We start from the raw sequence: 57447 nt of genomic DNA, 5'->3' as shown, positions 1-57447 counted from the left end.
CTGATTGTCGATGACGATGTCGACGTGCATGTGGTGACCAAGTTCGCCCTCAGCCAGGCCAGCTTCCAGGGACGCAGGCTGAGCTTTTTGCACGCGTACTCGGGCGCCGAGGCGCTGGCCTTGCTGCGCAGCACGCCTGATATCGCCGTGGTGCTGCTCGATGTCATCATGGAAACCCAGGATGCCGGGCTGCAAGTGGCGCGCCAGGTCCGCGAAGAACTGCACAACAGCGCCGTGCGCATCATCCTGCGCACGGGCCAGCCAGGCCAGGCCCTGGAACACCGCATCATCATCGATTACGACATCAATGATTTCTGGTGCAAGACCGACCTCACCACGCGCAAGTTGTTTACCACCGTGATCGCCTCGCTGCGCACCTATGCCACCTTGCGCGAAGCGCAGCAGCAGGTTACCGAACTGGCTGCCGCCCTGGCCCAGTGCGGCGACACGCCGGCGGCGCCGGCCAGCGGCACGCCCTGACCATCGGCCGCTACTTTCAGTCATAAAAACAAGAGCACTGGATAGGCATACAGGCTTGTGAAATGCCCCGTTTTGGCCCATCTTGCCCGCCGATTGCATGGGTTGGGCGGCTCCCATTTCCTAAGTGGCGGATTGTTAAGCGCTTTTTCAGATATCCACACGGACTGTGGATATCTTTGTGGATAAGGGCCTATTGACAGGCCTCAAAGCCACAGCCCGTGCGGCTTTCAATAAACTGCTCAATCAAACAGCAAAAATAAAACACATTAAAATCAAGTACTTAGAAACTCACACATAATCACAAGAAAATTATTTCGCCAATTTCGTTAACTCATCATTTGTGCATAACTGAGCCGTAATGATCAATCCGACAACAGCGGATCGCGGCCGCCGGCAACACAGTTGCCGTGGGGATACTCAATGCACGGTCTGGCGGCGCTGCTCAGGATGCAGCAGCACGCGCTCGATCAGTTCCGGGGCGACATTGTATGACTTCAGGTATTCCAGTGCGCACAAGGTACTGAAGGCCGCCTGCACGGCGATGCCCAGATTGACGATATCGCACATCTTCTGGTCGACCCGGGCATGCAGCACCACGGTTTTGACGGGCATATGCAGCGTTTCTGTGGAATGAGGCATGATGAACAACTCCTGCGAAGGGGACGGAGGGAGGAGACGGCGTAGCGGTGCGACCCGCGACAGCCCGGACAGGGACAGCGGTCATGTTGCCGATAAAAGTATTGCCGATAAACTCTCGATGTCAATGGCAGGGAAACATGAGCCACGGTTTTTTTCTTGCAGGCACAAGCGCAGCCGAAAGCGATGGACAAGCGCGATCGGCCACGGCGATAATCAGCCATGCCCTCCCCCTCCTCCATCCAGCCCGACCTGCCCCGCCCGCAGCCCGCCTCGCTTGCCGACCTGTTCTTCTCGTTCACCTGGCTGGCCCTGCAGGGATTCGGCGGCGTGCTGGCCGTGATCCAGCGCGAGATGGTCGAGCGCAAGCGCTGGCTGACGCAGGAAGAATTCCTGGAAGACTGGGCCGTGGCGCAAATCATGCCCGGGCCAAATGTCGTCAACCTGTCGCTGATGGTGGGCGGGCGCTATTTCGGTTTGAAAGGCGCGCTGACGGCGCTGGCCGGCATGCTGGCCGTGCCCCTCCTCATCGTGCTCGTGCTGGGCGTGCTGTACACGCGCTTTGGCGACAATGCGCAGATGGCGGGCGCCTTGCGCGGCATGGCGGCCGTGTCGGCCGGCATGATCGCCGCCACGGGCGTGAAACTGGCTGCCGCGCTGGGCAAGCATCCGCTGCCCTTGTGGCTGACCTTGTCCATCACCGTGCTCGGTGTGCTGATGGTGGCGATCTTCCGCTGGCCCCTGCTGTACATCCTGCTGGGCCTGGGCGGCATCGGCTGCCTGCTGACCTACCGAAAGCTGTCCGCATGAATCCGCCCTTGCAACTGGTGTTGAGCGCGGGCGACTGGCTGAACCTGTTCGGCCACTACCTGATGCTGTCGCTGATGTCGATCGGCGGCGCCATTTCCACCACGTCCGAAATGCACCGCTTCCTCGTCGAACAGCATGGCTGGCTGACACAGGCGCAATTCAACGAATCGATCGCCATCGCCCAGGCCGCGCCCGGCCCCAACGTGCTGTTCGTCGCCCTGATGGGCTGGAACGTGGGCATGAACGCGGGCAGCTACGCGGCGGCCTACCTCGGCGTGCTGGTGACCATGGTGGGCATCATGCTGCCCAGCACCACCCTCACCTACGTGGCGGCCCAGTGGGGCTACCGCAACCGCGATCTGCGCCCCGTGCGCGCCTTCAAGCAAGGCATGGCGCCCATCGTCGTCGCCCTGCTGATTTCCACGGGCATGATACTGGGCGGCGCCAACCATGACATCCGTACGGACTGGCCCCTGTGGAGCCTGTCCATCGTGGCTGGCCTCATCATCTGGCGCACGAAGATCCATTTATTGTGGCTGCTGGCGGCAGGCGCCGTGCTGGGCTGGTTCCAGCTCGTCTGACCTTACACGGCCAGGTGCCGCTTCACGTCCTCGCCATCCATCTGTTCCGCCTTGCCGCTGGCGACGACACTGCCGCGCGACAGGACGATGAATTCATCGGCCAGTTCGCGGGCAAAATCAAAATACTGTTCGCACAGCACGATGGCCATGTCGCCCCGCTGTTTCAACAGGCTGATCACGCGGCCGATATCCTTGATGACGGAGGGCTGGATGCCTTCCGTCGGCTCGTCGAAGATGATCAGCTGCGGCTCGGCCAGCAGGGCGCGGGCGATGGCCAGTTGCTGCTGTTGCCCGCCCGATAAATCTCCGCCGCGCCGCTGCAGCATCTCCTTGAGCACCGGAAACAGTTCATACACGTGGGGATCGATGCGCGCAGCTTGCCGGCCGCCCTTGCTCGCCATCCCCATCAGCAAGTTTTCCTCGACCGTCAGGCGCGCAAAGATGTCGCGGCCCTGCGGCACGTAAGCGATGCCCAGCTTTGCCCGCGCATGGGGCGCCAGCCTGGTGATGTCGCGTCCATGGAACACCACCTTGCCCTGCGCCACGGGCAGCACGCCCATCAGGCATTTCAGCAAGGTCGTCTTGCCCACGCCATTCCTGCCCAGCAAGGCCAGGCATTCGCCCTTGCGCGCCGACAGATTGATGCCGCGCAAGGTGTGCGAGGAGCCATAGTATTGATTCAATTGTTCGACTTCCAGCATGCTTACCTTCCCAGATAGACTTCGATCACGCGCTCGTCGGCTTGCACCTCGTCCATGCGCCCCTGCGCCAGCACGGCACCTTCATGCAGCACGGTGACGATGCCTTGCCGGGCGATTTCCGTCACAAAACCCATGTCGTGTTCGACCACCATGATCGAATGCTTGCCGCGCAATTCATTGAGCAACTCGGCCGTGCGCGCCGTTTCCGCATCCGACATGCCGGCCACGGGTTCGTCCAGCAAAATCAGCTGCGGCTCCTGCATCAGCAGCATGCCGATTTCCAGCCACTGCTTTTGCCCGTGCGACAGCAAACCCGCCGGCCGCGCCTCCTGGCCATTGAGGCGGATCAGGCGCAATATCGCTTCGATCCTGCCTTCCTGCTCGGACGTGAGGCGCGCAAACAGGGTGGGCGCCACGCGCTTGTCCATCTTCATCGCCAGTTCCAGGTTGTCGAACACCGTGTGCTGCTCGAACACGGTGGGGCGCTGAAACTTGCGGCCTATACCCGCGTGGGCGATCTGCGCTTCCGTCATGGTGGCCAGGTTCATGGTCTGGCCAAACCAGGCCGTGCCGGACGTGGGCCGCGTCTTGCCCGTGATCACATCCATCATCGTCGTCTTGCCCGCCCCGTTCGGGCCGATGATGCAGCGCAATTCGCCCACGGAAATATCGAGGCTGAGCTTGTTGATGGCCTTGAAACCGTCGAAGGACACGCTGATGTCTTCCAGGTACAAAATGGCGCCATGCGTCGTATCGACGCCCTCGCCTTTCACGCGCGAGTACGTCGGCCCCGCTTCCGCGCTGGCCATGCCGGGCAACATGCGGATACTCATGCGGCCTCCTCTGCCATGGCGGCGGGTTTTTTACGTTTGAGCTTGTTCAGCACGCCCAGCATGCCCTGCTGCATGAACAGCGTGACGACGATGAACAGCAAGCCCAGCGCGAACAGCCACAGTTCCGGCAAGGCAGCCGTGAACCAGCTTTTCAAGCCGTTGACGGTGAAGGCGCCCAGGATGGGACCGATCAGGGTGCCACGTCCGCCCACGGCCACCCACACGACCATCTCGATGGAGTTCGCCGGCGACATTTCGGACGGGTTGATGATGCCCACCTGCGGCACGTACAGGGCGCCGGCGATGCCGCACAGCACGGCCGACAAGGTCCAGACAAACAGCTTGAACCACAGCGGGTTGTAGCCGAGGAACATCAAGCGCGCCTCGCTGTCGCGCACGCCCTGCAGCACCCGGCCAAGTTTCGAGCGGACGATGGCGCGCGCGCCGATCAAGGCCGCCAGCAGGAAGGCCAGGGTCAGCAGGAACAGCACGGCCCGCGTGGCGGGCGCCGTGATGCTATGGCCGAGAATAGTCTTGAAATCCGTGAAACCGTTGTTGCCGCCAAAGCCAGTGTCATTGCGGAAGAACAGCAGCATGAAGGCATATGTCATCGCCTGGGTGATGATAGAAAAATACACGCCCTTGATGCGCGAGCGAAAGGCAAAGTAGCCAAACACAAAGGCGAGCACGCCCGGCACCAGCACGACGAGCGCCATGCAGTACCAGAAATGTTCCGTAAACGCCCAGTACCAGGGGTAGGTTTTCCAGTCGAGAAAGACCATGAAGTCGGGCAGGCTGCTGTGGTACTGGCCCTGGTCGCCGATGGCGCGCATCAGATACATGCCGTGCGCATACGCGCCCAGGGTAAAGAACACGCCGTGGCCCAGGGACAATATGCCCGTGTAGCCCCAGACGAGGTCCAGCGCCAGCGCGGCCAGCGCATAGCACATGAACTTGCCCACCAGCGCCACCGTGTAGGCGGACACGTGCAACGCATGCCCTTCGGCAAACGCCAGGTTAAAAACCGGCAACAACGCCGCCAGCACCGTGCATGCGGCAATCGCCAGCCAGACGGGCCGCGTGAACAGGCCAGGCTTGGATTGATAGGAGGTAGTCATTCGACGCTGCGTCCCTTCATGGCAAACAGGCCCTGCGGCCGGCGCTGGATGAAAATGATGATGAACACCAGAATGGCGATCTTCGCCAGCACGGCGCCCGCCACCGGTTCGAGGAATTTGTTGACTTCACCCAGCCCCAGCGCGGCAATCACGGTGCCGGCCAGCTGGCCCACGCCGCCAAGCACCACCACCATGAAGGAATCGACGATGTAGCTTTGGCCCAGGTCCGGCCCCACATTGCCCAGCTGCGACAAGGCCACGCCACCGAGCCCCGCGATGCCGGAACCGAGGCCGAAGGTCAGCATGTCGACCTTGCCCGTGGCCACGCCCACGCAATCGGCCATGCGGCGGTTTTGCGTGACGGCCCGCACGAACAGGCCCAGGCGCGTCTTGTTCAGGATCAGCCACACGGCCACGACGACGACGATGGCAAAGCCGATGATGGCCAGGCGGTTGTACGGCAGCACGAGGCCGCCCAGCACGGTGACGCCGCCCGACATCCAGGCGGGATTGGCCACTTCCACGTTTTGCGCGCCGAAGACCGTGCGCACGGCCTGCATGAGGATCAGGCTGATGCCCCAGGTGGCCAGCAGGGTTTCCAGCGGCCGGCCATACAGCCAGCGGATCACCGTGCGCTCCAGCATCACGCCCACCAGTCCCGCGACAAAAAAGGCGGCCGGCAAGGCGGCCAGCAGATACGCATCCTGCAAGCCAGGCAGGTAGCTGCGGAAGAACAGCTGGCACAGGTAGGTCGTGTAAGCGCCTATCATCAGCAATTCGCCATGCGCCATGTTGATGATGCCCATCAAGCCAAACGTGATGGCCAGCCCCAGCGCGGCCAGCAGCAGCACGCTGCCCAGCGAAATGCCGTAGAACACATTGCCGGCGAACTCCATGCGCGCCACCCGTCCCTTGATCTGGCGCATGGTCTCGATGGCGGCCAGCTGCACGGCCTCGTCCGGCTCGCCGGCTTTGCCATCTGGTCCTTTCTCCAGCATGGCTTGCAGCACGGGCAGCAATCGGGCATCGCTGCTGCCCGCCAGCGCCTGCACGGCGGCCTTGCGCATGGCGGCGTCGGGCGCATGCAGGTTGGCGCTGGCGATCAGCACCTGCAATATCTGTTTGATGTCAGCATCGTTTTCCTGCGCCAGCGCCTTGCGTATCAGGGGAACCTGCGCGGGATCGACGGATTGCTGCAGCGCCTGCGCGGCGGCCAGCCGGGTGCTGCGCTCCGGCGCCAGCAGTTGCAGGCCCGACAAGGCGCCCGCCACGGCCGCGCGCAAGCGGTTGTTGACCATCACGCCGTCGATGCCATCGGGCAGCGGCACATTCTTGCCGAGCGCAGGGTCAAGCGCCTGCTCGCCGTCGACGATATACACCTTGCCGTCGGGGGCCGCATATAACTGATCGTCCTGCAAGGCTTGCAGCACCCGGGCGGCCTCGGGCGTAGCCAGGGCGGCGATCTGGGCGACGGCCGCGATCCTGGTGTCGGGATCGTCGCCGGACAGCGCTTTTAGCAGATCGGGGGGGATTGCTGCCTGCGCCAGCGAGGATAGCAACAGGCAGGCGAGGACCAGCAGTTTGGGGATGAACCTCATTGTAAGTTCCATGGAAAAACTGCACGGGGCGAGCACTTACCCCAAAGGCGAGGACTGGGGTCGGACCCTCAGGGTCCGACCCCGGCATTTGCTGGTGGGTGATAGCGCCTACAACTTCTGCTTGCCCTCATTACCCTTGATAAACGGGCTCCACGGCTGGGCGCGTATCGGTTCCTTGGTTTTCCACACGACATTGAATTGCCCGTCGGCCTTGATCTCGCCGATCATCACGGGCTTGTGCAGGTGGTGGTTGGTCGGGTCCATGGTCAGGGTAAAACCGGACGGCGACTTGACGCTCTGGCCCGCCATGGCGGCGATCACCTTGTCCGTGTCCGTCGATTTCGCTTTTTCCACGGCTTGCGCCCACATGTGGATGCCCACATAGGTCGCTTCCATCGGGTCGTTCGTCACCACCGAACCCGCGTTCGGCAGCTTTTGCGCCACGGCATACGCTTTCCACTGCTTGATGAAGGCCGTATTGACGGGGTTCTTGACGGATTCAAAGTAATTCCACGCCGCCAAGTGCCCCAGCAGGGGCTTGGTATCGATGCCGCGCAATTCTTCCTCGCCCACGGAAAACGCGACGACGGGCACGTCCGTGGCTTTCAAGCCCGCATTGCCCAGTTCCTTGTAGAACGGCACGTTGGAATCGCCATTGATGGTGGAAATGACGGCCGTCTTGCCGCCCGTGGAAAATTTCTTGATGTTGGCGACGATGGTTTGATAGTCGGCATGGCCGAACGGCGTGTAAACCTCGCTGATATCGCTATCCTTGACGCCTTTGCTTTTCAGGAAGGCGCGCAGGATCTTGTTGGTGGTGCGCGGATACACATAATCCGTGCCCAGCAGCACGAAGCGTTTGGCGCCGCCACCATCCTTGCTCATCAGGTATTCCACGGCAGGAATCGCTTGCTGGTTCGGCGCGGCGCCCGTATAAAACACATTCTTTTCCAGCTCCTCGCCCTCGTACTGGACCGGGTAAAACAGCAGGCTGTTGAGTTCCTTGAACACCGGCAAGACGGATTTGCGGGACACGGATGTCCAGCAGCCAAACACGACAGCCACTTTATCCTGCGCCACCAGCTGGCGCGCTTTTTCCGCGAACAAGGGCCAGTTCGACGCGGGATCGACGACGACGGCTTCCAGCTTCTTGCCCAGCACGCCGCCCTTGGCATTGATCTCGGCGATCGTCATCAGCGCCACATCCTTGAGCGACGTTTCGGAAATGGCCATGGTGCCCGACAGGGAGTGCAAGATGCCCACCTTGATCGTGTCGGCGGCCAAGGCTGCCTGCATGGTGGTGGACATGGCCAGGGCCAGTGCGCCGGCGGCGGCCGCTTTCAGGATGATGCGTCGTGTCATGGGGACTCCTGTGATGGGTTCGTGGGGGTCGAGCTGGGTCTGCCATGTTGTTAAAGCAGAATGCATGCCAGCACCGGCAGGCGTCCGCCATGGTGCAAGCGGCGCTCGCCGCACGAAAAAAAACCTGGCTGCACAAGGACTGTGCAGCCAGGTTTCAAATTGCCGTAAAACGGTGCGCAGGACGCAGCAATCCCGGCATCAATCCTTGCGCGGAGCTCCACGCAGGCGGCGCCAGCCCTTGCGGCCCAGCGGGAACAGCAGCACGAAAGCGATCAGCCACGGCAGGATGTAGGCCATGGCAGTGATGGCGTTGGCCACGCCTTCCGACAGGTTTTCCGTGAAATTGCCCAGCGCGCGCTTGACGGGCCGCCAGAACGATTGCCTGCCTTCGGCGCTGATGGCCACGTTCAACAAGTCCGTATCGATGCGCTGCATCAACAGCGCATTGGCGGCCGTCGCCTGCTCCAGTTCCACTTGCACGGTGGCCAGTTCCTTGGTCACCTTGATGAGGGCATCGACGTTAGTGCCCGAACGTTTTTCCAGGTCTTGCAATTGCGCCTGGTATTGCTTGAGCATTTCCAGGCGTTTCTTGCTGTCGAGCACAGGACGGCCCAGGTCTTCCACCTTGGTGCCCTGGCTGGTGACGTCGCCTTCGGCCGCGACCAGCGCGACGAGCTTCTTGATGCCGGCCGGCTTGGCGCGCATGCTGATGCGCGCATGCACGTAGCGGCCGCTGTCGACGCTGGAATCGAGCAGCAGGCAGCCGTTTTCCGTATCGGCCTTGCAGGCGGCGACCACTTTTTCATACAGGGGCCGCACTTGCGCCTCGCGCGTATCGACGCTGACATTATGTTCATAGGCAAGGAACTCGCTGCCCTTTTCCTTGCCTTCGAGACGCGCGGCGCTCGACTGCCCGCCGCTCTCGCCCTTGCTGCCGCAGCCGGCCAGCAGCAACAGTCCAAACAGGCATATGGATATTTTTTTCATGGTTTCTTTCTTTGGATTATTTTTGCAGCGGCAACAATTCGATATCGGGCAAGTGCGCCGCCACGTCCTGCACGGTCGCATGGCCCGTCAGGGACGCCACCACCTGCGGCAACGGTTCCGGCCAGATTTCCGGCAAGTCGCGCTCCTCGGGCGCCAGCACGGGAAAGGCCAGCTGTTCCCGTGGCGGCGTGAAGGCGGCAGCGACGCCGGGCTTGTTGCCGCGCGCATCGATGCGGTACCAGCCAAACTCCTGCAGATGCACGGCGTTCAAGCCATGCAGGCAGAACGGCGGCCCCGCTTCGCCCACGGCCAGGCGTTGATAGCACAGGCCGGCAGGAATGCCGTTGGCGCGCAGCAGCGCGGCCAGCAGATGGCTCTTCGCATAGCAATAGCCAGTGCCGTGCTGCAAAACGTCGGAAGCGCGGCAGGTGACGGGATTGCGCTGGTAGTCCCAGCTGTGCGCGATCTCGTCGCGCACGAAGGCAAAGCAGCGGGCCGCGATGGCGGCGTCGCCCACCGCGCCTGCCGCCAGTGCAGCCGCCTTGGCGCGCACGGCAGGATGATCGCTGTCGATGTAAGTGCTGCTGGCTAGATACGGGGAAAAGTCGGTAGACATGGCGTCAAGGTCATGCAAAAAGATAATGCGCGATTCTAGTCGAAACGGCACGAAATCGAGCGTTTCCTTGCGCAGGAACAAAGAAAAACCACGCCTCAGGCTTACTGCGCGGGGGGTAGCGACTTTGGCGGCGGCCCGGTAGCTGGTATCATGCGGGCAAACGCAGCCGGCCATATTGGCGCGGCACATGCACTACCCTGCGAAGCGGACCTGCCCTCCGGCGCGCCGCCGACGCCTCCCTACAGATCAGAGAAACGAGTTCCCTATGAGCACATCATCGTCGCACCCATCGTTCTGGCGCCGTGTCCCGCTGGCCTTCGGCGCCTTCTTCAGCACCCTGTCGGACGCCGCCTATGCGGCCCGCGTGGAAAAGCTGTCCCTGCCCGAGGCGGCGCCCGCCGCTCCCGTCGCGCCAGTGGCCCCTGCCCCGGCGCCCGCCGCCGCGCCCGTCATTTTGAAAGAAGCGACGCCGGACGCCGCCCTGCAATTGCTGGCCCTGCTGCAACGCGAAGCGCGATTGATCGACTTCACCCAGGAAAACCTGGGCAGCCATGCCGATGCCGATATCGGCGCGGCTGCCCGCGTGGTGCATGAAGGCTGCGCCAAGGTCATGCGCGAGTATTTCACCATCGAGGCCGTGCGCCAGGAAGCCGAAGGCAGCCGCATCGTCCTGCAGGAAGGTTTTGATAGCGCCCAGGTACGCCTGACGGGCAATGTGGTCGGCTCAGCGCCGTTCACGGGCACCCTCAGCCACCGCGGCTGGCGCGCCTCCAGCGTGCGCCTGCCGAAACTGAGCGAGCAGCACGACGCCGCCATCCTGGCACCGGCCGAGGTGGAACTGTGAGCGACACGATCAACCCTACCCCGCGCTACGCCATCGGCATCGACCTGGGCACCACCCACAGCGCCCTGTCATATGTCAACCTGGTCGAGAGCGACGGCGAAAAGTCCAGCCATGGCGTACTGAAAGTGCCGCAACTGTCGGCGCCGGGCACCGTCGAAGAGCTGTCGCTGCTGCCATCGTTCGTCTACCTGCCGCACGCCGATGAAGTGGCGGCGGGCGACCTGGCCCTGCCCTGGGTCACCGAGGAAGCCGAAGCGCCGTTCGTCGTTGGCGAAATGGCCCGCAGCCGCGGCGCCACCACGCCGATCCGTTTGGTGTCGAGCGCGAAAAGCTGGCTGTGCCACCCGGGCGTGGACCGCCGCGCGGCGATCTTGCCTAACGACGCGCCGGCCGAAGTCGCGCGCATTTCGCCCATCACGGCCGCCACGCGCTACCTGACGCACTTGCGCCAGGCCTGGGACAACGCCCACCCGCAAGCGCCGTTCGCCGAGCAGGAAATCACCGTCACCATTCCCGCCTCGTTCGACCCGGCAGCGCGCGAGTTGACGATGGAAGCGGCGCAGGCGGCCGGTTATTCCTCATTGACCTTGCTGGAAGAGCCGCAAGCGGCCCTGTACAGCTGGATCCAGACCAGCGAAGGCCGCTGGCGCAAGGAAGTCAAGCCGGGCGACATCATCCTGGTGGTCGACGTGGGCGGCGGCACCAGCGACTTTTCGCTGATCGCCGTGCTCGAGCGCGACGGCGTGCTGGAACCGCACCGCGTGGCCGTCGGTGAACACATCCTGCTGGGCGGCGACAATATGGACCTGGCGCTGGCCCACCTGGTGGCCCGCAAGCTGGCCGCCAACGGCACCCAGCTCGACGCCTGGCAGATGCGCGCGCTGACCTACGGCTGCCGCAGCGCCAAGGAAAGCCTGCTGGCCGACAGCGGCCTCGATGTAGCGCCCATCGTCGTGCCGAGCCGCGGTTCGAAACTGATCGGCGGCTCCATCCGCACGGAACTGACGCGCGCGGAAGTGTCCACCTTCATCCTCGACGGCTTCTTCCCGCAAGTGGAAGCATCGAGCCGTCCTGCCGTACGCACGCGCGCCGGCCTGACGCAACTGGGCTTGCCGTATGCGCAGGATGCGGCCATCACGCGCCACCTGGCCGCGTTCCTGGGCCGCCAGGTGGCGGCAACGGCCGAACTGGAAGGCTTTGCAGGCCGCCAGGCGGACGGCGCCAGCTTCCTGCACCCGACGGCCGTGCTGTTCAACGGCGGCGTCTTCAAGTCGGACCTGCTGGTGCAGCGCATCATGGCCACCGTCAACGACTGGCTGTACATGGAAGGCGCGGAACCGGCGCGCATGCTGGCCGGGGCCGACCTGGACCTGGCCGTGGCGCGCGGCGCGGCCTACTACAGCTACGTGCGGCGCGGCCATGGCGTGCGCATCCGCGGCGGCACGGCCAGCGCCTTTTATGTCGCCATCGAGTCGGCCATGCCGGCCATCCCCGGCATGGAACCGCCTATCCAGGCCCTGTGCGTGGCGCCGTTCGGTATGGAAGAAGGCAGCGAACTGGAACTGCCAGGCCAGCAATTCGGCCTGGTCGTGGGCGAGCCTGTGCACTTCCGCTTCTTTGCATCGTCCACGCGCCGCAACGACCAGATCGGCGACTTGCTCGATTTCTGGGGCCCCGATGAATTGCAGGAGCTGAGCGAAATCCAGGCAACCTTGTCCGCCGAAGGCCGTCAGGCCGGCGACGTGGTGCAAGTCAAGCTGCACGCGCGCGTGACGGAAGCGGGCACGCTGGAACTGCTGGCCGTCTCCCCTGATGGCGCCGAGCGCTGGAAGGTGGAATTCGACGTGCGCGGCACGCCGCAGCAATAGGCATGCGCAGCGCAGTGGGCAAGCAGGCCTTCCTGGTCGGCATCGACCTGGGCACCACCAACACGGTGGTCGCCTATGCCAATGCCGCCGATGCGCAGGCGGGCATCCAGCTGTTCGCCATCGAGCAGCTGGTCGCTCCCGGCGAAGTGGGCGCACGCCCCCTGCTGCCGTCCTTGCGCTACCACCCTGCCGCCGGCGAACTGGCGGCGGGCGACTTGCAGCTGCCCTGGCCGCAGCAGGACCTGGAGCATGCCGTGCTGGGCGCTCTGGCGCGCCAGCTCGGCGCCCAGGTGCCGGGCCGCCTCGTTTCCAGCGCGAAGAGCTGGCTGTCGCACGCGAACGTGGACCGCCAGGCGCCCATCCTGCCGTGGGGCGCCGAGGCCGACGTGGCCAAGGTGTCGCCTGTCGCGGCCAGCGCCAGCTACCTCGCGTATGTACGCGCCGCGTGGAATCACCGCTTCCCGGATTCTCCGCTGGAAGAACAGGAACTGGTGCTGACCATCCCCGCCTCGTTCGACGAGGGTGCGCGCGCACTCACCCTGGAAGCGGCCCGCATGGCGGGCTTGCCTGCGCTACGATTGGTAGAAGAACCGCAGGCGGCCTTTTATGACTTCCTGCAGCGCCAGCGCGCCACCCTGCGCGAGGACCTGGCCGATACGCGCCGCATTCTGGTGTGCGACGTGGGCGGCGGCACCACGGATTTCAGCCTGATCGACGTGGCCTTCGATGACGACGGCGAACCGCAGCTCACGCGCAGCAGCGTGGGCAATCATTTGATCCTCGGCGGCGACAATATGGACCTGGCGCTGGCCCACCTGGTGGAAACGCGCATGGCGGCAGGCAGCGAAGGCGGCATGAAGCTGTCCGCCGCGCGCTTGTCGCAGCTGATGGAACGCTGCCGCGCCGCCAAGGAATTGCTGCTGTCGAACGATGCGCCGGAAAGCGCCACCGTCACCCTGCTGGGCGCAGGATCTCGTCTGATCGGCGGCAGCCGTTCCGTCGACGTCACGCGCGAGGAAGTGGCGGCCATGGTGGTCGATGGCTTCTTCCCGAAGGTGGAACTGAGCGAGGTGGCGAGAAAGGGCCGCGCCGGCATCGTCGAATTCGGCCTGCCGTATGCGCAGGACGCGGCCATCACGCGTCACCTGGCCGGCTTTTTACAACAACATCAGGGCGCACTGCCCGATACCCTGCTGCTCAATGGCGGGGTGTTCCGCGCCGACGCGCTGGCGCGCCGCCTGGCCGAGACCCTGGCGCACTGGCGTGGTCAGCCCTTGACCATCCTGCACAATGACAATCCAGACGTGGCCGTGGCCCGTGGCGCCGTCGCCTACGCGCTGGCCCGGCGCGGCCAGGCGCCGCGCATCGGCGGCGGCTCGCCGCGCAGCTATTTCCTCGTGCTGGGCGAAGCGGGCAAGGACAAGCGCGCCGTCTGCATCCTGCCCCGTGGCAGCGCCAGCGGCGAGGAAATCCGCCTGACCGAACGGCTGTTCGCGCTGCGCCTGGGCCGGCCCGTGCGCTTCCACCTGGCCACGTCCCTCTTTGAGGCGGGCACGCCGCCGCAACTGGGCGAGATCGTCGACCTGGACGCCGGAGAATACTTGCGCCTGCCGCCGCTGGCCAGCGTGCTGCACGACAAACAGGATGCCAGTGACAAGCGCGAAATCACCGTGCAGCTGGCGACAGTCATGACCGAGGTAGGGACTTTGGAAGTGCATTGCGTGGCCGCTGCGGATGCCGGCCAGCGCTGGCTGCTGGAATTCCAGTTGCGCGCTGGGAAGGAAGAGCAAGGAGATGGCGAGGCTCAAGCCGTTCCGCCGCGCGTGAAAGAAGCGGTCGAGAAGATCGAGCGCATCTTCGGCGGCAAGGCGCAAAAGGTCGAAGCCAAGGAAGTGCGGCAGCTGCGCCAGCACCTGGAACGGGGGCTGGGCGGACGCGAAAGCTGGGAGACTGCCCTGCTGCGCCAGCTGTTCGACGCCCTGCTGCTGCGCGCCCGTGGCCGGCGCCGCTCCGCCGAGCATGAGCGGGTCTGGCTGAACCTGGCGGGCTACTGTTTGCGGCCCGGCTATGGCGACGCGCTGGACCCGTGGCGCATCGAGCAGTTGTGGGCCCTGTTCGACGCGGGCGTGCAGCATCACAAGGACAACCAGGTGTGCGCCGAATGGTGGACCCTGTGGCGCCGGGTGGCCGGCGGCTTGAACCCCGAGCAGCAACTGCGCCTGCTGGACGACTTCGCCTTCAACCTGCAAGCCGATGCGGCCCAGCGCGGCAGCCGCCCCGTCACCCTGGTCAACGGCAGCGACGACGACATGCTGCGCCTGGGCGCGTCGCTCGAGCGCATCCCCGGCGCCTACAAGGCCGAAGTGGGCGCCTGGCTGATCAAGCGGCTGGAGAAAGCCAGCAAGAAGGGTGAAGCGGCCGATACGAATACCCTGTGGGCGCTGGCCAGGGTCGGCGCGCGCCAGCCCTTCCACGGCAGCGCGCACGAAGTGGTCGACAGCGCCAGCGTGGCCGACTGGCTGCACGTGCTGCTGGCGCTGGACTGGAAGAAAGTGGAACCGGCCGCCTTCGCCGCCACCCACCTGGCGCGCATGACGGGCGACCGCTCGCGCGACATCGGCGACGAACTGCGGGCCACCATCCTGGCCCGCCTGAAAGCCGTGGGCGCCCCGCCCCTGTGGCAGGCCATGGTCAGCGAAGTGACGCAGCTGGATGAAGCGAACACGAAACGCATGCTGGGCGAGGCGCTGCCACCGGGGTTGAAGCTGATCAATTAATCAACTGCCATCTCGCTACACCAGCGCCACCACCAGCAACAGCACCGCCAGCGGCGCCTGCACCAGCACGATGCCCGGATGCGTGCGGCGCAGCTGGGCCCACACGGACAGGCCCGGCACTTCCTCGTGCGGATGGTGGGCTTCGTCGCGCAGCGACATCGCGTGCAAGAACATGCCGGCGATCAGGGGGCCGGGGTTGACCCACCAGCCCTGCTCCAGCAAGCCGCGCGACAAATAGATGGCCAGTGCGCCGATGGCAAACGGCGAGGCCCACACCAGCACCAGCATCAGGCGGATGCCATAGAATTCCGCCAGGGTGCCCATGCGGTGCAGGCGGCTGAAATCGTGGTCTTCCATGCGCCGGTCGATGGCCAGCTCGGCGCGGCCATACAAGGTCCACAGGCCGCCGAACAGGCAGCCCAGCAGCACGCCGATGACGATGTCGGCCACGAACACCGCATATTTGTTGACGTCGGCCGTGCCGATGCCCAGCGACGTGTGGGCGGCCGCATGCAGGTGCAGGCTGGCCTGCTCGCCTTCGGCCGTCGTGTAGTGGTCGCGCACGTCATACGTGCTGCCGAGATACACGACGTTCTTGCGCAATGCCACGGCCTCCACGCCGGCCTGGCCATCGATCAGTTTCACGCGCGTGCGCGTGGGATTCAGGAATGCCGGCGCCACGGCGGCCGGGTGAAACGGTGCGGTGACGGCGTTCTGTTCGGCCGCTGCCTTGGCGTCGCCGCGGATGACGGGCTCGAACGCCCAGCGCGCCAACTCCTTTTCGCTGCCCGTATGCTGCGCCAGTTGGCACACGCGGCCAGCCAGCGCCAGCACTTCCTTTTGCTCGGACAGGGCGGCCGGCATGGGTTGCTGCTGCTCCTGCTCGTCGGCGCCATGCGCCAGCTCGAAGGCCACGGCAGCCAGCACGGGGCTTTTCAGCTCGATGCGCGTGACGGCGCCCATGCGTTCGCGGATCCGCGGGCTGGCAAAATGGATGCCGGCGGCGCAGCGCGCGCGTATCCACGGCAGGTTCGCATTGCGGTCCGATTGCTCGGGCAGGATCAGCACCAGTTGCCGGCCATCGGCGGCCAGCCGGTCGAGCAGGCGGTCCAGCGGCCTCTCGCCCGCCTTGTGCTGCTCGTACACGGCCGGCGCCAGGTCCAGGTCAATGGCCAGCACCTTGCTGCCGCGCGCGGCGGCGCTGGCGATCAATTGCTCCAGGCGTGAACGCTCCAGCGGTTCGCGCTCGTCGAAAACCTGCTCGAACGCGGGCTGGTCGATTTCGATGATGCCAGGCCGGTAGGCGGCGCCCGGGTCCTTGCCCCGGTTTAGCAGTTGCCCCTGTTCCGCGCTGGCGCGCAGCATGGCCGCATCGAGCCATTCGAGCACGTGAAAACCTTCCAGCACCAGCATCAGCGCGGCGATCAGGCTGGCGCCGATCACGTGGTGCAGCAGATGCGTGCCCGTCAGCTTGAAGGCAGAGCTCAGCTGGGCGACCGGCCACAGCAGGCGCCGCCAGAGCGGCGGGCGCGGTTGATCCTGCTGGCTGGTTTCCACGGTGCTTCCCCTTGCGTGCGTTGCATGAATATCATTCAAGCAACAAATAATGACGAAAGGATAGTGTATTGCAGTTGCGCCCGTTCCGCCGCACGGCTGGCACGGGCCCGCCCGCAGATTACTTCGGCTTGGCCAGCAACAACTTGCCCAGCGCCTCGAAGGCCGGCGTGGTGGTCGGGTCGTTGGCCGCGTTGGCCGCCGTCGGCGTGGAGGCGAAACGCACGATCACCATTTCCGCCTTCGGGTCGATGTAGATACGCTGGCCGTACACGCCGCGCGCCATGTAGGCGCCATGGTCGTTATGCGTGACCCACCACATGTCGCGGTAGCTCCAGCCCTTGAGCAAATCATAGCCGCCCTTGGCGAACAGCTGCCTGTCGCCGCCGCGGCGGATATCGTCGACGGCCGCCTTGGGCAAAATCTGCTGGCCGTTGTAGCGGCCATCGTTGCGCAGCATCTCGCCGAAGCGGGCCAGGTCGCGCAAGCCCGCATTCAAGCCGCCGCCAGCAAACGGCGTGCCCGTCGAATCGACCGTCATGTAGGCATCCTGCTCGGCCCCCAGCTTTTGCCAGATATGCTCGGACAGGTATTCGTTGACGTTCTGCCCCGTGACGCGGGCGATGATCCAGCCCAGCACGTCGGAGTTGACCGTGCGGTAGCCGAAACCCTCGCCATGCCTGCCCTCGTGCTGCACCGTCTGCAGGTACTCGAAATAACTGCGCGGCCCCGTGTAATCCTTCGGCTTGGGCAGCGGGCTGCCGGCCGCCGCGTGCTGCCAGACTTCCGCTTTCGGGTCCGCGTAATCTTCGCTGAATTTCAGGCCCGTGGTCATGTCAAGCACCTGGCGCACGGTGGCGTCGCCAAACGCGGACTTCGCCAGTTCCGGCACATACTCGGCCACTTTCCTGCCTGGATCGAGCTTGCCTTCGGCTACCAGGGCCGCGCCGATGGTGCCCATGACGGACTTCGTCACGGACATGGCACCGTGCTGGCCGCTCTCCTTCAATACGCCGAAATAGCGTTCATACACGATGCGACCCCGGTGCAGCACGACGATGCCGTCCGTGTAGTTGGCGCCCAGCGACTGCTCCCAGGTCATCGCGTCCTGCGCGCCCAGGGGCGTGAAGCGCAGGCTGTCGATATCGCTGCGCAGCGCGCGCGGCAAAGGCACGGGCGCTTTCAGGCCGCGCGCCACTTCCACCGTCGGCATCAGCTGGCGGAAGTGCGACACGCTCCAGCGCAGCTGGGGGAAATTGAAATAGCTGCCATCGTCGAAGCGGATGATCTTATCGGCCGGCGGCGGCGCGCCCACCATCCATTGCAGTGTAGCCGGGTCGCTGGCGGCGGCAGACAGCGGCGCCGTCGCTTCTGCCGCATGGGCGCTGGCGGCCAGCGCCAGGCAGGTGGCAGCCAGGGCCAGGCGTTTCATGCTGGGAAAATCGTTCATGCGATGCTCTCCTTGATAAACGGAATACTTAATATACCCATACGACGTTGGCCAGCCAGCCCGTCCAGGTCCGGGCCTGCCCGTTCACCAGCTGGTTCACGCCGGACTGCGCGAACGAGGCGCTGAAGCCCAGGGTCAGGTAGGTATTCGGGTTGACGACGCGCACATACTTGACGAAGACATCGTTCGCCAGCATCGGGCGCAGCACGCCGGAGATCACCACGGGTGCGTCGCCCGGCACGTCGAGGCGCGTCGCCTGGCCGAACTGTAACGGGCTGCCCATCCGGTTGGCGCGTACCTGGGCCAGGTAAGCGGTCACGGTGTCTTTCGGCGTCGGGTGAAGCTCGATGGTGGCCTGCAGCGCATTCACGTTGGCATTGACAAAGACCCAGGTCGCCTTGCTGCCCGAAGCCCAGGCGCCCGGCGTGCCTTCGAAAAACAGCGGATCGAAGCGCTCGTTGCGCGCCGTGCGCGGATCGTCGCCGGAAAAGCTCTGGTAGCCGAGGGTGAACTTCGGCGTCCACGCAACGTCGGGCAGGGAAAAGCCCCCTTCCGTGCGCCAGCCCCAGGCCCGCATCGGCTCGCGCGTGTTCCATTCGCGCGCCGCGTCGACGCCGAACCAGCCTTTCGGCAGCACGGTGGGCAGTACGGGCACGCGCGCGTAGCCATACACGAACTGCAGGTCCTTGCGGCCGTCAGGCACCGCCAGCGGCGCGCCGATGCCGCCCGGCGCCGCCTGCGGATACGCGGCATGCGAACGGGGCGCCTTGCCATACGCGATGCCCGCCTTGCGGTCGTTCGCGGGCGCGTAGCTGACGTCAACGCCCACGACGCGCGTGCCCGAATCGTTGTCGGGGTTTTCATTCGGGTCGAGATAGAACGCCTGGGCGCTGAGCGCATCCTGGCTTATTTTGGCCACCACGGAATTCTGGAATGCCTTGCGCGGCCCCAGTTTCAGCGCGCCACGGTCAAAGCCGTTCGAGCCGCCATTGGCGACCAGCATGCCCGTGCCCAGCGTGAAATTTTGCGCGCCGGCCGACAGGTCGAGCATGGCGCGCGTACCGCCGATCGGCATGCGGATGCCGGCGACGAACTCCTCGATCGAGATGCGGCCCGTATCGCCCGCGCCAAAAGGGTCATGGCGCAAGGTGCCCGAGCCGACTGCGGAAACGCGCGCATACAGCTGCTTGCCGTCGCCCAGATTGCGCTTGAAGCCGAGCGCCGGCTTGACATAGAACTCGTACCAGTAGGGATGGAAATCGAAGCCGGGATTGCGCGCCGGCGTATTCGACAGCTTCCAGAACAGATTGCTCTCGCCTGCCACTTGCACGCCCGCTTCGACGGAACGCGTCACTTGCCAGTCCGCGCCGATGGCCGGCTCGACGGCGGCGCGCCGGGCCACTTCCTTTTCCATGCTGCTCTGGCCATCGGGATCGAGCTGGCCGGCGGCGCCGCAGGCGGCGCTCCAGCCCAGCATCGCCAGCACCATCGTTCTGCGTACCAGGAACATCGCTTGCATTGCCATAGATATCCCTTGCGCTGGCTGACTGTCAATTTGAGCGAATGTTATCAGAGATGCTCTTGTTGTAAGGCATCCTATCGTGCGGTGCGGCCGTGGTGAGACAAACGTCTCACGGCAGTCCCATGCTGCAATGCGGCATGCATGTGCCGGCGCTTCGTGCTACAAACGGAAAGACCATCAAAACACCAGATACCGAGACACTGGAGAGCGCCATGCCCTACGTCCGCCAGACCAGCCATATCGACCGCGTGCGCGACCTGATCGCCGGCCGTATCGTCAATCCGGGAGCCGATACGGCCAGGCTGGCCTCGTCGTACCGGCGCTCGCTGGACGATTACCGGCTCGACCCCGCCTCGACGACAGGGCCGCGCATCCTGACAAGCGCCGAACTGCGCGCCATCCAGCAGTCCGAGGAAAATTTTCTGCGCTCCACGGGCCAGTGCCTGCCGCGCCTGCACGCCATGGTGCGCGAAACGGGCTACTGCGTCATCCTCGCCAATGCGCGCGGCGTGACCATCGACTACGTGGTCGACAAGGACCAGCGCAAGGATTTCAAGAAGGCGGGCCTGTATCCCGGTTCGTGCTGGTCGGAAGAAGAGGAAGGCACGTGCGGCATCGCCTCCGTGCTGCTCGACCACGAAGCCATCACCGTGCACAAGACCGACCATTTCCGCGCCGCGTTCACTGGCCTGACCTGCAGCGCCGCGCCGATTTTTTCGCCGCACGGCGACTTGATCGGCGTGCTCGATGCGTCGGCCCTGAGTTCGCCCGACGCGCGCGACAGCCAGCGCCTGGTAAAACAACTGGTGCGGCAAGGCGCGACCCTGATCGAGGACGGATTTTTTCTCAAGTCCTACAGCCATTGCTGCATCCTGCTGGCGCACCGCAACCGCCACTTCGTGGAAGTGCAGCCGGAGATGCTGCTCGCCATCGACGAACATGGCGACATCGTCGCCGCCAACCGCTGCGCGCGCGACGTCATCGGGGGCCTGGACGTCCTGCCGCGTTCCGTCAACGAGGTGCTGGAAGTGCGCGCCGAGCGGCTGGTCGATGCGCGCGCGGGACACAATCTGCTGTCCCTGCGCCTGGCCGGCGGCAGCACCTGGCTGCACGCCCGCGTGCGTGCGCCGCTGCGCCAGGCCAGCGCGCGCACACGCGTCAAGGACACGGCCCCCGTGACGGATGGCGTGGCGGCCTGCACGCAGCAGGAGATGGCCGAGCGCACGCGCATCGTCCATGCCATGAACAGCGCCAAATGGCGCCCGCTGCAGGCTGCCGCCATGCTGGGCATCTCGCGCGCCACCCTGTACCGGCGCCTCAAGCAGCTGCACATCGTGCCGCCGCACCGGCAGTAAGCAGCAGAAAAAGCTGAGACTTCCGTCTCAATCGCCGCCATGCTGCGCTGCGGGATGCGGGGCCGGAACGCCAGTGTTACAACATCGTCAGCGGCAACACAGCCGCATCCCATCATAAAGTCAGCAGACTTGGAGGAGACACGATGCAAACCGATATCAACCCGCACGACCTGGCCGTGGCCGGCATCCTGGAACAGCTCGAAGGCAGCCTTCGCGCCAGCGACGGCACGGGCGCCGCACAGCTGTTCGAACCAGACGGCTACTGGCGCGACCTGGTGCTGTTTACCTGGAACCTGAAAACCCTGGAAGGCCGCGAGCAGATCGCCGCCATGCTGGCCGCCCAGCTGGGCGCCGTGCAGCCGGTGTCCATCCGCATCGCCGACGGCGAACATGCGGTGCAAGCCGGCGGCGTGCTGCAAAGCTGGATTACGGTGGAAACGAACGTGGCGCGCGGCGTGGGCTTCATCCGCATCCGCGACGGCAAGATCTGGACCCTGCTTACCACCATGAGCGAATTGAAGGGTTTTGAAGAAGCCAAGGGCGGCCGGCGCCCCATGGGCGCGGAACACGGCGCGCGCACGAATCGCAGCAGCTGGCTGGAGCACCGCGAGCAGGAAGCGGCGGAACTGGGCTACGCGCGCCAGCCCTATTGCGTCATCATCGGCGGCGGCCAGGGCGGCATCGCGCTAGGCGCGCGGCTACGCCAGTTGAACGTCCCCACCATCATCATCGAGAAAAACGCGCGCCCCGGCGACAGTTGGCGCAAGCGCTACAAGTCCTTGTGCCTGCACGACCCCGTCTGGTACGACCACATGCCCTACATCCCCTTCCCGGACAACTGGCCCGTCTTCACGCCCAAGGACAAGGTCGGCGACTGGCTGGAAATGTACACCAAGGTGATGGAGTTGAACTACTGGGGTTCGACGTCATGCGAATCGGCCAGCTTCGACGAAGCCACGGGCGAGTGGACGGTGCAGGTGCTGCGCGACGGCCAGCCAGTCACCCTGAAGCCGAAGCAGCTGGTGCTGGCCACCGGCATGTCGGGCAAGGCGAACATGCCGAAGTTCAAGGGCATGGACGTGTTCCAGGGCGAGCAGCAGCACTCGTCGCAGCATCCGGGACCCGATGCGTACGTGGGCAAGAAAGTCGTGGTGGTGGGCGCCAACAATTCCGCGCACGATATCTGCGCCGCCCTGTGGGAAGCGGGGGTGGACGTGACCATGGTGCAGCGCTCGTCGACGCACATCGTCAAGTCCGATTCCCTGATGGACCTGGCGCTGGGCGACCTGTATTCGGAACGGGCACTGGCCGCCGGCATGACGACGGCCAAGGCCGACCTGACGTTCGCCTCAATCCCGTACAAGATACTGGCCGACTTCCAGAAGCCCGTCTTCAAGGCCATCCGCGAGCGCGACGCGGACTTTTATGCGCGCCTGGAAGAACGGGGCTTCATGCTCGATTTCGGCGACGACGATTCCGGCCTGTTCATGAAATACCTGCGCCGCGGCTCCGGCTACTACATCGACGTGGGCGCCTCCGAGCTGGTCGCCGAGGGCAAGATCAAGCTGAAAAGCGGCGTCGGCGTGCAGGAATTGAAAGCCCGTTCCATCGTGCTGTCCGACGGCACGGAACTGCCGGCCGACCTGGTGGTGTACGCCACCGGCTACGGTTCCATGAATGGCTGGGCGGCCGACCTGATCTCGCCCGAGGTGGCGAATAAAGTGGGCAAGGTGTGGGGACTGGGCTCCGCCACGACGAAGGATCCGGGGCCGTGGGAGGGCGAACAGCGCAATATGTGGAAGCCCACGCAGCAGCAAGCGCTGTGGTTCCACGGCGGTAACCTGCACCAGTCACGCCACTACTCGCAATACCTGTCGCTGCAACTGAAGGCGCGCATGGAGGGATTAACTACCCCCGTGTATGGGAAGCAGGAGGTGCATCACCTGGCGTGATCGTAACCAGCAATCCGTGTAGGTCGGATTAGCGCGGCAAGCGCGTAATCCGACCCACCAATGACAAAAAAATGGCGACGGACCGAAGTCCGCCGCCATTTTGCATCATGCAGCCAACAATTACTGTTTGATCGCTTCGATGGCAAACGTCAGGGTCACATCATCGCTGACAGCTGGCGCATATTTACCGGCGTTGAATTCCGAGCGCTTGATCTTGGCCGTGGCGTTGGCGCCGCAAGCGTCTTTTTTCAGCATCGGGTGCGGTGCGCAGGTGAACGAGGTGACGGTCAGGGTAACTGGCTTGGTCACGCCTTTCAGGGTCAGGTTGCCGTCGACGGACGCCAGCTTGTCGCCGTCAAAATTGAACTTGGTCGATTTGTAGGTGGCGACCGGATACTTGGCCGTGTCGAGGAAATCTTCGCCCTGGATGTGCGAGTTGAACAGGGTCGAACCCGTATCGACGGACTTGGTGTCGATCAGCACTTCGACGGCGCCCGTCTTGGCGGCGCGGTCCAGGGTGACCTTGCCGGTGGTGTTATTGAAACGGCTTTGCTGCGTCGAGAAGCCCATGTGGGTGTACTCGAAACGGGGGAAGGTGTGGCTGCCATCGATGACATAGACTTCAGGAGCGGCAAACGCGGACAGCGAGAAGCCGGCGGCGGCGATAAAAGCGAGCAGTTTTTTCATTGTAGGTTCCTGATAGAAAGTGGAGGATGTCAAAACCGCAAGCAGCTGCAGGCGAATGGCGCATGCGGCTGATTGTCTGGCTTCAGTTGCAACAGATTATGCATGGCATGAAGATCGATGTAAAACGGAAAATATACCTAGTTAGCATCGATAAAATCGATAATACCCGCCAATAAGGTCCGCCACAGCGCCTTCTGTTGCCGATTATTGTCTGCATTGCCAAAAATATCCAGCGTTATCCAGCAACACAGATGAGAATGATTCTTGTTATTATTTGATGGGCTTGCTATCATTGCCGGCTTTGATAACGAGGAAACGCGCGGTGCTTGAACGCTATTACCAGGAATTGCTGCGCTTGATTTCGCGCTCCACCGGCTGCCGCGACAAGGCGCAGGACGTGGTGCAGGAAGCCTACGCCCGCATCCTGGCGCGCAAGCCGCTCGGCGGCGCAGCTCCCCTGCAAGGGGGCATGGCACCCGATAGCGGCCAGCGCGCACTGCTCTACGTGACGGCAAAGAACATCGCCATCGACGAACAGCGCTTGCGCCAGCGCCGCCCCCACGACGACATCGACACACCGCATTTCCAGCTGCGCGCGCCACGCGCCGACGAACCCGAACAACGGCTGCACGACCGGCAAACCATGGAACGCCTGCTGGCCATCATCGAAGCCTTGCCGCCGCGCTGCCGAGAGGCTTTCGCGCTGTACAAATTCGAAGGTATGAGCCAGATCGAGATCGCCGCCCAGATGGACATCTCCGTCAACATGGTGGAAAAACATATCATCAATGGCATGCTCGCCTGTAAAAAAGGCATGCCCGAACGCGATACTGGAAAAGACCGCGCATGAAACCCAACCCGACTCCGGCAGACGACATCGATTTCCAGGCCGCGCAGTGGCTGCTGCGCCACGACGCCGGCCTGGCCGCGCCTGAACTGACGGCGCTGCGGCAATGGCTGGAAGCGGACGCGCGCCACCAGCATGCCTGGGATGCGCTGGCGCGCACCGACGCGCTGCTGGCCAGCCTGCCCGCCCAGCGCGTGGCCGCCTTCAGCCAGCCCGCCCTGCCCTCATCCGCCGCGGCCCCTGTTTCGCTGCTACAGCGATTGGCGCATTTACCGCTGGCGGCGAGCCGGCTGCCGCGCGGCGCGCTGGCCGGCGGCTGCCTGCTGCTGTGCGGCCTGCTGGCCTGGCCGCTGGCCAGCCATCTGCAGCAGCCCGGCTTCCAGCACGATTACAGCACGCTGCGCGGCCAGTTCGCCACGCAAGTCCTGCCCGACGGCAGCCGCATCGAACTCGATAGCGGCAGCGCCGTCGACGTGGCCCTGTACCGCGACAGGCGCACCGTGCGCCTGCTGCGCGGCCAGGCCATGTTCCATGTGCAGGCCGATCCGGCCCGTCCATTCCAGGTGCTGGCGGGGCCGGCCACGGCCACGGTGCTGGGCACGCATTTTTCCGTGCGCCATGTAGGGGCCGCCACGCAAGTCAGCGTGGCGCAAGGCACGGTGCGCGTGGAAGGGGAAGGCGACGCGCGCGCTGAAGTGCTGCAGGCGGGCGACGCTGTCACCGTCACGCCGCAGGGCGTGAAAACGCTGGCCCGGGTCAGCGCGCAAGCGGTGGGCAACTGGCGTGCCGGGCGCCTCGATTTCGAGGACGCGACCCTGGCCGAAGCGCTGGCCGAATTCGAGCGCTATGGCGACACAAACCTCGTGCTCGGCGATCCGGCCCTGGCCGGCCTGCGCCTGAACGGCAGCTTCGACGCGAAGCTGCCGGCGCAATTTGCCGCCGCCCTGCCGTTGGCGCTACCCGTGCGCCTGCTGCGCCAGGACGGCAAGCTGCATATCGTCGCCCGCTGATTGCCGGAACATGCAGCGAAATAAAATCAATCCGCACGTCAGGGTAAATGATACTCATTCGTTTTAACTATGAATGATCACCACATCACCATAGGAAAAACATGCACACGACTCCACCGCGGCATCCCTTGCACGCCCGCCTGTCTCCCCTGTTCCTGGCCATCGGACTGGCCTTCGCCACACCCGCCACGCATGCCGCCACCGCGCCGGTAGCGCAGGTGGAATGGCAGATTCCCGCGCAACCGTTGAACCGCGCGCTGAACGAACTGGCGCGCCAGGCAGGCATGGTGCTGCTGGCCGATGCGCGCCTGACCGAAGGCCGGCACAGCGCCCCGCTGCAAGGCCGGCATTCGCTGCCCGATGCGCTGCGCCAGCTGCTGGCCGGCAGCGGCCTGCAAGCACAGCTGCAGGGCGGCACGACCATCATCATCAGCGCACCCGCGCCTGTCGCCGCCGGCGCGGTGCAGATCGGCACCCTGCGCGTGAATGGCCAGGGCGGCAGCGGCACGTTCGAGGCGGATGACACGGATCCGGCCGACCTGCCCTACCTGACGCCGGCCGCCTCCGTGTACATCGGACGCGAACAGATCGAGCGCTTCCGCGGCACTTCGCCGGCCGATATCTTCAAGGGCGTGGCCGGCGTGCAGGTGGGCGACAGCCGCAACAGCGGCGCCGTCGACGTCAACGTGCGCGGCATGCAGGGCCAGGGCCGCGTGCCCGTGCTGATCGACGGCAGCCTGCAATCGTCGACCGTCTACCGCGGCTACGCGGGCATCGCCGACCGCAGCTACATCGACCCGGACCTGATCAGCGCCATCCGCATCGACAAGGGCCCGAACCTGTCCGCGCAGGGCGCCGGCGCCATCGGCGGCATGGTCAGCATGCAGACCCTGCGCCCGGAAGACATTCTGCTGCCAGGCCAGCGCACGGGCGTACGCCTGCGCGGCGGCATCCAGGACAACAGCGTCACGGCACCCGGCGATTTCGGCAGCGCGCCGCGCACGCACCGCAACAAGCTGGGCGACCCGCGCAGCGGCTTTGGCAGCATCGCCGTGGCGACGCGCCAGGACGACTACGACCTGGTGGCGGCCATCAGCCACCGCAGCATCGGCAATTATTTTTCCGGCACGCGCGGTTTCGAACGCTATCAGCTGCTCAACGAATGGGGCGACGACAATGGCGTGACGCAGTTCTTCAAGCGCGGCGATGAGGTGCTGAACACGGCCAACCGCACCACCTCGGCCCTGCTGAAGGCCAACCTGCGCCTGCCGCACGAACAGAAGCTGGAGCTGGGCTACCGCTATTTCGACAGCAGCTATGGCGAAATCATGCCCTCGCAAATCTACCGCAACAGCACCGGCAGCATCCCCCAGTGGGACCCCAGCCAGGTGCGCACCAACGCGCTGACGGCGCGCTACGAGTGGAAGCCGGAAGGCCAGAACCTCATCGACCTGAAGGCCAACCTGTGGCTGACGGACATGCAGAGCAAGTCGCGCAACGGCGACATCTTCAGCAATCCGCTGGAAGGCAAGGCCAATCCGGGCGACCATGAATGCAAGGAGTGCGTGGAAGTGCTGTACCTGGCGAAGAACCAGGCGCGCCGCGTTGGCGCCGACCTGACGAACACCTCGCGCTTCGCCACCGGCATGGGCGCGCTCAAGCTCGATTACGGCTTGTCCCTGCAGAACGAGGATATCGGTCCGGCCGACAGCGTGCGCATCCTCGATGAAGACTTGAACGCCAATCACACCCTGCGCAACGGCAAGCGCCACGAGCAAAGCGTATTCGCCTCGCTGCAGTGGCAGGCGCGCGACTGGCTGACCGTTGACGCGGGCGGACGCTTCCAGCGCTTCGATACACGCGACCGCAACCGCCGCGCGGAACAGCAGTACCAGCCGCAGGGCTGGCAATGGGTCACCATGTGGGACAAGGACGGCGACCAGCTCGGCGCCGCGAAATGGTACCAGGATGCGCAGGGCCAGTTCACGGCGGCCACCAATCCCGCGCTGGTGGGCGGCATGGTGGAACGCTATGGCGAGGAACCGGCGCCGCTGGACATCTCGCAGGTGGACCAGTGGAGCGGCAACGATTATGTCTTCCGCGACGCCATCCCCGGCCTGTTCAAGTACAGCACGCCGATCCGCCGCAAGGACCACGGTTTCGCGCCCACCTTCGCCCTGACGGCGCGCCTGTCCGACAGCGTCAGCCTGTTCCTGCGCGACGCGCGCGGCCTGCGCATGCCCAGCCTGTACGAATCGACGATGGGCTTTTCCGCCACGTATTCGTCGCCGCTCAAGCCGGAGCGCAGCCATAACCGCGAAGTTGGCGTCAGCCTGGTCAAGGACGGCGTATGGAGCGCCGCCGACAAGCTGCGCCTGCGCGTCGCGTATTTCGACAACGTCACGCATGGCTACATCACGCGCCGCCCGATACCGGACCTGCCGGCCTACGCGCAGAATTTCTCGATGGCGAACACGGACAGATACAGCGTCTCGGGGATCGAACTGCAATCGTCATATGACCGGGGTAGCGTGTTTGCCGATTTTTCCGGCACCTGGAACCGCAAGACCCTGATCTGCGACGCGGCAACCGCAGCCTATCTGCGCAAGGCCAGCAAGTGGCAATCGGATATCTGGAACACGCCAGACTGCTCGCCCATCGGTTTTTCCAGCTCGTATGTCAGCAACCATATCCAGCCCAAGCTGAGCGCCAACCTGACCCTGGGTACGCGCTGGCTGCAGGAAAAGCTCACCGTGGGTACGCGCCTGACCCATGTCGGCCATCCGCTGGCGCGCCAGGACGACAAGGCCGTCTGGCAGTCGTGGACAGGCACCTCGCCGCAAGTGCTGACGCAGGCCTACACCCTGGCTGACCTGTTTGCCAGCTACAAGATCACGCCCAACGCCACCCTGGACGTGGCGGTGGACAACCTGACGGACCGCTACTACCTCGATCCGCTGACCCTGAGCCTGATGCCGGGACCGGGCCGTACGGCGCGCGTCACGCTTGGCCTTCGTTTCTGATTTGATTCATCCTTATAATAGAGAGTAGATATTCCATGCATGCAGCAAGCGACACCAGCAGCACCTTGAACGCCGTTCCGATTAACGCGGCCCCAACCCGCAGCCAGCGCCTGAAAGCCGACACCATGGCCACCCACGAATTGCTGGACCAGCGCATCATGGCCAGCGCACCGTTTTCCAGCCGCGAGAACTATGCGCGCTTTTTGCAGGCGCAATACGCGTTCCTGCGCGACGTCGACGCGCTGTACGACAACGCGCAGCTGGCGGCCCTGCTGCCGGACCTGCAACAGCGCCGCCGCTACGCCAGCATCGCCGCCGACCTGCGCGACCTGGACACCGCGCTGCCGTCCGATGCGGCCACGCCGCCGTTCGACGCGCAGCTGGACCTGGCCACGGCGCTGGGCTGGCTGTATGTGAGCGAAGGCTCGAAGCTGGGCGCGGCCATCCTGTATAAACTGGCCGGCAAGATCGGCCTGGACGAGCATCACGGCGCGCGCCACCTGGCCGGCCATCCTGACGGACGCGCGCGGCACTGGCGCGAATTTACCTCCGTGCTCGATACGGCCATCCTCGATGAGGCGGGTGAAGCGCGCATGATCGACGGCGCGCGCGCCGCCTTCCTGCGCATGCACGGCCACGTGGAGGCCTGCGCCTGATGGAAGAGCCAGTCATCCAGGCCGGCGCGGAAGCGCACACGGCACGCCTGCGCCGCTGGGCCTGGACGGCCGCCGGCATGCTGATGGTGGCGCTGGGCGTGATCGGCGCCCTGCTGCCCGTCATGCCGACGACGATCTTCCTGATCCTGGCGCTGGCCTGCTTCAGCCGCGCCTCGCCGCGCCTGGAGCACTGGCTGCTGCATCACCCCCGCTTTGGCGCGCCCCTGCGGCAGTGGCGCGAACACCGCGCCGTGTCGCGGCGCGGCAAGGCCATGGCCTGCCTGGGCATGGCCATCGGCTTTGTCGCCATGTGCCTCGGCCATCCGCCCTGGTGGGTGATCGCCATGGTGGGCGCGATGGAAATCGCCGTCCTCATCTATCTGCTGCGCCGCCCGGAAGGGCCGGCGCCGACGGCCGCCGCCGACAAGACGCCGCCGACCGACTGGCGCCGTCCGCTGACGATAGCCGCCGTCTTCGCCATGCATGGCGCCCTGCTGGGATGGGCGCTGTACCACCGCGCGCCGGCAGCGCCCGTGCTGGCCATCGTGCCCGACGCCGCGCAACCGGCCATGCTGCTGTTCCTGCCGGCCGCCGCCCCGCCCCGCCCTTTGGAGCAGAATCTTGCTGAACGGGTCAGCGCCGCCGCCGCGCCATCCGCCGCCATTGCCAAAAAGGCAGCGCCGGCAATCCAACAATTGGTACTGCCGCAGCCGGATGCCGCACCCATGCCGCCGCAAGCCGAGGCCGTCGCGGCCTTCGCCGAGGTGCGGCATGCGCCCGTGACACCGGCATCGGCGGCGGCGCCGTCCATCGCGGCGGCGCCGCCCTCGCCCGCCCTGCCGCCCGCGCCGCAGGAGCTGCGCAGCGGCGTATCGAGCTGGGAAGGCAAGGTTTTGGCGCGCATGGAGCGCTTCCGCCGCTACCCGACGGCGTCGCGCGCCAAGCAGGAACAGGGCGTGGTGTATCTGCGCTGCCGCATCGACCGCGATGGCCAGGTGCTGGCCGCCGCCATCGAGCGCAGCTCCGGTTCCGCAGCACTGGATCAGGCAGCGCTCGATACTTTGCAACGGGCCGCGCCACTGCCGCGCATCCCCAAGGAACGGCCGGACCCGCTGGAATTATCGATTCCCGTCGAATTTTCCATTGGCTGATCGCACAAAAACCGCTTTTACTCTCGCCAAACACCCATATAGACATTATTTGCATATTCAAAGCAAGATTCTGTCGTAGGAGTAATAACACGATCGGAGGTATACTACGCAACCGACGTGGCAGGCTGGGCGATTTGGCCCCTGCAAGCAAGCCTGTCACGGTCCAATAAAAAAGGAAACACTGCATGACCACACCACACCGTACGCCGGTGATTCGCATCGATGGCGCAAACAAGACCTTCGCGCTACCCAAAGGCGAACAATTCCACGCGGTCAAATCGGTCACGCTGGAAGTCTATCCCGGTGATATTTTCGGCCTGATCGGCAAGAGCGGCGCCGGCAAATCGACCTTGCTGCGCCTGATTAACCTGCTCGAACGCCCCGACAGCGGCACCATTACCGTGGCCGGGCGCGAATTGACACGCCTGGGCAAGAGCGAATTGCGCGACGCGCGCCAGAACATCGGCATGATTTTCCAGCAATTCAACCTGCTGCAAAACGCCAGCGTGTTCGACAACGTCGCCTTCCCACTGAAAATCCATGGCACGACCAAGGGCGAGCAGATCGCCGCCCGCGTCGAGGAATGTCTGGCGCTGGTGGGCCTGTCCGACAAGCTGCACAGCTATCCGGCACAATTGTCCGGCGGGCAGAAGCAGCGCGTGGCCATTGCCCGCGCCCTGGCCAGCCACCCGGACGTGCTGCTGTGCGACGAGCCGACGTCCGCGCTGGACGCGGAAACCACGCGCGCCCTGCTCGACACCCTGCGCGACATCAATGCGCGCCTGGGAGTGACCATCGTCATCGTCAGCCATGAGCTATCGGTGCTGGGCGCCATCTGCAACCGCGTGGCCGTCGTGGAAAACGGCGCCATCGCCGAACAATTCGATTTGAGCGACACGGCCACCCCGCGCAAGACGGCGCTGGGACGCGAGCTGGCTTATTACGGCACCGAGGCGTTTGAAGCCACCGCATGGAAGGATGCAACACATGTTTGAAGAATCGATCAATAACGTCATCAACCTGCTGCCGGAAATCTGGGTGGCGCTGGGCCAGACCATGACGATGCTGGGCATTGGACTGACCGCCGCCATCCTGATCGGCGGCCCGCTGGGCATCCTGCTGTTTCTCGTCTCGGAAGGCCAGTCGCTGGAAAACCGTCCGCTGTCGACGATCCTCGGCTGGCTGGTGAACACCGTGCGCAGCTTCCCGTTCATCATCCTGCTGGTCGCCCTGACGCCGTTTACGCGCATCATCGCCGGCACCTCGATCGGCCCGCTGGCAGCCAGCGTACCGCTGTCGTTTGCCGCCATTCCCTACCTGGCGCGCCTGGTGGAACAGAACCTGCGCGAAGTGCCGCGCGGCGTGATCGAAGCGGCGCACGCCATGGGCGCGTCGGAAATGCAGATCATCTTCCGCGTGCTGCTGGTGGAGGCGCGCTCCGGCCTGGTGCTGGCCCTGACCGTGCTGTCGATCAGCTTCCTGTCGTATTCGGCCGTGGCCGGCGTGGTGGGCGGCGGCGGTATCGGCGACCTGGCCATCCGCTACGGCTACTACCGCTTCGAGACGGACATCATGGTCGCCACCGTGGCCATCCTGATCGTGCTGGTGCAAACCATCCAGTTCGCCGGCACGCGCATCGCCAAGCGCCTCGACAAACGTTAATTCATATTCAGTATTTCAGTACAAGGAAAAGCATGAACCACATTCGCCGCAACCTGCTCCTGGCCGCCGCCAGCCTGGCCTTCGCCACCGCCGCCCACGCCAAGGACCCGAAAGAACTCGTCATCGGCACCAGCTCCGGCCCGTATTCGGACCAGCTGAAGCTGGGCATCAAGCCTATCCTGGAAAAACAGGGCTACAAGGTCAAGATCGTGGAATTCAACGACTACGTGCAGCCGAACTACGCGCTGGCCGAAGGTTCGCTGGACGCCAACGTATTCCAGCACATCGTCTATCTGACCAAGTTCGCCACCGATAACAAGCTGCCACTGAGCTCATTGATCACCGTGCCGACCATGCCGATCGGCCTGTACGGCGGCAAGCAAAAGTCCTTGGCCGACGTGAAGAACGGCGCCACCATCACCATGCCGAACGATCCGACCAACCAGGCGCGCGCGCTGGTGATGCTGGCCAAGATGGGCTGGATCAAGCTCAAACCGAACGTCGATCCGCTGCGCGCTTCAGAGCGCGACGTGCTGGAAAACCCGAAGAAGCTGAAACTGGTGCCGCTGGAAGCGGCGCAGCTGCCACGTTCGCTGGCCGACGCCGACTACGCTTTTGTCAACGGTAACTTCGCCCTGGCCGCCGGCATGAAGCTGACGTCGGCCCTCGCCGTGGAAAAGATCTCGGACAGCTACATCAACCTGGTCGCCATCCGCACGGCCGACAAGGCCAAGCCATGGGTCAAGGACCTGGAAGCGGCCTACCGCTCGCGCGCCTTCCTCGACGCGACGAACAAATACCTGGCCGGCTACGAAAAGACGGACTACCAGCTGGCGCTGGAAAAGACGCTGAAAAAATAAAGCAAAGCGCTGCACGCAAAAAAACGGCCAGGTTCACACCTGGCCGTTTTTTTATTGCCCGCGCCGCGTGGACGCCGTCATTCCATGCTTAGAAACGGTAACCCACACCGACGCCGATCAGGAGCGGATCCACCTTGACTTCGCTGATCTTGGCGCCACCGGCCAATACGTCGCTGCGGATCTGCACTTTCTTGATGTCGAAGTTCAAGGACCAGTTTTTGTCCAGTTTGTAATCGACACCGGCTTGCAGCGAGAAGCCCCAGCTGTCATGTTCCAGGCGGCCGGCGCCGTTCAGCAATTTCACGTCCGAGATATTCGTGTAGTTCACGCCCGCACCCACGTATGGGCTGAACTGTTTTTCAGGCATGAAGTGGTATTGCAGCGACAGGGTCGGCGGCAAATGCTTGAAGCTGCCGATCTTCGTGCCGGACAAGGTGACGTCATGCTTTTGCGGATACGTCAGGATCAGCTCGGCAGCGATATTTGGCGTGAAGAAGTAGGAAATATCGATTTCAGGAATCGTCTTGCTGCTGACGTGAATCAGGTCGGATGCGCCGACGCCACCAACGGGAGCAGATTTGTTGGCCGGATCGATATGCACGGCGCGCGCACGGACCAGCCATGGGCTTTCCTGTGCCATTGCGTTGCCGGCGAATGCGCCGATGGCGGCCAGGACGATTGCTGCTGCAGTTGCGGACTTTTTCATTTTATTTCCCTCTGTCGTTAATGTCGTTAAGTAACGCTGCGAAGTCTAAGAGTGCAGTGCAACAAAAACTTTGATCCACATCAAATAGTGCTAGATGGCATCATCAGAGGGATTTTTTCCTTTGCCCAGGTCAAGAAAATGCGGCAGCGCAGCGCACGCATACGTATCAATGCACGCCGTCAAACAGGCTGGCGACCCAGTCGGCAAACACACGCACACGGGGCGACAATTGCCGGTGGTGGGGATACAGCACGGACACGGGCAGCGGGTCGGGACGCAAGTCCCGCAGCACTTCCACCAGGTCGCCGTCCGCCAGCGCCCGCTCCAGATGGTAGCGGGGCGCCTGGATCAAGCCCATGCCCGCGCGGCAACAGGCGTGGTATGCGTCCGCACTGTTGACGGACACGGTGCCCGGCAAGGCCACGCTGTGCCGCTGCCCGCCCACCTTGAAATCGAAGGGCCAGACCTTGCCCGTCTGGGCGGAAAAGAAATTGACGGCGCGGTGGCCATCCAGTTGCGCCAGAGTCTCCGGCGTGCCGTGCGCGGCCAGGTAGGCGGGGCTGGCGCACGTCACCTGCTCCAGCAGCGCCACGCGGCGCGCCACCATGGACGAATCGCCCAGCTCGCCCACGCGCAGCACGCAATCGACGCCTTCGCGCACCAGGTCGACGAGGCGGTCGCCCATACCGATTTCCAGTTCGATCAGCGGATAGCGGGCGCAGAACTGGTCCAGCACGGGCATGACGAAATGCATGGCCAGGGTCGCGTGCAGGTCGATGCGCAGCTTGCCGGCCGGCTGCTGGGCCGCCGAACTGAACACGGCTTCCGTTTCTTCCAGGTCCGCCAGCAGGCGCACGCAGCGCTGGTAATACGCCTCGCCATCGGGCGTGGGCGTCACTTGCCGCGTGGTCCGCTGCAGCAGGCGCACGCGCAGCCGCGCTTCAAGCTGCTTGATCGCATGCGTGACGGTCGCCTTCGGGTAGCCAAGGTCATGCGCCGCCTGGGTGAAACTGCGCAGTTCGACGATGCGGGTAAAAATGCGCATCGCATCAAATCGGTCCATCTTCCTGCCCCATTGTTATTCCTTGCTGCACAGTGTAGCGATATCACCGTTGGTTTTGCAATTGCAACGCAAGATGCGTGCAACGCAATCGACGCTTGCGCCGATGTCACTGGTCTGCCGGCCGGCTAGCCAGCATAATATTTCCACTCCGCACAATACAAATGAGAATAGTAATGATTATCATTTGCGATATAATGCACTACCTCGCTCAAGCGACTACAAAAAGGAATGGGAGACATGGATATATTGAGGGAACTGCGTGAATCGGGCTTGAAAGTAACCATCCCCCGCTTGCGGATTCTGCAGCTGTTTCAAGAAGGCACGATCAAGCACCTGAGTGCGGACGATGTCTACAAACTCTTGCTGGCCGAAAAAATCGACGTGGGCCTGGCCACCATCTACCGCGTGCTGATGCAGTTTGCCGAAGCGGGCATTTTGTTTCGCCGGCACTTCGAATCGGGCCACGCCGTGTTCGAACTGAACGAAGGCCAGCACCACGACCACCTGGTCTGCACGGGCTGCGGCAAGGTCGATGAATTCGTCGACGAAGGCATTGAGCTGCGCCAGAACGAGATCGCCGCAGAGCGGGGCTTCGTGCTGCACGAGCACGCGCTGTCGCTGTACGGCACCTGCGCCGAGTGCACGGCGAAGAAAGTCCCGCCGCGCAAAGCGTCCTGAGGCAGCGCGCAGCGTAGCGCCTGGCAAGCCACCTGCGCTACACTGCGTGCCGCAGCTCAGCTCAACAAAGGACCAGCATGTACATCGGAGAAATCGCCCGCCTGGCGGGCACCTCGCCCAAGGCCTTGCGCCACTATGAAGCGCTGGGCTTGCTGGGCGACGTGCGCCGCTCGGGCGCCTACCGCGTCTACACGCAGCAAGACCTGGCGCAAGTGAGGCTGATACGCCAGGCGCAGGCCCTGGGCTTCCGCCTGGCCGAACTGCTGCCCATCCTGGCCGGCGACGATACCGACTGGGCCGCCCTGTCGCAGCACATCGCCGCCAAGCGCGCACAGGTGCGGCAGGATATCGCCCGCCTGCGCCAGATCGATGCGCAATTGGCCGACATCGACACGGAAATCCGCGACTGCCTGGCGCAGCAGCGTCTGCAAGAGGCCGCTTGACTCTGCCCCCAGGGGCAGGCTTTAGCATGCAAGCTCTTCTTTAACGGACAGCCTGCATCATGACCAAGACGACACCCAAGCGCATTTTGATACTCCTCGGCCACCCGTCGGGCGACAGCTTTTGCGCCGCCCTGGCCGAAGCCTACGCCGCCACGGCCCGCAGCGAAGGCCACACTGTGCGCGAACTGCGCCTGGGCCAGCTGGACTTCGATCCCATCCTGCACGAAGGCTACCGCCAGGTGCAGCCGCTGGAAGCGGACTTGCTGGCGGCGCAGGAAGCCATCAGCTGGGCCGAACACCTGGTGTTCGCCTACCCGATCTGGTGGGGCGGCGCACCGGCCCTGCTGAAGGGCTTTGTCGACCGCGTCTTCCTGCCCGGCTACGCTTTCAAGTACCGGCCCGGCAAGGCTTTCCCGGCGCAACTGCTGAAAGGCCGCACGGCCCAGCTGCTGGTGACGATGGATACGCCGCCCTGGTATTTCCGCTGGGTCTACCGCATGCCCGGCATCCACCAGCTGCGCAAGACGACGCTCGAGTTTTGCGGCGTCCAGCCCGTCAGGGTGGCCAGCTTCGGCCCCATCCTCAATTCCACCGAGCCGCAGCGCGCGCGCTGGCTGGCGCAGGCACAGGTGCTGGCCCGGCGCCTGTAAGTTGCTTGCCATGCAGCCATCTTGCATACGGTTTTGACAAGCTGGTAATCAAGCCGTCATATTCCAAGACTACCATGATGATATTGCCTGTTTGTCAGTCGCCTTGCCGTCGCGACAACAAGGGTCCGATCGTCATGTAAAGGTAGCCGCTGTGGAGTTCAACGCTTCTCGATTGCATCTTCCCCGTTATCGCACGTCCGTGGCGTCCGACCTGTGCATCCCCACGGAATCCGTGCAGGCCGACGCCAGCAACTTCGCCGTGCTGGAATTGTTCACGGAACGGCGCGACATGATGAGCCTGCCCGTCACGGAGCAGCAGAAGCCCATCGGCCTGATCAGCCGCAACATCTTCATGTCGCAGATGTCCAAGCCCTTCTATCACGAGGTGTACGGCAAGAAGAGCTGCATCGCCTTCATGGACAAGGAACCGCTGATCGTCGATGGCGCCATGAGCATCGAAGACCTCACCTTCCGCGCCGTGGAAGCGGGCGAAAAGGCGCTGGCCGACGGCTTCATCATCACTTCCGATGGCGCGCTGGCCGGGGTGGGCTTCGGCTTGCAGCTGATGAACGTGGTGGCCACCATGCAGGCGGAAAAGAACCGGCAAATCATGCACAGCATCGATTACGCCAGCGTGATCCAGCGCGCCCTGCTGCGCACCTCCGATGCGGAATTGCGCGCCACCCTGCCCGACGCGCACCTGGAATGGCAGCCGCGCGACGTCGTCGGCGGCGATTTTTACTTTTTCGAGCGCCACGCGGGCGGCTGGTTCGCCGCCATCGCCGACTGCACCGGCCACGGCGTGCCGGGCGCCTTCATGACCCTGATCGCCTCGTCGGCCCTGAGCCAGGCCTTGCGCGAGCTGGGGCCGCACGATCCGGCCGCCCTGATCGGCGCCGTCAGCCGCGCCATCAAGACCTTGCTGGGCCAGGACGGCGCCGGCAGCGGTGAAGCCACCGGCCACGCCGGCTCGAACGACGGTATGGATTGCGCCTTCCTGTGCTACGACACGGCCAGCGCCAGCCTGCGTTTCGCGGGCGCGAAACTGGCGCTGCATGTGGTCGCGCCGGGCGAAGAGAGCGTGCGCGCCATCGACGGCGCGCGCATGGGCGTGGGCTATGTCGACACGCCAGCCGACTACTGCTGGCACAACGAGACGCTCGCCATTCCCGCCGGCAGCCTGCTGTTCCTCACCACCGACGGCTTGCTCGACCAGATCGGCGGCGCGCGCGACATCGCCTACGGCAAGCGGCGCATGCGCGAGCAATTGCTGGCGCGGCGCGACGCTTCCGCCGGCGACGTGGCGGCGGCGCTGCTGCAGGACAGCGCCGCATGGCAAGGCAAGCAGCCGCGCCGCGACGACCTGACCTTTTTCTGTTTCCGCCTGTAGTTTTGGCGCCATCGAGCCACCTTATCAACAAGAAACCGGGTCACCGGCTAGCCAGGAGCACGGACGTGCTGTACGAAGAATTCAACGAGTTTTGGGATGTGGCGCGCAAGCGCAACATCATCTTTTTTTACGTGGGCTATTTCTCGCAGCACGTGGTGAATGCCATTTCCGAAACCATCAAGGCGCGCCTCGATACGGCCGGCGCTGCCGGGCCCACGCGGCGGCGCATCTTTTCCTCGTTCATCGAGATGTCGCAAAACATCATGCATTATTCCGCCGACAGCCTGACGCCCGATGCGCAGCTGGACCAGCAGATGCGGCGCGGCTCGTTCTGCATCGGCACGCGCGGCGACAGCTTTTTCCTGCTGTGCGCCAACCCCGTCTCGACGGACAACGTGGCGCAGATCCGCGCCCGGCTGGAGCCGCTGCACACCATGACGATGGAGGAAATCCGCCTGGCGTATAAAAAGGCCCTGCGCGAGGAAGCGCCCGCCGACAGCAAGGGCGCGGGCCTGGGTTTCCTCACCATGGCGCGCGACGCCAGCGAGCCGCTGGAATTCGAATTCGTCCAGGATCCCCAGGAACCGGGCCACACCATCTTCTGCATCAAAGCCATCATTTGAAAGAGCCGACTCAGGAAAGCATATGCAATTACCGTCACCACTGTTCATCGCCGCGACCCCGAGTTCGCCCGAAATCGACTTCCGTTTCGAGCAGCACACCCTGTCGATCAAGGGCGAGTCGTACCCGGAAAACGCGGCCGCCTTCTATGGCCCGCTGATCGCCGCCGTGCGCGCCTACCTGGAAGGCTGCCGCGAAGCAGCCATCACCGTCAACGTCTCGCTGGCCTACTTCAACAGCTCCAGCACGAAGATGCTGTTTACCCTGTTCGACACCCTGAATCAGGCGGCCGTGGACGGCAACCAGGTGCGCCTGAACTGGTATCACGACGAGGACGACGACACCATCCTGGAATTCGGCCAGGAGCTGCAGCAGGACTTCACTGCGCTGGACTTCCGCGACCATCCCGTGCAGGGCAGTTAGGACATGCGCGCCGCCATCTCCGAGTCCGGACTGGAGCCCGACCTGTTCACCGTGGAAGCGGCGGCGCTGGCTGCCGCGCGCCGCATGCATGCCAACGCCAGCGCGTCGAGCGCGGAACAGCGGCGCGTGCTCGGTGAACTGATCAATCACTACGAGCGGCTGATGCGCGAGACGCGGCGCCTGATCGGCCGCAGCGACCGCGCCGAGCGCGACATGCATCTGCTGAACCGGCAATTGCAAACCCTGGCCGGCCAGCTCGAATACCGCGCCACGCACGACCCGCTGACGGGCGCCCTGAATCGCGGCGCCGTGATCGACCACGCCTCGCGCTGCCTGGCGCAGGGCGACATGGCGCTGATCGTGCTCGACATCGACCTGTTCAAGCAGGTCAACGACGATTTCGGCCACCCTGCCGGCGACGGCGTGATCCAGGCCGTGGTCGACTGCCTGAAAGGATTGCTGGGACAGGAGACGGCCATCGGCCGGGTCGGCGGCGAAGAGTTTTCCGTGGTCTGGCCCACCTCCTCGCGCGACGACGCAGCGCAAGTGGCGCAGCGCATCTGCGAGACTGTCGGCCGCCAGCGCCATGCCGCGCCCATCACGCGCGCCATCACCATCAGCGTGGGCCTGAGCTGGAACCGCGCCGGCACGGCATTTGAAACGGCCTACAGCCACGCGGACCAGGCCCTGTACCAGGCCAAACGCGAAGGACGCAATTGCGTGCGCCAGTGGCTGGAAAGCTGAAGCGGCCCTTAGCGGATATGTTCGCGCGCCATGCTGCCGTCGCGGCGCATGGCCGCCGCCGCCCGCTGCATGGCCAATGCCTGCGTCTCGGGCAATTGCCTGTTGCAGGCGAGGTAAGTCTGCACCCGGTTGAAGGTCAGCAGCGGCACCACCTTACCCTCCCACTCCTTGCCGGCAAACGGCTTGCTGCCCACCGCCATGCCGACGGCCCACAAGTCGATGCGTCCGAGCAGCAGCTTTTGCGGATTGAGCCACTCCTGCGTCACGGGCGCCACGTTCAGGCCGCGCTGGCGCAGGTAATCGTCGCGCGCGTCGCCGAGCACCGTGCCGATTACCAGGCCGCGCGCATCGGCCAGCGTGCGCAACGCCAGGTGCCGTTCGGCCAGGCCGTAGAGTATCCATTCGGCTTCGTTGAGGGGACCGATCCAGCGAAATTGCGCTTCGCGCTCCTGCGTGCGGCTGGTGGAAAAGATGCAGGTATCACGCTCGCGCAGCGCCTGCGCATACGCGCGCTTCCACGGCAGCAGCTCGATGCTGTAGGAAAGGCCCGCGCGCGCCATGATGTCGCGCACCTTGAGCGTTTCACGTCCCACGACGACATTGCCTTCCATCATGCTCGACGGCGGCAAATGCTCGCCGACGATGCGCACGTCCGCCGCCGCGGCCAGCGCCGGCATCAGCAGCGCCACTGCCAGCAGCCGTGCCATGCTTGCTTGTTTCATGCTTGCTTTCATCTGCCACAGGGGATACAAGCCGATGTTACCATCGGCTCACCCTGGCATTGCCGGATATTGTCAATTTCGGGACATACTTTCCACAACGTGGCAACAGGCCAACGCCAGCGGATGATGATGCAAGGGAGGAGGAGAGAGAAATGATTGGCGGAAAACAGTAGGAGTCGAACCTACGGGAGAACGTCTGACGCCCTCCACCGGGTTTGAAGCCCGGCCACATCACCGGATGAGTGTGCTTTCCGCGGTACCTGAACTAGTACTTAGCTCTTGGGCAAGGCTGTGGTGTAGGACCACAACGCTTGCGGGCGTAATAGATGCCCATTGCCAACACGGCGAGTATAACCGACGCGGTCAAAAAATTCCAAAACCTGGATCGCCCGCTTGCGGCCCAGGCCGCTGGCGTCGCGGAAGGTGGCCGCGCCCACGGCGCCATTACCGGCCGGCAAGCCTGCATCCCCTTCCGCCTTGTGCGCCAATTCCCGCACCAGCTGCGCCAGCTCGGCCAGCGCCGCCTGGTGATAAAACAGGTCGTGCACCACCTGGCTGATCTGCCCTGCCTTGGCAAGTTTGCGCAACAGCCGGCGCGTTTCATCCTCGGCCAGGCCGAAGCCGCGCGCCAGGTCGCGCGTCCATGGGGGATCGGATCGTCCCTGCTCCAGGGCGGCCAGCAAGGGCTCGGCCACCGCCTGCTCCTGCGGCGTCAGTTCCACGCTGTGCGTCGGCAAGTGCAGGCTGGCGCCGCGCGCAAGCACCTCGCCGCGCGCCAGCAAGCCTTCGATCAGGTGGCTCCACAAGGCGTCTTCCATCTCCGCGTCGACGATGCGTTTCAAACGCCACAGTTCCGGCCCCGCCTCATCTGGCGCGCGCGCGTGGAAGACGGCCAGGGCGGCCAGCACCCGCTCTTCCAGCGCCAGCAACGCCGGCGGCGCCACCAGCAGGGCGTCGCCACCGCGCAGGGCGATACGCCGCGTGTCGGGCGGCAGCGCCAGGGCGTCCGCCGGCAACAAGGACAGGCGCACCAGCAGCGATTCGCGCAAGCCCAGCGGGCCTTGCGCCAGCAGGGCCGCATAGTCGCCGTGCGCGACAAACGCGGCCAGCGCATCGAGCCAGGCCAGCCTGGCCGGGCTGCGCCGCTTGCGCGCAGGTCCGAACGGATCGAGTACCATGCCGCCGCCCACCGTTTGCGTCGCCTGCGCGTTGCGCACGACGAAACGGTCGCCCGGCACGCCGTGCATGGGAGACTCGAATACCAGTTGTACCCTGCCCGTCTGTCCCGGCGACAGGGTTTCGCCATCAAGCATGACGGCGCGCGCCAGCTGGTGCGCCGCGCCCAGGTGCACGTGCAGCGGCGACCAGGCTTTCAGGTGTACTCCCGCGTCGGGCAGCAGGGTCAGTTCCACGTCGAGGCGCTCGGCACACTGCGCCAGCTCGGGCGCGACGATCCAGTTGCCCCGCTCGATGCGCTCGCGGTCGATGCCTGCCAGGTTCAGCGCCAATCTCTGGCCCGCCATGCCCGTCCCGGCTGCGCGGTTCTGCGCATGGATGCTGCGCACCCGCGCTTGCGCGCCACCGGGCGCCAGTTGCAGCATGTCGCCCACTTGCACCCGTCCCGCCAGCGCCGTGCCGGTGACGATGGTGCCCTGTCCCGACAAGGTGAACACCCGGTCCACGCCGAGACGGAACAAACGCCGCTCGTCACGCTGCGGCAGGCTGCGCGCCGCTTGCGTCAGGTGCGCCAGCAAAGCGGCCACACCGGCATCGTTGTCGCGATTGGCGGCCGTGGGGAAAATCGGGCTGCCCGCCAGCGGCGTGCCGGCCAGCAGCACTTCGATATCCGCTTCCACCTGCGCCACACGGGCGCCATCGGCGCGGTCGATCTTCGTCAGCGCCACGGCGCCCTGCGTCACGCCCAGCAGCTGCAAGATGGCCAGGTGCTCGTGCGTCTGCGGCATGATGCCGTCATCGGCCGCCACCACCAGCAGGGCGAAGTCGATGCCCGTCACGCCGGAGGCCATGGTGCGGATGAATTTTTCGTGGCCAGGCACGTCGATCACGCCCAGCACCGTGCCGTCCGCCAGCGGCAGATAGGCGTAACCGAGTTCTATCGAAATGCCGCGCGCCTGCTCTTCCTTCAGGCGGTCCGTGTGCACGCCCGTCAGCGCGCGCGTCAGCGTCGTCTTGCCATGGTCGATATGGCCTGCGGTGCCGACGATCATGCGGACAACCCTGCAAGCTGCGCGATGAAGGCCGTCTCGTGCGCCGCTTCCAGGCAGCGCAAGTCGAGCCATAGCGTATCTTGCCCGATGCGCCCGATCACGGGGCACGGCAAGGCGCGCAAACGCTGCTCCAGCACGCCCAGCGGATTGCTCAGGCGCGAACCGGGCGCGCTGCGGATGGCCAGGCCAAAGCTGGGCAGCTGGTCGACGGGCAAGGCGCCGCTGCCGATCTGGCTTTTCATGGCTTCGGCAGTAACCATATAGGTGGCGCCGAGTACGCTTTGCAACAGCGGCAGCAGGGTTTGCGCCTGCGCGCGCATGGCGGCGGCGGGACGCGTCAAGAGGCGCAAGGTGGTCAGGCGTTCGGCCAGCAAGTCCGGCGCTCGATACAGCTGCAATACGGGTTCCAAGGCGGCCAGCGTCAGCTTGCCGACCCGCAGCGCGCGTTTCAAGGGGTTCCGCTTGATCTTTGCGATCAGGTCGGCGCGCCCGACGATCACGCCGCATTGGGGGCCACCGAGCAGCTTGTCGCCGCTGAAGGTGACCAGGTCGGCCCCCGCTGCTATGGTTTCGCGCACCGTCGTTTCATGCGGCAGGCCGTATTGCGCCAGGTCGACCAGGGTCCCGCTGCCCAGGTCCACGGCGGTCGGCACATGGTGTTTTGCCGCCAGCGGCACCAGTTCGTCGAGCTCCACGCTCTTGGTAAAGCCGGTGATCGCGTAATTGCTGCAATGGACCTTCATCAGCAGGCTGGTGTGCTCGTTGATCCCGTTCGCGTAATCGGCCAGGTGCGTGCGGTTGGTGCTGCCCACTTCGCGCAGCACGGCGCCGGCGCGCGTCATGACGTCGGGGATGCGGAAGGCGCCGCCGATTTCCACGAGTTCGCCGCGCGAGACGATGACTTCCCTGTTCTGCGCCAGGGTGTTCAGCATCAGCAGCACGGCGGCCGCATTGTTGTTGACGACGGTGGCCGCTTCGGCCCCCGTCAATTCGCGCAACAGTTCCTCGACGAGGTCGTCGCGGTCGCCGCGCTTGCCCGTTTCCAGGTCGAATTCCAGGTTCATCGGCCACTGCAGCGCTTCCACCACGGCTTGCACGGCGGCGTCGGGCAGCAGCGCGCGGCCCAGGTTCGTGTGCAGCACGGTGCCCGTCAGGTTGAACACGGCGCGCAGTTGCGAGCGCGATTGCGATTGCAGCCGTTCTTCCATGTGCGCGGCGATGGCGGCAATCGACGCGCCCTCTTCGCACACGGCACCGGCCAGCATGGCCGTGCGCAATTCGGCCAGCACGGCGCGCGCACAGGCCAGCGTCTGCACGCGGCCATGGTGCGCAATCAGGGCCAGGCAAGCCGTGTCTCCCAGGATGCGGTCTACCGATGGCAGGCGCACGGTTTGCCCCGTCGTCATGACTGCTGGCCCTCGCTGCTGTCGCTCTTCCCCAGCCACAGCAGCGGATTGCCGCTGGCGCGCTGGTAGCCCGCTTCGCCCACCAGCAGGTCGAGCATCAGGCTGGCCAGGTCGTCGGCCAGCGGTTCGACGTTGTAATCGTGTTCCTGGTTGAAGACCTTGCGGTAGGTGTGGCAGTCGTCGCAGGTTTCCGCGCGCGCCACCTTCTTCGGATCGTTCGCCTTGTTGGGCAATTTGTCGTCCTTTGCCGTCACGGGGTCGAACGGCGCGGCGTCGGCAGCGTCCAGGCCCTGGTAGGCGATCTTGCCATTCTGTTCGCAGGTCGAGCACTTCACGCGCACCATATGCCATTCGCTTTCGCAGATGCCGCAGTGCAGGTAGCGGTAGCCCTGCGACCCGCCGCCGATGCGGATCACGCTGGCGACGGGGTGCGAACCGCAGACGGGGCACAGGGCGCCCGTTTCCAGGTCCGGCACGCGCGCGGCGCGCAATTCGCTGGCCGACACCGACCATAAAATTTGCAGGGCGGCCGCGACGAACGGCGCATGCATGGGATTGAGGTTGTCGCCGTTTTCATCGAGCACGGCATCGGCGCAGGCGTCCAGCGCAGAGGCATCGAGCGCGCGCAACTGGGCCAGCACCTGCGTCAGGCCGCCGGACAATGCCGGCTGGCTTGTCGCCGTGGCGGCCAGTTCATCGAGCAGGCTGGCAAAGATGTCGCGCCAGACGGGCGGACGGGCGCCGCTGACGGGCAGCACGGGCATGCGGTGCTGGATGGCGCGGCGCAGCGCGTCCGGGTCGGCGGCAGGCACGGCGCCGGGCGCCAGTGTTCCCACCACGGCGGCCTGCGCATCGGCCAGCGCGGCCATCAGCACCAGGTAGCCCTGCATGCCCGCATCGACGGGAATGCCCTTGATGTTTCCTTGCGCCAGTTCGCGCAAGCGCAAGGCGCGCGCCTTGAACAGGCTGTCAGGCTGCGGCAGCAGCAGGCGCGGAATCGCGTTGTGGTCCAGGCCTTCGATTTCGCCTGGCTGAAGAATGCGTTGTACCAATGGAGTTTCCCATCAAAAAAGGGGCTGTAAAGTATTCTAATCGATAAAAAGAAAGGGGTCAGTCCTGGGACTGACCCCGGGTAATGCCGGTGTCATCAATATCAAGAACTTAGTCTTTTGTATTGCGAATGACCGCCTCAAACCACTTCGGATGGTGCTTGCGCGCCCAGCCGTAGGTGACGGTGCCGCGCACCATGGCGCCGATCGAACCCTTGACCCACAGGGCCGCATAGATGTGCACGATGATGGAGCAGATGATGCCGAACGCGCACACGGCATGCAGCAAGGCGGCCGCGCGGATGACGGGAATCGGGAAATAGAACGCAAAGTACGCGCGCCAGATCACGATGCCCGACAGCAGCAAGCCCACCATGCAAGCGAGCAGCACGAAGAACAGGATCTTCTGGCCGGCATTGTATTTACCGATCTTCGGAAGCTTTTCTTCGCGGTTGTTGAGCACGTCGTCCATCTGTTTCAGCCACTGCTTGTCGCCGTCCTCGAACTTGTTGTGGTGCCAGAAACGCACCACGAGGATCGCGAACGAGACAAACATCACCAGGCCGGCAAACGGATGCAGGATGCGCGTCCATTGCCCGCCGCCGAACAGGTTCGCCAGCCACGCCATCGAGGGATGGAACATGGCCAGGCCGGACAGCGCCAGCATGACGAAGGTGATGGCGGTCACCCAGTGATTCGTGCGCTCGTTCGGGTCGTAGCGCTGGATCAGCGGGTTGCCATCCTTGTCGCGCAGCTTTCCATCATGCAGATCACTGTGGCTCATGGTCTTCCTCCCGGATGCGCTTGGCCTCTTCCAGCGCCTCGTGCTCTTCGTCCTTGCTCACTTCGTTCGGACCGACACGCGTGTAATGGAAGAAGCCTGCCAGGGCCGTGGCGGCCATGCCGGCCACCGCGAGCGGCTTGGACCAGCCCTTCCAGAAGCCCACCATCGGGCTGATGCGCGGACGTTCCGGCAAGTTCGAATACAGCTTCGGCTTGTCGGCATGGTGCAGCACGTACATCACGTGCGTGCCGCCCACGCCCAGCGGGTCGTACAGGCCCGCATTCTCGAAACCGCGCGACTTCAGGTCGACGATGCGCTCTTCCGCATGCACCTTCATGTCTTCCTTGGTGCCGAAAACGATGGCGCCCGTCGGGCAGGTTTTCACGCAAGCCGGTTCCTGGCCCACGGCCACGCGGTCCGAGCAGAGCGTGCACTTGTAGGCGCGGTCGTCCTTTTTCGAAATGCGGGGCACGTCGAAAGGACAGCCGGCCACGCAGTAGCCGCAGCCGATGCAGTTTTCCTGGTGGAAATCGACGATGCCGTTCGTGTACTGCACGATGGCGCCCGGCGCCGGACAGGCTTTCAGACAGCCCGGGTCCTCGCAGTGCATGCAGCCATCCTTGCGGATCAGCCACTCGAGGTTGCCGTCGTTGTTTTCGTGTTCGGCAAAACGCATCACCGTCCACGATTGCGGCGTCAGGTCCGTCGGATTGTCATAGGTGCCATGGTTTTCGCCGACTTCATCGCGCAAGTCGTTCCATTCCATGCACGCCGTCTGGCAAGCCTTGCAGCCGATGCATTTCGACACATCGATCAGCTTGGCCACGGTGCCCGTCACCGGGCTGCGCGCTTGCGGCGGCGTTACCGTGGTAGCCGACAGGCGCCGGATATCTAAGGATTGCAGTGCCATTATTGAGCTCCCATCATGCTTTTTCCACCTTCACGAGGAAGGACTTGAATTCCGGCGTTTGCGAATTCGCATCCCCCACGCCCGGTGTCAGGGTATTGATCAGATACCCCGGCTTGGCCACGCCCGTAAAGCCCCAGTGCAGCGGCAGGCCCACGGTATGCACCGGCTTGCCCTCGATCATCAAAGCCTTGATGCGCTTGGTGACGACGGCCTTGGCGATGATGTGTCCCCGCTTGGAACTGACGCGCACTTCCCCTCCGGCAACCACGCCGATGCTCTTGGCCAATTCTTCGCCGATTTCAACGAATTGCTGCGGCTGGATGATGGCATTCAGGCGTGCATGCTTGGTCCAGTAATGGAAATGCTCGGTCAGGCGGTAGCTGGTGGCCACATGCGGATATTCCTCGTGCGTACCGAACATTTTCCGGTCATCGGCGAACACGCGCGCGGCCGGATTGCTGGTCGCCTGCGGGTTTTTCGGATGCATGGGGTTGTAGCCCAGCGGATTTTCGAATGGCTCGTAATGCTCGGGGAACGGCCCTTCGGCCATGGCGCCACGCGCAAAGAAGCGCGCCACGCCCTCGCCCAGCATGATGAACGGACCCATGCCGTTTTCCGGCGGTTCGTCGACCTTGAAGTCGGGAATATCGGCCCCGCTCCAGTTCGTGCCATTCCACTCGATGAGCTTGCGGGTCGGATCGAAAGGCTTGCCCTTCAAGTCGCACGAGGCGCGGTTGTACAGCACGCGGCGGTTGGCCGGCCAGGCCCAGGCCCAGCCCAACGTCTGGCCGATGCCGGTCGGGTCGCTATTGTCGCGCCGTCCCATCTGGTTGCCCGCCTGCGTCCAGCTGCCGGCGAAGATCCAGCAACCGCTGGTGGTCGTGCCATCGTCGCGCAATTGCGCAAACGAAGCCAGCTGCTCGCCCTTTTTCACCAACAGCTTGGTCGCGTCCTTCGGATCGTACAGGTCGGCCAGCGCACGGCCGTTGAATTCGCGGGCGATTTCTTCCGGCTGCGGATTATGCGGCTGCGCATAATTCCACGTCAGGTTGACGATAGGATCGGGGAACTTGCCGCCCTCCTTCTGGTACATGCTGCGCATGCGCAGGAACAGGCCGGACATGATCTCCAGGTCGCTGCGCGCCTGGCCCGGCGGTTCGGCCGCCTGCCAGTGCCATTGCAGCACGCGCGAAGAGCTCACCAGCGAACCGCGTTCTTCGGCAAAGCAGCTGGTCGGCAGGCGGAACACTTCCGTCATGATCTTGGTGGGATCGACTTCGTGGTACTGCCCGTGCGCCTTCCAGAATTCGCCCGTTTCCACGGCCAGCGGATCCATGATGACGAGGAACTTCAGCTTCGACAGCGCTTCCGTGACCTTCTGCTTGTTCGGCGCGGACGCCAGCACATTGAAGCCCTGGCAGATATAGCCCGTCATCTTGCCTTGGTGCATGTTCTCGATGGCTTGCATCAAGTCATACGGTTTGTCGAGTTTCGGCAGGTAGTCGAAGGCGTAGTTGTTCTCGGCCGTGGCGAAATCACCCCACCACGTCTTCATGAAACTGACGTGGAATTTGCGGTAATTGCTCCAGTAGCTGAGCTGGTTCGGCCGCAGCGGCTTGGTGGCGCGCGCGGCGATGTAGGCGTCGAAATCCTGCTCGCCCTCGTTGGGCAGGGTCATGTAACCTGGCAACAGGTTCGACATCAGGCCCAGATCGGTCAAGCCCTGGATGTTCGAGTGGCCGCGCAAGGCGTTCATGCCGCCGCCGGCGATCCCCATATTACCCAGCAACAGCTGCACCATGGCGCCCGTGCGGATGGTTTGCGCGCCCGTCGAGTGGTGCGTCCAACCCAGCGCGTACAGGATGGTGCCGGCGCGTCCCGGCACGGCGGTCGAGGCCAGGGCCTCCGCCACCTTGTGGAACTTGTCGGCCGACACGCCGCACGTGCGCTCGACCATCTCGGTCGTGTAGCGCGCGTAGTGCTTCTTCATCATCTGGTAGACGCAGCGCGGGTGTTCCAGGGTCGGGTCGACCTTGGCATAGCCGTCGTCGCCGATCTCGTAATCCCAGGTGGCCTTGTCCGTGTACTTGCCTTTTTCCTTGTCGAAACCCGAGAACAGGCCATCCTCGAACGCATAGTCTTCGCGCACGATGAAAGGCATGTCCGTGTAGTTGCGCACGTACTCATGCTGGATCTTGTCGTTCGTCAGCAGGTAATTGATGATCGCGCCGAGGAAGACGATGTCCGTGCCGGTACGCGTGGCGCAGTAGTAATCTGCCACGGATGCGGTACGGGTAAAGCGCGGATCGACAACGATCAGCTTGGCCTTGTTATGCGCCTTCGCTTCCGTTACCCATTTGAATCCGCAAGGATGTGCTTCTGCTGCATTGCCGCCCATGACCAGGATCACGTCGGCATTCTTGATATCGACCCAATGATTCGTCATCGCGCCACGGCCAAACGTCGGGGCAAGACCTGCCACCGTCGGTCCGTGTCATACACGCGCCTGATTATCAAAGGTCAGCATCCCCATGCTGCGCACTGTCTTGTGGGTCAGATACCCCACCTCGTTGCTGCCGGCGGACGCGGCAAGCATGCCGGTGGAGAGCCAGCGGTTGACGGTCTTGCCGTCGGCATTCTTTTCGATCAGGTTGGCATCGCGGTCATCCTTCATCAGGCGCGCGATCTTGTCGAGCGCCACATCCCAGGAGATCGGCTGCCATTCCGTGCCGCCCGGTGCGCGGTATTCGGGCACTTTCAGGCGGTTCGGACTGTGGATGAAGTCGACCAGGCTGGCGCCTTTCGGGCACAAGGTGCCGCGGTTCACCGGGTGATCGGCATCGCCTTCCACGTGGATGATGCTGGAAACGGCATTTTTCGCGCCGTCGCCCAGCCCATACAGCAGGACGCCGCATCCTACCGAACAGTAGGGACAGGTATTGCGTGTCTCGGTCGTGCGAGACAGCTTGTATTGCCGCACTTCCGCCATCGCCTGGCCCGGTGCGAAACCGAGCAGGGCGAGGCTGGAACCAGCAATGGTCGCGCCAGTTACCCGAAGGAACTGGCGCCTGGACATCTGAACCATATTCAGGCCTCTATGATGTGAGTAAATAAAAGTCATACGGCGTCGTGGTCGTGTCATATCACCAAGATATAAGCACCATGCCTGTGCCGTATGACAGTATTTTACCCCTCAAACTCCGACAAGGCTTAGTCCGCTGGAAAAAATTGCCTTTAGTCAACATTAATTTGACGATACCGAATATTCCCTCTAAACAATGCCAGCCTGCCTGGCACGCTTGCACATCGCTACCCACCATGAAAAAACCCGCTCGCGAGCGGGTTTGGGATGCGTCAGAAAAATGACAAATTACAAGCTGTAGCGCAAGGTCAGCGCCACGTTGCGCGGCGCGCCCGGCAAGCTCAGGTTCGGGCTGGAACCGTGGCCCGAGACGATGTAGCGCGTGTCGCCGATATTATTGACGTTCAGTTGCACTTCATAGCGGCCCGTGCGGTAAGCGGCCATGGCGTCGGCCGTCACGTAGCCTGGCAGCACGACGGTGTTGCCCGGGTTGGCAAAGCGGCTGCCCACGGCATTCGCGCCGCCGCCCACGGTGAAGCCGTGGCCCAGGTCTTTCGTCAGCCACAGATTGGCCGTGTTGCGCGCCGTCAAAGTGGCGCGCTTGCCCTTGATGGCGACGGAACTGGCCGTCGTCGTGCCCGGCGCATTCACGCTACGGTCGACGGCGATGGAATCGGTGATGGTGGCGTCCAGGTAAGCGTAGCCGGCCATCATCTTCCAGCCATCGTGCAAGTCGGCGTTGAAGGTCAGCTCCAGGCCGTCCGTGCGCTGCGTGCCGACGGGCACGATGCGGTTCGTGATCGGGTCGCTGGTCTTGATATTGTCGCGCTCCAGGCGGAACAGCGACACGGTGGCGTTGGCGCGGCCACCCCACAGGTCGTACTTGGCGCCCACTTCCGTGTTGCGCGTGGTTTCCGGCGCCAGGTCGGCATTGTTGGCGGCCAGGGCGAAGTTCTCGCCGCTCGGCTGGAACGAACGGCTCCACGACGCGTAATACGATTGCGCCGCGCTCGGTTGCCAGACGAGGCCGGCGCGAGGGCTGTAGGCCGAATCCGTGCGCGACAAATCCGCCGTCGTCACGCCAAACGCATTGGCCAGGAGCGACTGCTGCTTGTAGCGGTCGTAGCGCAGGCCGGCCAGCGCCTTCCACTCGTCGCTGAAGCTGATGGCATCCTGCACGTAGGCGGCGGCCGTATCGTAGGTACCGAAGGTATCACTGCGCGCGCCCAGCTTGCTGCGATCGACGACGGGCAGAACAGGATTGAAGATCGACACGGGCTTCGCAGGTGTCGTTACAGCGATGGCGGCCCAACTGTTGGCATCCTTGTTTTGCTTGCCGAATTCGGCGCCGTACAGCACTTCGTGGCGCATGGTGCCCGTGACCAGCTTTTGCGTCAGTTCCGTCTGGTTGAACCAGCCGCTCTCGTCGCGGTTGAGCTTGGCGTGACCCAGGCTCATCGTGCCCTTGACTTCGTTGACGTTGCCGGAAATATTCGTGTTGTTGCGGTCCAGGTGGTAATCGTAGTAGCGGAAGGCATTGCGCAGCGACAGAGTATCGCTGAACTTGTGCGTCAGTGTCGCGGCCGTGGAGACCACGCGCGACTGGCTGAAGTCCGCATCGCGGGCGTTGGCGGCGCCATAATAGGTGCCAGCATCGACGGCGACGGGACGGCCCTGGTAGGACGGAATGCCGAAGTCCGTCAGGCGGCGGTCTTCCAGGTAATCGCCCTGCAGCAGCAGTTTCGTCGCGCTCGACAAGCGGATGGCCACGGAAGGGGCCAGCGCCGTGCGGTTGATGAATTGCTGGTCACGGTAGCTGTCCGACAATTCGCGCGCACCCGTGAAACGCCAGTCCACCGTCTCGCCGACACGGCCCACGTCGACTTCGCCGCGGCGCCCTTTTGTGTTCGTCAGGCTCAGGGCCACGTCCGTGATGTCCACGCCCGGTTTTTTGGTGATGCGATTGACCAGGCCACCCGAGGAGCCGCGGCCATACAGCACGGCAGCCGGACCCTTGATCACTTCCAGGCGCTCCACATTTGACAGGTCGCGGAAATACAGCGCGTCATCGCGGAAGCCGTCGACGAACTGGTCGCCGATGGCCGTGAAGCCGCGGATGAACACCTGGTCGCGCTGGCCGTCACCCGTGGACAAGCCCACGCCGGGGATATTCTTCATGATGTCCTGGATCGACATGGCGTTCTGGTCGCGGATGACGGCGGCCGGCACCACGTTGATCGTTTGCGGCACGTCGCGCAAAGCCATTTCCGTCTTGGTGCCGCTGGCGGAGGTGGCGGCAACATAGCCATCCTTGTCCTTAGCCGCCGTCACGGTGACGGCGGGCAAGCTTTCCTGCGCCCAGCTGGCCAGCGGAATGGCGCCCAAGGTCAAGGCGCCCAGTACGGCGATGGTGATCGGTTTGAATCCTGGCTTGCGCTGCATACAATTCCCTGTTCGATGTTTTAATACGAATGATTATCATTAGTATTTTATCAGGCGACCATGCGATAAGTCAGCACTTATGTAAGTGATAGTACTTATAGCGCAGGTACTTGATGTAAAAACACAACAGGAAATCAATATCAAAAAATAATTAAAATTGCTTTGAAAAACTATTTTTCTGCGTCAATGCTATACTTGCGGCTTGCTGGGCAGCGGTCAGCCTGACCGACATGCCCCTTGCTTCACCTCCATCGCCACGCTCAGCGTGGCGCGCCGCACAGCCATCACGCGGCACCCGAAGACCCCGATCCCCTGCGCCTTGCGGCGCCTGTCCGCCCCTGCTGGCGGCGGCGATCATGACTATTAAACTGTTAGGAATTACATGAAAAACCTGAACATCGGCAGCCGCCTTGGCGTCGGCTTTGCTGTCGTATTGCTGTTGCTTGCCGCCTTGACCATCACCGCCCTCGTGCGCATGCAAACGGCCAGCGACCTGACTTATCGTCTCATCAATACCAGCATCAAGAACCAGCGCATGGTGGCCGAATGGTCGAAGATCATTGAACTCAACAGCGTGCGCGGCGTCGCCTCGTTCGAGATCACCGATCCTGTCGTGCGCGCCAAGATCGAGGAAGACTTGAAAGTCGATGCGGAGCGTTCCAGCAAGCTGCAGGATGACATCATCGCGTCCTTGCTCAATCCTGCCGTGATCGAGCAATTCAAGGTCGTGCGCAAGGTGCGCACAGACTACGTGACGACGCGCGCGCGCGCCTTCAAGATGAAGGCCGACGGCGACGTGGCAGGCGCCAAGGTCGTGTTCGACAAGGAAGTGGCGCCGATCACCGTGGCCTACCTGGCCGAAGTCAAACGCTTTGCCAACATGCAGATCAAGGCCGCCGACGGCGTCGGCGCCAGCATCATCGAAGCCTACAGCGGCACCCGCATCTTCCTGATCACCATGGGCGTGCTGGCGGTGCTGATGGGCATCGGTTTCGCGTGGTGGATCACGCGCTCGATCACCGGCCCCATCCGCGCCGCCGTGAAAGTGGCGGAAACCGTGGCAGCTGGCGACCTCACCAGTACCATCACGGCCCAGGGCCGCGATGAAACGGGCCAGCTGATGCATGCCCTGAAAACCATGAACGACAGCCTGGTCGGCATCGTCGGCCAGGTGCGCAGCGGCACCGACACCATCGCCACGGCCTCCGCGGAAATCGCCGCCGGCAACCAGGACCTGTCGTCGCGCACGGAACAGCAAGCCAGTTCGCTGGAAGAAACGGCCTCGTCGATGGAAGAACTGACCTCGACCGTCAAACAGAACGCCGACAATGCGCGCCAGGCGAATAAACTGGCCGGCGACGCGGCCGGCATCGCCAGCCGCGGTGGCGCCGTGGTGGCCGAAGTGGTCGCCACCATGGGCGAAATCAATACCTCGTCGAAGAAAATCGTCGACATCATTTCCGTCATCGACGGCATCGCCTTCCAGACGAATATCCTGGCATTGAACGCGGCCGTGGAAGCGGCGCGCGCCGGTGAACAGGGTCGCGGCTTCGCCGTCGTGGCAACAGAGGTGCGCAACCTGGCGCAGCGCTCGGCAGCGGCGGCAAAAGAGATCAAGGGCTTGATCGACGACTCCGTGCAAAAGGTCGACGTGGGCACGGACCTGGTCGACAAGGCCGGCAAGACGATGGAAGAAATCGTGCAAAGCATCGGCTTTGTCACGTCCATCATGAGCGAGATCAGCAACGCCAGCGAAGAGCAGAGCGCGGGCATCGAGCAAGTCAACCAGGCCATTTCCGAAATGGACCAGGTGACCCAGCAAAATGCGGCCCTGGTGGAAGAAGCCTCGGCAGCGGCCGAAGCGATGCAGGAACAGGCGAGCGAACTGGCGCAGGTGGTCAGCGTCTTCCGTCTCGATGCCAATGCAGTAGCGACCGACCGTTTCAGCGTAAAAGCGGCACAGCGCAGCGCAACGCCAACTGCTGCCGCACCAGCCCGCAAGGCTTCGGCCCCTGCCCTGCGCCTGCCCGCGACGCGCGCCAGCAGCAAGGCAACTGCGCCGGCCGAAGGCGAGTGGGAAGAGTTTTAAATCTGCTTAAGCAAGCCGTGCGGCATCAAGCCGCACGGGCTTGCGCTTTGGCAATCAGTACCGCCAGCTCGCGTGGCACGGATTGCCCCAGAAATTCCAGCGCCAGCGCCTCCGGATCGATGGCGGCGTCCGCTGGCAAGCCATGCTCGAAGCCGCCCACCATGGTGCGGCAAAAATGCGGCGATTCCGCCCGCGTTTCCACATACCAGCAGCCCGCATGGCCTTGCACGAAGTATTCGCCGATAAAATAGCCGAGCATGGTTTTTACCCACTGCCAGCTCTCGTCGCGGATGACGATGGTGCGCATGGCCGCGTCGATATACGGCAGGTATTCGGCAGCGTTGGTCAGCACTTCGTGCGCCGGCTGGATGCCCAGGCGCTCGACGAAATTCACCAGCGAGGCGCCCAGCGCGTCATAGTAGGCGTCGAAGCCCGCCTGGCTTTGTTGCAACAATTGTTCTTGTTCGTTCGACAGCATTCACACTCCACAGACATTCAACAATCCCCTATTTTACGCCACGCCCACATCCACCCCGGCCCGCTGCAGCAAGGCCTGGTTGCGGGTGGACAGATGCGTCACCTGCAGATGCTTGCCCGCCTTGTCATAGCGTTCATACAAGGATTCGATGGCGGCAATGGCCGAGTGGTCGGCCATGTGCAGGTGCCGGCAATCGAGGATGACGCGGGCCGGGTCCGACGCTGGCTGGAACAGTTCCTGAAAATGCGTGGTGGAAGCAAAAAACAGCGTGCCATGCGGCAGGTACACGCGCGCGCCGGCGCTGCTGTCATCGATATCGGCACGCATTTCACGCGCATGCTGCCAGGCAAAATTCAAGGCGGCGATGACGATGCCGCACAGCACGGCCATCGCCAGGTCCGTGAATACGGTAATGACCGTCACGGCAACGATCACCAGCGCATCCTGCAAAGGCACCTTGCCCAGTACGCGCAAGGAACCCCAGGCAAACGTCTGCTGCGCCACGACGAACATCACGCCCACCAGGGCGGCCAGCGGGATGCGCTCGATCAGCGGCGACAGGAACAGGATGAACAGCAAAATCATCACGCCGGCCGTCACGCCCGACAGGCGCGAGCGGCCGCCCGAACTCAGGTTGATCATCGTCTGCCCGATCATGGCGCAGCCGCCCATGCCGCCAAACAGGCCGGAAACGACATTCGATGCGCCGAGGGCGATGCATTCGCGGTTCGGCTGGCCCCGCGTTTCAGTCATCTCATCGGTAAGATTAAAAGTGAGCAAAGTTTCCAGCAAGCCCACCATGGCCATCAGGGCTGCATATGGAAAAATGATGTGCAAGGTCGCCATGTCCAGCGGCACGGTGGGCCAATGCAGGGCCGGCAGGCCGCCGGCGATATGCGCGAGGTCGCCCAGGGTGCGCGTGGGCAGGTGCAAGAAATGGCTGAGCACGCCCACGCCGAGGATGGCCACCAGCGCGGGAGGCACGGCCTTCGTGACGCGCGGCAGCACGTAGACGATGGCCATGGTCAGCGCCACCAGCGCGCCCATCACATACAAGGGCATGCCTTGCAGCCAGGTTTCGCCCTGCGGCGTGGCCTGGCGAAAGTGTTCCAGCTGGGCCATGGCGATGACGATGGCCAGGCCATTCACAAAGCCCAGCATCACCGGATAGGGCACCATGCGGATCAGCTTACCCAGGCGCAAGATGCCGAACAAGGCCATCAGGATGCCGCTCAGCACGACTGTCGCCAGCAGGTATTGCACGCCATGTTGCGCCACCAGTGCCACGATGACGACGGCCATGGAGCCGGCGGCGCCGGAAATCATGCCGGGGCGTCCGCCAAAAATGGCCGTGAAGGCGCAAATGATGAAGGCGCCATACAGGCCCATCAGGGGATTCAATTGCGCCACCAGGGCAAAGGCGATGCATTCAGGTACCAGGGCAAAGGAAGTGGTCAAACCCGCCAGGACGTTCTTTTGCAGGTTCGAGAACCACTCATCCCGAAAAGTTGTGTTGATCATTGATGCGTATCCAAAGTCGGAACAGGAAAATGCCGGCCTGATGGACAATCATCAGGCACAGCCATACCAGCGGGCGTCACAAAAAAGCAGCGCTGAGGTCGATCGGAGCAGGAAAGTCGTCAGTGACTACATCGGTATGGCGGAAAGGGGAAGTTTCATCAAGGCGCCAGGCGGCGCGGCTGAGCTTGGCGGCATTATACAAGATGCGCAGCCAGCAAAAGTCAGGCAAATGCGCGGACAAAAAAATAGCCCACTCTAAAGTGGGCTATTTTTTTTCATCTGGAGGCGAGGACGGGAATCGAACCCGTCTAAACGGCTTTGCAGGCCGCTGCATAACCTCTTTGCTACCTCGCCAGAGGAACTGCTTGGATGGGCCTTGCGGCACACCTTGAAAACTGGAGCGGGAGAAGAGTCTCGAACTCTCGACCTCAACCTTGGCAAGGTTGCGCTCTACCAACTGAGCTACTCCCGCATTGGAGCTTGGTTACTGCCTAATCACGCCTGCTACTGCGGCGGATAAAAAAAGGAAGCCAGCTTAGCTTCCCTTTAGAATTCTGGAGCGGGAGAAGAGTCTCGAACTCTCGACCTCAACCTTGGCAAGGTTGCGCTCTACCAACTGAGCTACTCCCGCATTGGAGCTTCTATTTTCTGCCACTGCCATTCTTGCTGTACTGCTTCAGCTTTCGCTGGAGCGGGAGAAGAGTCTCGAACTCTCGACCTCAACCTTGGCAAGGTTGCGCTCTACCAACTGAGCTACTCCCGCATACGAACCGCTATTTTACTGCTTTTTGCTACCGTTTACCAGTGCTGCTTTACTGCTGATCCAGTATTCACTGGAGCGGGAGAAGAGTCTCGAACTCTCGACCTCAACCTTGGCAAGGTTGCGCTCTACCAACTGAGCTACTCCCGCAGTGGACAACATTGTATCAGAAGCTCTACTACATCGCCAGTACTACTTTTTACTGCATTTGCTGTTTTTACCTATGACACGATCCAGAAAACTGGAGCGGGAGAAGAGTCTCGAACTCTCGACCTCAACCTTGGCAAGGTTGCGCTCTACCAACTGAGCTACTCCCGC

At 63.8% G+C, this 57447-nt stretch carries 49 protein-coding genes and 7 tRNA genes (1 of these 56 running past the window's edge); 25 read left to right on the top strand and 31 right to left on the bottom strand.

The window, feature by feature from the left end; all coding sequences use genetic code 11:
- Positions 1-480, top strand: the 3' portion of a protein-coding gene (locus IGS58_RS08295; protein ID WP_083299743.1) for a response regulator. The gene continues 120 nt to the left of window position 1, outside the view; only the last 480 of its 600 coding nucleotides appear in the window; its start codon lies off the left edge, out of view; the stop codon is at positions 478-480.
- 417 nt (positions 481-897) lie between these two features.
- Here the strand turns inward: IGS58_RS08295 and IGS58_RS08290 are convergent, their stop codons facing one another.
- On the bottom strand, positions 898-1119 hold the full coding sequence (locus tag IGS58_RS08290; protein ID WP_099388279.1) for a hypothetical protein: 222 nt from the start codon (positions 1117-1119) through the stop codon (positions 898-900).
- A gap of 219 nt (positions 1120-1338) precedes the next feature.
- Here IGS58_RS08290 and IGS58_RS08285 point away from each other — a divergent pair, with 219 nt between their 5' ends.
- Positions 1339-1926, top strand: a complete 588-nt coding sequence (locus IGS58_RS08285; protein WP_052139945.1) for a chromate transporter — start codon at positions 1339-1341, stop codon at positions 1924-1926.
- A complete protein-coding gene (locus IGS58_RS08280) occupies positions 1923-2507 on the top strand; it encodes a chromate transporter (RefSeq protein WP_034779146.1) in 585 nt (194 codons plus the stop codon). The genes IGS58_RS08285 and IGS58_RS08280 overlap by 4 nt, the downstream gene beginning before the upstream one ends.
- A gap of 2 nt (positions 2508-2509) precedes the next feature.
- Here IGS58_RS08280 and urtE read toward each other — a convergent pair whose 3' ends face one another.
- The 7 genes from urtE to IGS58_RS08245 form a co-directional block, all read right to left on the bottom strand.
- A complete protein-coding gene (gene urtE / locus IGS58_RS08275; RefSeq protein WP_070280244.1) occupies positions 2510-3208 on the bottom strand; it encodes an urea ABC transporter ATP-binding subunit UrtE in 699 nt (232 codons plus the stop codon).
- Positions 3209-3210: 2 nt separating this feature from the next.
- Positions 3211-4041, bottom strand: coding sequence for an urea ABC transporter ATP-binding protein UrtD (gene urtD / locus IGS58_RS08270; RefSeq protein ID WP_070254548.1), 831 nt, complete (start codon positions 4039-4041; stop codon positions 3211-3213).
- Positions 4038-5159: an urea ABC transporter permease subunit UrtC gene (urtC, locus tag IGS58_RS08265; RefSeq protein WP_230521059.1), complete on the bottom strand. Its 1122-nt coding sequence runs from the start codon at positions 5157-5159 to the stop codon at positions 4038-4040. Before urtC ends, urtD begins: the two co-directional genes overlap by 4 nt.
- Positions 5156-6757, bottom strand: coding sequence for an urea ABC transporter permease subunit UrtB (gene urtB / locus IGS58_RS08260; RefSeq protein WP_230521058.1), 1602 nt, complete (start codon positions 6755-6757; stop codon positions 5156-5158). The genes urtC and urtB overlap by 4 nt, the downstream gene beginning before the upstream one ends.
- Positions 6758-6865: 108 nt before the next feature.
- Positions 6866-8119 carry an urea ABC transporter substrate-binding protein gene (gene urtA / locus IGS58_RS08255; protein WP_176376080.1) on the bottom strand — a complete coding sequence of 418 codons (1254 nt, stop codon included), beginning with the start codon at positions 8117-8119 and terminating at the stop codon, positions 6866-6868.
- Positions 8120-8317: 198 nt separating this feature from the next.
- Positions 8318-9106, bottom strand: a complete 789-nt coding sequence (locus IGS58_RS08250; RefSeq protein ID WP_070254544.1) for a DUF4349 domain-containing protein — start codon at positions 9104-9106, stop codon at positions 8318-8320.
- 16 nt (positions 9107-9122) lie between these two features.
- Positions 9123-9722, bottom strand: coding sequence for a transglutaminase-like domain-containing protein (locus tag IGS58_RS08245; protein WP_230521057.1), 600 nt, complete (start codon positions 9720-9722; stop codon positions 9123-9125).
- Positions 9723-9987: 265 nt separating this feature from the next.
- Between IGS58_RS08245 and IGS58_RS08240 the strand changes: the two genes are divergently transcribed.
- Genes IGS58_RS08240 through IGS58_RS08230 form a run of 3 tightly spaced genes read left to right on the top strand, consistent with a single transcriptional unit; the run spans position 9988 to position 15211 of the window.
- Positions 9988-10566 carry a DUF2760 domain-containing protein gene (locus IGS58_RS08240; RefSeq protein WP_230521056.1) on the top strand — a complete coding sequence of 193 codons (579 nt, stop codon included), beginning with the start codon at positions 9988-9990 and terminating at the stop codon, positions 10564-10566.
- Positions 10563-12434 carry an Hsp70 family protein gene (locus tag IGS58_RS08235; RefSeq protein WP_230521055.1) on the top strand — a complete coding sequence of 624 codons (1872 nt, stop codon included), beginning with the start codon at positions 10563-10565 and terminating at the stop codon, positions 12432-12434. Before IGS58_RS08240 ends, IGS58_RS08235 begins: the two co-directional genes overlap by 4 nt.
- 2 nt (positions 12435-12436) lie before the next feature.
- Complete coding sequence (locus IGS58_RS08230) at positions 12437-15211, top strand: Hsp70 family protein (protein ID WP_230521054.1); 2775 nt, start codon at positions 12437-12439, stop codon at positions 15209-15211.
- A gap of 15 nt (positions 15212-15226) precedes the next feature.
- Here the strand turns inward: IGS58_RS08230 and IGS58_RS08225 are convergent, their stop codons facing one another.
- The 3 genes from IGS58_RS08225 to IGS58_RS08215 form a co-directional block, all read right to left on the bottom strand.
- The gene (locus IGS58_RS08225) at positions 15227-16768 is read right to left on the bottom strand and encodes a CHASE2 domain-containing protein (protein WP_230521053.1); all 1542 of its coding nucleotides are present in this window, start codon (positions 16766-16768) and stop codon (positions 15227-15229) included.
- 118 nt (positions 16769-16886) lie between these two features.
- Positions 16887-18215 carry a serine hydrolase domain-containing protein gene (locus IGS58_RS08220; RefSeq protein ID WP_174718106.1) on the bottom strand — a complete coding sequence of 443 codons (1329 nt, stop codon included), beginning with the start codon at positions 18213-18215 and terminating at the stop codon, positions 16887-16889.
- A 28-nt stretch (positions 18216-18243) separates the two neighbouring features.
- Entirely contained in the window at positions 18244-19740 is a 1497-nt protein-coding gene (locus IGS58_RS08215; RefSeq protein ID WP_230521052.1) for an alginate export family protein, read from the bottom strand.
- 209 nt (positions 19741-19949) lie between these two features.
- Between IGS58_RS08215 and IGS58_RS08210 the strand changes: the two genes are divergently transcribed.
- Both IGS58_RS08210 and IGS58_RS08205 read left to right on the top strand, forming a co-directional pair.
- Complete coding sequence (locus IGS58_RS08210) at positions 19950-21092, top strand: sigma-54-dependent Fis family transcriptional regulator (protein ID WP_230521051.1); 1143 nt, start codon at positions 19950-19952, stop codon at positions 21090-21092.
- A gap of 143 nt (positions 21093-21235) precedes the next feature.
- Positions 21236-23044: an NAD(P)/FAD-dependent oxidoreductase gene (locus IGS58_RS08205; protein ID WP_230521050.1), complete on the top strand. Its 1809-nt coding sequence runs from the start codon at positions 21236-21238 to the stop codon at positions 23042-23044.
- A 120-nt stretch (positions 23045-23164) separates the two neighbouring features.
- Here IGS58_RS08205 and IGS58_RS08200 read toward each other — a convergent pair whose 3' ends face one another.
- Entirely contained in the window at positions 23165-23731 is a 567-nt protein-coding gene (locus tag IGS58_RS08200; protein ID WP_070254538.1) for a YceI family protein, read from the bottom strand.
- Between the two features lie 322 nt (positions 23732-24053).
- On the opposite strand from IGS58_RS08200, the gene IGS58_RS08195 reads away from it, so the two are divergent.
- The 8 genes from IGS58_RS08195 (at position 24054) to IGS58_RS08155 (ending at position 32940) form a co-directional block, all read left to right on the top strand.
- Complete coding sequence (locus tag IGS58_RS08195) at positions 24054-24581, top strand: RNA polymerase sigma factor (RefSeq protein WP_230521049.1); 528 nt, start codon at positions 24054-24056, stop codon at positions 24579-24581.
- The gene (locus IGS58_RS08190; protein ID WP_230521048.1) at positions 24578-25588 is read left to right on the top strand and encodes a FecR family protein; all 1011 of its coding nucleotides are present in this window, start codon (positions 24578-24580) and stop codon (positions 25586-25588) included. Before IGS58_RS08195 ends, IGS58_RS08190 begins: the two co-directional genes overlap by 4 nt.
- A gap of 101 nt (positions 25589-25689) precedes the next feature.
- Positions 25690-28611 carry a TonB-dependent receptor gene (locus IGS58_RS08185; protein ID WP_230521047.1) on the top strand — a complete coding sequence of 974 codons (2922 nt, stop codon included), beginning with the start codon at positions 25690-25692 and terminating at the stop codon, positions 28609-28611.
- 35 nt (positions 28612-28646) lie between these two features.
- Positions 28647-29267, top strand: coding sequence for a biliverdin-producing heme oxygenase (locus IGS58_RS08180; RefSeq protein WP_115057546.1), 621 nt, complete (start codon positions 28647-28649; stop codon positions 29265-29267).
- The gene (locus tag IGS58_RS29225; protein WP_442908357.1) at positions 29267-30418 is read left to right on the top strand and encodes a TonB family protein; all 1152 of its coding nucleotides are present in this window, start codon (positions 29267-29269) and stop codon (positions 30416-30418) included. Before IGS58_RS08180 ends, IGS58_RS29225 begins: the two co-directional genes overlap by 1 nt.
- Before the next feature lie 185 nt (positions 30419-30603).
- Positions 30604-31413, top strand: coding sequence for a methionine ABC transporter ATP-binding protein (locus tag IGS58_RS08165; protein WP_070222288.1), 810 nt, complete (start codon positions 30604-30606; stop codon positions 31411-31413).
- Positions 31406-32080, top strand: a complete 675-nt coding sequence (locus tag IGS58_RS08160; RefSeq protein ID WP_046683994.1) for a methionine ABC transporter permease — start codon at positions 31406-31408, stop codon at positions 32078-32080. Before IGS58_RS08165 ends, IGS58_RS08160 begins: the two co-directional genes overlap by 8 nt.
- A gap of 32 nt (positions 32081-32112) precedes the next feature.
- Entirely contained in the window at positions 32113-32940 is an 828-nt protein-coding gene (locus tag IGS58_RS08155) for a MetQ/NlpA family ABC transporter substrate-binding protein (protein WP_034779181.1), read from the top strand.
- 88 nt (positions 32941-33028) lie between these two features.
- Here the strand turns inward: IGS58_RS08155 and IGS58_RS08150 are convergent, their stop codons facing one another.
- Positions 33029-33646 carry an OmpW/AlkL family protein gene (locus IGS58_RS08150; RefSeq protein ID WP_034779183.1) on the bottom strand — a complete coding sequence of 206 codons (618 nt, stop codon included), beginning with the start codon at positions 33644-33646 and terminating at the stop codon, positions 33029-33031.
- A gap of 166 nt (positions 33647-33812) precedes the next feature.
- Positions 33813-34709, bottom strand: a complete 897-nt coding sequence (locus IGS58_RS08145; protein WP_230521046.1) for a LysR family transcriptional regulator — start codon at positions 34707-34709, stop codon at positions 33813-33815.
- Positions 34710-34946: 237 nt separating this feature from the next.
- On the opposite strand from IGS58_RS08145, the gene fur reads away from it, so the two are divergent.
- The 7 genes from fur to IGS58_RS08110 all read left to right on the top strand — a co-directional run bounded on the left by fur (position 34947) and on the right by IGS58_RS08110 (position 39658).
- Complete coding sequence (gene fur, locus IGS58_RS08140) at positions 34947-35387, top strand: ferric iron uptake transcriptional regulator (protein WP_034756687.1); 441 nt, start codon at positions 34947-34949, stop codon at positions 35385-35387.
- 77 nt (positions 35388-35464) lie between these two features.
- Positions 35465-35830, top strand: coding sequence for a MerR family transcriptional regulator (locus tag IGS58_RS08135; RefSeq protein WP_230521045.1), 366 nt, complete (start codon positions 35465-35467; stop codon positions 35828-35830).
- A 59-nt stretch (positions 35831-35889) separates the two neighbouring features.
- The gene (locus IGS58_RS08130) at positions 35890-36480 is read left to right on the top strand and encodes an NAD(P)H-dependent oxidoreductase (protein ID WP_230521044.1); all 591 of its coding nucleotides are present in this window, start codon (positions 35890-35892) and stop codon (positions 36478-36480) included.
- Positions 36481-36652: 172 nt separating this feature from the next.
- A complete protein-coding gene (locus tag IGS58_RS08125; RefSeq protein WP_230521043.1) occupies positions 36653-37870 on the top strand; it encodes a SpoIIE family protein phosphatase in 1218 nt (405 codons plus the stop codon).
- Positions 37871-37935: 65 nt separating this feature from the next.
- Complete coding sequence (locus IGS58_RS08120; protein WP_034756676.1) at positions 37936-38493, top strand: SiaB family protein kinase; 558 nt, start codon at positions 37936-37938, stop codon at positions 38491-38493.
- A gap of 22 nt (positions 38494-38515) precedes the next feature.
- Positions 38516-38914 carry a DUF1987 domain-containing protein gene (locus IGS58_RS08115; RefSeq protein WP_034779193.1) on the top strand — a complete coding sequence of 133 codons (399 nt, stop codon included), beginning with the start codon at positions 38516-38518 and terminating at the stop codon, positions 38912-38914.
- Between the two features lie 3 nt (positions 38915-38917).
- Entirely contained in the window at positions 38918-39658 is a 741-nt protein-coding gene (locus IGS58_RS08110) for a GGDEF domain-containing protein (protein WP_070254529.1), read from the top strand.
- Positions 39659-39666: 8 nt separating this feature from the next.
- Here the strand turns inward: IGS58_RS08110 and IGS58_RS08105 are convergent, their stop codons facing one another.
- The 9 genes from IGS58_RS08105 to IGS58_RS08065 form a co-directional block, all read right to left on the bottom strand.
- The gene (locus tag IGS58_RS08105; protein ID WP_230521042.1) at positions 39667-40380 is read right to left on the bottom strand and encodes a substrate-binding periplasmic protein; all 714 of its coding nucleotides are present in this window, start codon (positions 40378-40380) and stop codon (positions 39667-39669) included.
- A 157-nt stretch (positions 40381-40537) separates the two neighbouring features.
- Positions 40538-40633, bottom strand: a tRNA-Sec gene (locus IGS58_RS08100).
- 19 nt (positions 40634-40652) lie between these two features.
- The gene (gene selB / locus IGS58_RS08095; protein ID WP_230521041.1) at positions 40653-42608 is read right to left on the bottom strand and encodes a selenocysteine-specific translation elongation factor; all 1956 of its coding nucleotides are present in this window, start codon (positions 42606-42608) and stop codon (positions 40653-40655) included.
- Positions 42605-44014, bottom strand: a complete 1410-nt coding sequence (gene selA / locus IGS58_RS08090) for an L-seryl-tRNA(Sec) selenium transferase (RefSeq protein ID WP_230521040.1) — start codon at positions 44012-44014, stop codon at positions 42605-42607. The genes selB and selA overlap by 4 nt, the downstream gene beginning before the upstream one ends.
- Positions 44011-45066: a formate dehydrogenase accessory protein FdhE gene (gene fdhE / locus IGS58_RS08085; RefSeq protein WP_230521039.1), complete on the bottom strand. Its 1056-nt coding sequence runs from the start codon at positions 45064-45066 to the stop codon at positions 44011-44013. The genes selA and fdhE overlap by 4 nt, the downstream gene beginning before the upstream one ends.
- A gap of 109 nt (positions 45067-45175) precedes the next feature.
- The gene (locus IGS58_RS08080; RefSeq protein ID WP_034779204.1) at positions 45176-45847 is read right to left on the bottom strand and encodes a formate dehydrogenase subunit gamma; all 672 of its coding nucleotides are present in this window, start codon (positions 45845-45847) and stop codon (positions 45176-45178) included.
- Positions 45834-46757 carry a formate dehydrogenase subunit beta gene (gene fdxH / locus IGS58_RS08075; RefSeq protein ID WP_034779207.1) on the bottom strand — a complete coding sequence of 308 codons (924 nt, stop codon included), beginning with the start codon at positions 46755-46757 and terminating at the stop codon, positions 45834-45836. Before fdxH ends, IGS58_RS08080 begins: the two co-directional genes overlap by 14 nt.
- Positions 46758-46770: 13 nt before the next feature.
- Positions 46771-49842: a formate dehydrogenase-N subunit alpha gene (gene fdnG, locus IGS58_RS08070; RefSeq protein ID WP_092605954.1), complete on the bottom strand. Its 3072-nt coding sequence runs from the start codon at positions 49840-49842 to the stop codon at positions 46771-46773.
- A gap of 285 nt (positions 49843-50127) precedes the next feature.
- Positions 50128-52281, bottom strand: a complete 2154-nt coding sequence (locus IGS58_RS08065) for a TonB-dependent receptor (RefSeq protein ID WP_230521038.1) — start codon at positions 52279-52281, stop codon at positions 50128-50130.
- Between the two features lie 382 nt (positions 52282-52663).
- On the opposite strand from IGS58_RS08065, the gene IGS58_RS08060 reads away from it, so the two are divergent.
- Entirely contained in the window at positions 52664-54370 is a 1707-nt protein-coding gene (locus tag IGS58_RS08060; protein WP_070254521.1) for a methyl-accepting chemotaxis protein, read from the top strand.
- Between the two features lie 25 nt (positions 54371-54395).
- Here the strand turns inward: IGS58_RS08060 and IGS58_RS08055 are convergent, their stop codons facing one another.
- On the bottom strand, positions 54396-54848 hold the full coding sequence (locus tag IGS58_RS08055; RefSeq protein WP_070254520.1) for a hypothetical protein: 453 nt from the start codon (positions 54846-54848) through the stop codon (positions 54396-54398).
- Positions 54849-54881: 33 nt separating this feature from the next.
- A complete protein-coding gene (locus tag IGS58_RS08050; protein ID WP_070280222.1) occupies positions 54882-56369 on the bottom strand; it encodes a SulP family inorganic anion transporter in 1488 nt (495 codons plus the stop codon).
- Here IGS58_RS08050 and IGS58_RS08045 point away from each other — a divergent pair.
- Entirely contained in the window at positions 56359-56628 is a 270-nt protein-coding gene (locus IGS58_RS08045) for a hypothetical protein (protein WP_230521037.1), read from the top strand. The genes IGS58_RS08050 and IGS58_RS08045 overlap by 11 nt on opposite strands.
- A 21-nt stretch (positions 56629-56649) precedes the next feature.
- Here the strand turns inward: IGS58_RS08045 and IGS58_RS08040 are convergent.
- The 6 genes from IGS58_RS08040 to IGS58_RS08015 form a co-directional block, all read right to left on the bottom strand.
- Positions 56650-56723: transfer RNA gene (locus IGS58_RS08040), tRNA-Cys, on the bottom strand.
- A gap of 42 nt (positions 56724-56765) precedes the next feature.
- Positions 56766-56841 (bottom strand) — tRNA-Gly (locus IGS58_RS08035).
- Between the two features lie 83 nt (positions 56842-56924).
- A tRNA-Gly gene (locus tag IGS58_RS08030) sits at positions 56925-57000 on the bottom strand.
- 56 nt (positions 57001-57056) lie between these two features.
- Positions 57057-57132: transfer RNA gene (locus IGS58_RS08025), tRNA-Gly, on the bottom strand.
- Positions 57133-57203: 71 nt separating this feature from the next.
- Positions 57204-57279, bottom strand: a tRNA-Gly gene (locus IGS58_RS08020).
- A 92-nt stretch (positions 57280-57371) separates the two neighbouring features.
- A tRNA-Gly gene (locus tag IGS58_RS08015) sits at positions 57372-57447 on the bottom strand.

Origin of the sequence: Janthinobacterium sp. EB271-G4-7A, assembly GCF_020858075.1 — a bacterium.
Classification (GTDB): Bacteria; Pseudomonadota; Gammaproteobacteria; order Burkholderiales; family Burkholderiaceae_D; genus Janthinobacterium; species Janthinobacterium lividum.
This window is presented reverse-complemented; position numbering and strand designations above follow the sequence as displayed.

What these genes read in the sequence shown, in the direction of transcription:
- IGS58_RS08285 (WP_052139945.1), top strand. Translation starts at nt 1,339, where the DNA reads ATGCCCTCCCCCTCCTCCATCCAGCCCGACCTGCCCCGCCCGCAGCCC.
- urtD (WP_070254548.1), bottom strand. Translation starts at nt 4,041, where the DNA reads ATGAGTATCCGCATGTTGCCCGGCATGGCCAGCGCGGAAGCGGGGCCG.
- IGS58_RS08220 (WP_174718106.1), bottom strand. Translation starts at nt 18,215, where the DNA reads ATGAACGATTTTCCCAGCATGAAACGCCTGGCCCTGGCTGCCACCTGC.
- IGS58_RS08055 (WP_070254520.1), bottom strand. Translation starts at nt 54,848, where the DNA reads ATGCTGTCGAACGAACAAGAACAATTGTTGCAACAAAGCCAGGCGGGC.
- IGS58_RS08290 (WP_099388279.1), bottom strand. Translation starts at nt 1,119, where the DNA reads ATGCCTCATTCCACAGAAACGCTGCATATGCCCGTCAAAACCGTGGTG.
- urtA (WP_176376080.1), bottom strand. Translation starts at nt 8,119, where the DNA reads ATGACACGACGCATCATCCTGAAAGCGGCCGCCGCCGGCGCACTGGCC.
- IGS58_RS08060 (WP_070254521.1), top strand. Translation starts at nt 52,664, where the DNA reads ATGAAAAACCTGAACATCGGCAGCCGCCTTGGCGTCGGCTTTGCTGTC.
- IGS58_RS08155 (WP_034779181.1), top strand. Translation starts at nt 32,113, where the DNA reads ATGAACCACATTCGCCGCAACCTGCTCCTGGCCGCCGCCAGCCTGGCC.
- IGS58_RS08180 (WP_115057546.1), top strand. Translation starts at nt 28,647, where the DNA reads ATGCATGCAGCAAGCGACACCAGCAGCACCTTGAACGCCGTTCCGATT.
- IGS58_RS08160 (WP_046683994.1), top strand. Translation starts at nt 31,406, where the DNA reads ATGTTTGAAGAATCGATCAATAACGTCATCAACCTGCTGCCGGAAATC.
- fur (WP_034756687.1), top strand. Translation starts at nt 34,947, where the DNA reads ATGGATATATTGAGGGAACTGCGTGAATCGGGCTTGAAAGTAACCATC.
- IGS58_RS29225 (WP_442908357.1), top strand. Translation starts at nt 29,267, where the DNA reads ATGGAAGAGCCAGTCATCCAGGCCGGCGCGGAAGCGCACACGGCACGC.
- IGS58_RS08165 (WP_070222288.1), top strand. Translation starts at nt 30,604, where the DNA reads ATGACCACACCACACCGTACGCCGGTGATTCGCATCGATGGCGCAAAC.
- IGS58_RS08190 (WP_230521048.1), top strand. Translation starts at nt 24,578, where the DNA reads ATGAAACCCAACCCGACTCCGGCAGACGACATCGATTTCCAGGCCGCG.
- IGS58_RS08205 (WP_230521050.1), top strand. Translation starts at nt 21,236, where the DNA reads ATGCAAACCGATATCAACCCGCACGACCTGGCCGTGGCCGGCATCCTG.
- IGS58_RS08215 (WP_230521052.1), bottom strand. Translation starts at nt 19,740, where the DNA reads ATGGCAATGCAAGCGATGTTCCTGGTACGCAGAACGATGGTGCTGGCG.
- IGS58_RS08065 (WP_230521038.1), bottom strand. Translation starts at nt 52,281, where the DNA reads ATGCAGCGCAAGCCAGGATTCAAACCGATCACCATCGCCGTACTGGGC.
- IGS58_RS08050 (WP_070280222.1), bottom strand. Translation starts at nt 56,369, where the DNA reads ATGATCAACACAACTTTTCGGGATGAGTGGTTCTCGAACCTGCAAAAG.
- IGS58_RS08080 (WP_034779204.1), bottom strand. Translation starts at nt 45,847, where the DNA reads ATGAGCCACAGTGATCTGCATGATGGAAAGCTGCGCGACAAGGATGGC.
- IGS58_RS08105 (WP_230521042.1), bottom strand. Translation starts at nt 40,380, where the DNA reads ATGAAACAAGCAAGCATGGCACGGCTGCTGGCAGTGGCGCTGCTGATG.
- IGS58_RS08230 (WP_230521054.1), top strand. Translation starts at nt 12,437, where the DNA reads ATGCGCAGCGCAGTGGGCAAGCAGGCCTTCCTGGTCGGCATCGACCTG.
- selA (WP_230521040.1), bottom strand. Translation starts at nt 44,014, where the DNA reads ATGACGACGGGGCAAACCGTGCGCCTGCCATCGGTAGACCGCATCCTG.
- IGS58_RS08110 (WP_070254529.1), top strand. Translation starts at nt 38,918, where the DNA reads ATGCGCGCCGCCATCTCCGAGTCCGGACTGGAGCCCGACCTGTTCACC.
- urtC (WP_230521059.1), bottom strand. Translation starts at nt 5,159, where the DNA reads ATGACTACCTCCTATCAATCCAAGCCTGGCCTGTTCACGCGGCCCGTC.
- IGS58_RS08245 (WP_230521057.1), bottom strand. Translation starts at nt 9,722, where the DNA reads ATGTCTACCGACTTTTCCCCGTATCTAGCCAGCAGCACTTACATCGAC.
- IGS58_RS08185 (WP_230521047.1), top strand. Translation starts at nt 25,690, where the DNA reads ATGCACACGACTCCACCGCGGCATCCCTTGCACGCCCGCCTGTCTCCC.
- IGS58_RS08150 (WP_034779183.1), bottom strand. Translation starts at nt 33,646, where the DNA reads ATGAAAAAGTCCGCAACTGCAGCAGCAATCGTCCTGGCCGCCATCGGC.
- IGS58_RS08135 (WP_230521045.1), top strand. Translation starts at nt 35,465, where the DNA reads ATGTACATCGGAGAAATCGCCCGCCTGGCGGGCACCTCGCCCAAGGCC.
- IGS58_RS08240 (WP_230521056.1), top strand. Translation starts at nt 9,988, where the DNA reads ATGAGCACATCATCGTCGCACCCATCGTTCTGGCGCCGTGTCCCGCTG.
- IGS58_RS08130 (WP_230521044.1), top strand. Translation starts at nt 35,890, where the DNA reads ATGACCAAGACGACACCCAAGCGCATTTTGATACTCCTCGGCCACCCG.
- IGS58_RS08145 (WP_230521046.1), bottom strand. Translation starts at nt 34,709, where the DNA reads ATGGACCGATTTGATGCGATGCGCATTTTTACCCGCATCGTCGAACTG.
- IGS58_RS08210 (WP_230521051.1), top strand. Translation starts at nt 19,950, where the DNA reads ATGCCCTACGTCCGCCAGACCAGCCATATCGACCGCGTGCGCGACCTG.
- IGS58_RS08250 (WP_070254544.1), bottom strand. Translation starts at nt 9,106, where the DNA reads ATGAAAAAAATATCCATATGCCTGTTTGGACTGTTGCTGCTGGCCGGC.
- urtE (WP_070280244.1), bottom strand. Translation starts at nt 3,208, where the DNA reads ATGCTGGAAGTCGAACAATTGAATCAATACTATGGCTCCTCGCACACC.
- selB (WP_230521041.1), bottom strand. Translation starts at nt 42,608, where the DNA reads ATGATCGTCGGCACCGCAGGCCATATCGACCATGGCAAGACGACGCTG.
- IGS58_RS08200 (WP_070254538.1), bottom strand. Translation starts at nt 23,731, where the DNA reads ATGAAAAAACTGCTCGCTTTTATCGCCGCCGCCGGCTTCTCGCTGTCC.
- urtB (WP_230521058.1), bottom strand. Translation starts at nt 6,757, where the DNA reads ATGAGGTTCATCCCCAAACTGCTGGTCCTCGCCTGCCTGTTGCTATCC.
- IGS58_RS08115 (WP_034779193.1), top strand. Translation starts at nt 38,516, where the DNA reads ATGCAATTACCGTCACCACTGTTCATCGCCGCGACCCCGAGTTCGCCC.
- fdxH (WP_034779207.1), bottom strand. Translation starts at nt 46,757, where the DNA reads ATGGCACTGCAATCCTTAGATATCCGGCGCCTGTCGGCTACCACGGTA.
- IGS58_RS08280 (WP_034779146.1), top strand. Translation starts at nt 1,923, where the DNA reads ATGAATCCGCCCTTGCAACTGGTGTTGAGCGCGGGCGACTGGCTGAAC.